Origin of the sequence: Streptomyces sp. NPDC046887, assembly GCF_040644755.1 — a bacterium.
Classification (GTDB): domain Bacteria; phylum Actinomycetota; class Actinomycetes; order Streptomycetales; family Streptomycetaceae; genus Streptomyces; species Streptomyces lichenis.
Genome location: NZ_JBEYXH010000008.1, coordinates 113,998 through 171,011, shown reverse-complemented (window position 1 = coordinate 171,011; position 57,014 = coordinate 113,998). Strand labels below are relative to the sequence as shown.

Genomic DNA, 57,014 nt, shown 5'->3' with positions numbered 1-57,014 from the left:
CGTGTAGAAGGGGTGGCTCGCGGAGGAGATCTCGACGTCCACGACGGGATAGGTGTTCCCGTCCTCCCAGTCGACCGTGCGGTCACTGGTCATGGTCGAGCGGGTCAGAAAGGCGAAGCCGCCGGCCCGGTCGCGGAAGACGACGGGCCGGTACGGGGGGTGGATGCCCTGGCGCACGGGTCAGCGCTCCTCTCGGAAGTCGACGTGCCGGCCGGCCACCGGGTCGTACTTGCGCAGGGTGAGCCGGTCGGGGTCGTTACGGCGGTTCTTGCGGGTGACGTAGGTGTAGCCGGTGCCGGCGGTGGACCGGAGCTTCACCACCGGTCGGAGTTCGTTGCGAGCCATGCCGTGTAGAGTAAATGAAAACGATTCCCATAACCAAGTGACCGAAGGAGAGGTAGCTCACCTTGTCCGCCCACTGCCAGCTGACCGGCTCCAAGCCCGGGTTCGGCAACCGGATCTCGCACTCGCACCGGCGCACTGCCCGCCGCTTCGACCCCAACATCCAGCGCAAGCGCTACTGGCTGCCGAGCGAGGGCCGGTACATCCGGCTCACCCTCAGCGCCCGGGGCGTGAAGACCGTGGACACCATCGGCGTCGAGGCCGCGGTGCGGCGCATCCGTGCCCGGGGAGGGAAGGTCTGATGGCGAAGAAGAGCAAGATCGCGAAGAACGAGCGGCGCCGGGAGGTGGTGGCCCGTTACGCGGCCCGCCGCGCCGAGCTGAAGGAGACCATCCGCCGCCCGGACACCCCCGAGGCCGACCGCGCCGCCGCCCTGGCCGAGCTGCGCCGCCAGCCGAGGGACGCCAGCGCCACCCGGCTCCGCAACCGGGACAGCGTGGACGGCCGCCCCCGCGGCCATCTGCGGAAGTTCGGCCTCTCCCGGGTCAACCTCCGCAGGCAGGCCCACGCCGGCTATCTGCCCGGGGTGGTCAAGTCCTCCTGGTGAGGCGGGTGCTGACCGGACATCCGGTACGGGGGGCAGCCTCCTCACGAGAGGGGGTGCCCCCTCCCCGTACCCGCTGGTAGCTTGACGCGGAACCGAGGAGGCGCAGGTGCCAGGGCTCACAGGACTCGTCCGCCGTACACCGCTGCTGACGGCCGCCGCCGTCGCCGCACTCGCACTGGCGGGCTGCGGAGGCGGGGGCGACGACAACGCCGGCGCCCGCCCGAGCCTCGGCAAGGGCGCCCCCTCCCCGGTCGCCACCGCCGCCCCCGGGAGCCCGACCCCTTCCGCCGACGCCTCCGGCACCCCGGAGCCCGGCGGCACCCCGGAGCCCGGCGGCACCGAGAGCGCCGACCCGAGCGAGCGGCCCGACGGAGGCGGCCCCACCGCCTCCCCCACCAGCGGATCCGGCCCCTCCGCGTCCCCCTCCGACCACGCCACCGCCTCCGCGCCCGCCCGGACCCCGCAGCCGTCCCGGAAGCCGGGAGAAGGCGGTGGCCGGGCGGTCGAGGGCTCCTGGGTCGGCACCACCCAGGGTCGGCCCGTCAGCCTCACCGTCAAGGAGGGCCGCGCCGTGGTGCTCGCGGAGGCACATGTCTGCCAGGGCACCGCCGACGGCCCGGCGACCTCCCTCACCCTCCGGCTGACCTGCGACAGCGACTACACGGCCCGCGCCGAGGGCACCGCCCGGGCGAAGGGCAAGAAGATCACCGTCGAGTGGCAGGGCGGCGTGAAGGACAAGCTCACCGAGGCCCCGGTGCCCAAGGACTGAGCCGAGTCCGGGACGGGCCGAGCAGCGGTATCAAGCCGCCCCTCCGCCAGCCCCTCCGCCCGGGCCCGAACCCGGCCCCGGGCCCGAAGCCGGCCCCGCACCCTTCCGCCCCGCACCCTTCCGCCCCGCACCCTTCCTCTCCTCATCCTTCCGCCCCGCGTCCTTCCTCGTCCCCTCCCCGTCCGACAGCGCCTCGGCCAGCTCGTCCAGGGCCTCCAGCAGCAGCCGGGCGCCGTTGCGGAGGACCGGGTCCGGGACGGACTCGCGGTCCCAGCGGGTGACGGCGGCGCGGAGCTCGCCCCACTCCGGGGCGCGGCGTTCGCGGACGGCCCTGGCACCGCGCTCGGTGGCCTGACGCAGCGACTCGGCCAGGCTTTCGGCCACCGGCAGCGCGGTGGTGTGCCGGTCCGGAAGGTGGGCCTCCATCAGCATGGCGACCCGGCCGAACTGGCCCAGGGCGTGCTCCGCGTCGGCCGCCGCGGTACGGGACAGCCCCCGGTGCCGTACCGGCTCATGGGCGGCCCGCTCCAGTGCGTCCTGCCAGGCCACCCGCGCCTCCCGGGTGCCGAGCAAGGCCTCCCGTACCGCGTCCGGGGCGCGACTGGCGGGGCGGGCGTAGTGCGCGGCCACACAGGCCGCGTACCGGCCGTCGGCCGCCAGCCAGTCGGCCAGCCGGGTCCGCAACCGGGGCGTCTCCCAGGCCGGGTACACCGCGTACGACACCATCGCCAGCACCCCGCCCAACAGGGTGAGCACCACCCGCTCGGGCACCGTCTGGGTCCACTCCTGGCCGCCGGTGCCGAGCAGGAAGACCACATAGGCGCCCACGCAGGCCTGCGCGGCGACATAGCCGGTGCGCATCAGCAGATACATCCCGAAGGCGCAGACCACCGCCAGCGCCGCCGACCCCCACGGCCCCGGATGGGCGCCTTGGACCACCCCGGTGGCGACCGCGACGCCCACCAGGGTGCCGCAGAACCGCGCCACGCTACGGGAGTAGGTCTGGCTGAAGTCCGGCCGCATCGCCATCACCGCGGTCATCGGCGCCCAGTAGCCGTGCCCCAGCGGCAGCACCGCACCGATCACATAGCCGAGGTCCGCCACCGCGGCGACCCGGACCGCGTGCCGGAACACCGGGGAGGCGGGCCGGAGTTCGCCGCGCGCCCGGCGGAGCGCGCCCGGTGCCAGCTGGAGCAGGGTGGGCCGTTCCCGTACCTCGCCCACCTCGGCCCGGTCGTCCGGGGTGACCGCCTCCACCACGTCGTCCAGCAGCGCGGCCAGCCGCACCGCCGCCCGGCGGGCCGGTCCGCTGAGGACCGCACCGGTGTCCGGGGTGCGCAGTGCGGCCAGCGCCTCGGCCGGTACGGCGGCGGGGCGGCCCTGCCGTACGGCGCGGGCGGCCGCGTCCAGCACACTCCCGGCGGCGGCCAGCAGTTCCCGTACCCGGTCCCGTTGCGGCCCCTCGGCCGGGACCCCGACGGCGGGGTCGGCGAGCGAGGCGAGCACCGGGCGGATGCGTTCGGCCAGCCCGCGCGCCCCGTGCAGTTCGGCGGGGCGGCGGCGGGCCTGGCGACGGCTGACCGCGGCGGCGCTGCGGGCCGTCATCAGCGGGGCCGGGTCGAACAGGGCCAGCGGGTCCTGGCGCAGCCGCCGGGAGTAGTCGGCCACCGCCGCCAGCGCGTCGGCGAGCGCGTCCCGTTGGGCGCCCCAGCGGCGGATCGGCACCAGCACCACCAGGGCGGCCTGGACCACGCCCCCGGCCAGGATCACCGCCGCGTGCCCGGCGGCCTGGGCGACGGAGGTCGGCAGGGTGACGGTGACCAGCATGATCGCCACATTGGAGGAGGCGATGACTCCGGCGGTCGGCGCGGCGGACCAGGCCATTCCGGCGAGGAAGGTCCACACCGTCAGCAGCAGCAGGAAGAGCAGGACATGGGCGCCGGTGAGGTAGCCGAGGAAGGTGGAGACGGCGAGGGTGGCCCCGGAGACCAGGGCCAGTGTGGGCCGGGAGCGCCAGCTGCGCTGGAAGGTGGCGATCGCCGCCTGGAACGCCCCGAACGCCGAGCTCACCGCGACCGCCGGACCGAAGAGCGCCAGGCTCACCCCGACCACCAGCGCCAGCCCGGCCGCGCCGCGCAGGGCGACGAACGGCTCCAGCCGCGGCCGTTCGACGGTCAGCCCCGCACGTGCGGTCGCCTTCAGCGCGCGGAGCCAGCTCATGCGTCCGAGGGTAACGGCCGCAACCGGACCTTCCCGGACATCTCCCCTGCACCCCCTCCCCGTCAGCTGCCCGGCAGCCGCCTTCTCGCCTCCGTACGGGCCTGGTCGGCGGCGTCCCGGCCGTGGAGCCAGCCCGCCTCGTCGGTGGCGCCGCGCACCCGGGTGGCGGTCGTCTCGGGGAACATCGCGTCGGCGCGGGCGCTCACCGCGGCCTCCCGAGAGGCGAGCACCGGCAGCAGCCCGGCCCCCTCCGCCCCGGCCGCGGCATCCGCGGTGACCCGCTCGGCGGCCGTCTCCAGCCGGTCGCCGAGCCGGTGCGCGTACGCCAGCAGGAACGACTGCCGGAACGTCTTCGTCCGCTTCCGTCCGCCCGCGCGCTGTTCCCGCTCCGCCCGGCTCATCGCGGCCATGCCCTGCACCAGCAGCGAGGTGTACAGCAGCTCCACCACCTCCAGGTCCGCCCCGAAGCCGACCACCGTGGAGAACCCGAACGCCTCGCTCCACACCGCCCGGCAGCGGTTCGCCCGGGCGACCGCGTCCAGCAGGATCGCCTTGCTGGTCTCGTACGGCGGCTCCACGCCGATCCGCACCGCCTCCGGCCCCTCCGCCCGATGGGTACGGGCCGCGAGCGCCGCCTCGTCCAGGCTGTGGCGGGCCATCAGCTCCTGCGCCTTGGCGGTCAGCGCCTCCGCCTCCTCCGGATAGCCGGTCGCCTCGGCCTTGGCGAGCAGCGCCCGGATCCGGCCGAGCATCCGCGGCTCCCCGGGCGCGGCCGGTGCGGTCAGCGGCGCCCCCGGAACCGGGCCGGCCGGTTCGATCGCGGGCAGCCGGGCCAGCAACCGGTACAGCTCCAACACAGCGGTGGCGTACGAGAACCGGTCCGCCCGCCACTCCGCCCCGGGCAACTCCGCCAACTGCCCGGCCCACCGCACCGGTAGCGCCGGATACCCCCGCACCTCGGCGACGATCAGCCCCGCGGCCAGCCGCAGATGGCGGTCCTCCAGATCCCGGCGCACCAGCCGCAGCACATCCGCCGGCTGCCAGCCGCGCTGCCACGCCCGGCGTACGAGCTCCTCACCCCGGCGCGCGAGTTCGGCGTCCGCGCCGGGGTCCCCGGCGAGCAGTGAGGCGGCCGTGTCGAGCGCGGCGTCCCGCTCCCGCTCCGTACCGCCCCCGGCGTACAACGAGGCGGCCAACGCCCGCTCGACGGTCCTGGTCTCACTCATCCCCGGCCACCCCGCACTCCTCGGCGCGGCTCACCACGGGGGTGGTGGCGGCCGGGGTGGTCGCCCCGGTGTGCCCCACTGACATCGATCTGCCTCCCTACCGACCGGCCGCCCCTTCCCCCACCATGATCCCAGCCGGCCGGCACCTCCGACGAAGGCCACCCGGTCCAGCCCCTGGCCGCCGCCCGGGCCGGCCTCATCGCCTCGGGGACGGCCGGCGCGACGGATTGACGGTCAACGCCCTGGTCAGGGGCTTGTCACCTACACGGAGGTAGGGACGGCCCTACCCGAAGACACCGGCCAGCGGGCGTGTGCCGGAGCCTCCGAAACGGTTCGATCGAACCATGACGACGACCGCTCCCACCCCCGCCCGCCCCGGGCCCGCGACCGCCCCCGCCACCACCGTCGTACGGCTCCGCGGGCTGCGGCGCGCCTACCGGGGCGTCACCGCGCTGGACGGTGTCGACCTCGACTTCCGGGCCGGCTCCTTCACGGCGGTGATGGGCCCCTCCGGCTCCGGCAAGTCCACCCTGCTGCACTGCGCCGCCGGGCTGGACCGGCCGACCGGGGGCAGCGTGGAGGTGGACGGCATACGGCTGGACCGGCTGAGCGAGCGCCGGCTGACCCTGCTGCGACGGGACCGCGTCGGCTTCGTCTTCCAGGCGTTCAATCTGCTGCCCTCGCTCACCGCCGCGCAGAACGTCGCCCTGCCGCTCCGGCTGGCCGGGCGGCGCCCCCGGCGCGCCGAGGTGCGGGACGCGCTGGCCCGGGTGGGGCTGGCGGACCGGGCCGGGCACCGGCCGGGCGAGCTGTCCGGGGGCCAGCAGCTGGGGGCACCTCCCGGCCGAAGGCTGGGGGAGGGTGGCGCTGGCCCGGGCGCTGGTCACCCGGCCCGCGGTGCTCTTTGGCGACGAGCCGACCGGGGCGCTGGACACCACCACCGGTGGCGAGGTGCTGCGGCTGCTGCGCGGGCTGGTGGACGGGGCGGGCCAGACGGTGGTCATGGTGACCCATGACCCGCCGGCCGCCTCCTCCTCGGACCGGGTGGTCTTCCTGGTGGACGGCCGGGTGAGCGGCGAGCTCACCGCCCCCACCCCGGAGCAGATCACGACCCGGATGGCGGGCCTGGACCGAGCCGTCCGCCACCGGCAGCCGCACGACGGCCCCAAGACACCGGCCGCAGCGGGACCCATGGGGGCGGGCCCATGCTGACCCTGGTCATCAGCGACCTACGGGCGCGCTGGGCGTCCTTCCTGGGCGGCTTCACCGCGCTCGCCCTGGGTGTGGGGCTGGTGGCGGCCATTGGCCTGGGGCTGGCGGCCTCACTCGATCCGCCGCCCCGTCCGCCCCAGCGGTTCGGCACCGCGCCGGTGGTGGTGTCCGGCCACGACACCCTCACCGTCCATGGCCGACGGCTGGCGCTCTTCCATCCACAGCCTGTGGACACCGCGCTGATACGCGAACTGCGCGCCCTCGGCCCAGTCAGCACCGACCCCACCGATCCCGCTGTCCCCACCGAGCTCACCGATCTCACCGACCCCGCCAAGGAGCACCACGGGGCTCCGACCGTGGTGGATGCCGTCGGCGTCCACGCGGACCCGGCGGCGGTCCGCCGGGTGGTCGGCGCTCGGGCCCGGGTGCTCACCGGGGACGAGCGGCGCCAGGCCGACCCGCGCACCGCCCGGGACGCGGAGGCCCTGGTCACGGTGAACGCCCTGCTGGGCACCGCCGGCGGGGTCACCGCGTTCGTCTCGGTCTTCGTCACCGCCGCCACCTTCGCCTTCGCCGTGGCGCTGCGCCGACGGGAGTTCGGCCTGCTGCGCACCGTGGGGGCGACCCCCGGCCAGGTGCGGCGGGCACTGCTCGCGGAGGCCTCGGTGGTCGGAGCCATCGCCTCGGCGGCCGGCTGCGCGCTCGGCGCCTGGGGCGCCCCGTATCTGGTGCGGGAGCTGGTGGCGGCCGGGCTGGCACCGGGCTGGTTCCGGCTCGGGGAGGCGACCTGGCCCCTCCACCTCTCCTTCTGGACCGGGCTGCTGATGGCCCTGGCGGGGGCCTGGGCGGCGGCCCGGCGGGCCGGGCGGACCGCTCCGGTCGAGGCGCTGCGGGAAGCCGATGTGGACGAGCGGGTGCTGCCGCCGGGCCGGCTGCTGCTCGGGGCGGCGCTGCTGCTCACCGGTCTGGGGCTGCTCGGCTGGACCCTGCTGACCGACCCCGCGGACCTGCTGAAGCGCAAGACGTACACCACCCAGCCGATGCTGCTGATCGGCGGCGCCGCGCTGCTCTCCCCGCTGCTGGTACGGCCGCTGCTGCGGCGACTGCCCCTGCCCGGCACCCTCGGGGAGCTGACCGCGGCGAACGCGGCGGCCGGACTGCGCCGCACCACCGCGGTGGCGGCCCCGGTGCTGGCGACGGTGGCCCTGGCCGGCTCACTGCTCGGCTCGGCCGCCTCGGTGCCCGCCGCGAAGACCGCCGAGGCCCGGCAGCAGACCCGTGCCTCCCACATCATCACCCCGGCCGCTGACGGAAACACGCGCCCAGCCGCCCCCGGACCCGGCGCACTCCCGAACACCCCCCTACCCGGCGCGCTTTCGAACGTCTCCCTACCCGGCGCGGTGCTCTCCCCCACCGCCTCCACCGGACTGTTCATCCCGGACGGGCCGAACGCCCTGGTGCGCCACGAGGCCCGTGCGGTCGCCGACCCCGCGGCCTTCGCGCGGCTGAGCCGGTTGCCGGTGGTGGCCGGAAACATCCGGGACCTGGACGACGGCTCGGTGATCGTCAGCGAGGAGATCGCCGACGGCGAGGCCCGCGCCGGTCCGTCGGGGACCGCCTCGACCTACGGCTGGGCAACGGCTCCCCGGCCTCGCTGCGGATCGCGGCGGTGCTGGCGACCGGCACCGGAAGCAACGGCCCCTATGTCACCACCGCCAACGCCCCGGCGGCGGCCGTGGACCGGATCGACGCACTGCTGGAGCCGGGCACCCGGCCAGAGGCGCTGCGGCCGCTCGGCGGCACCGTGCGGACCCCGGAGGAGTACCCGGACGCCGCCCCGGCCACCGGCCGACCGGGCCGGCGCCACCCGGGGCCAGGTACTGCGCACCCTGGCCGCCGAGGCGCTGCTCGCCACCGCGTTGGGCACGGTGCTCGGCGCGGCGGTCACCGCGGTCCAACTCGGCGGCCTCGCGGCGGCCCTGGCCGCACTCTCCGCCCCGGTGGCGATCGCGGTGCCCTGGGCGGCGCTCGGGGCGGCGGTCATCGGCTGTGCCCTGGTGGCGGCGATGACAGCCGTACTGTCAGCCCCGGCTGCAACCCCAGCCCAGGCCCAGGCCTCAGCCCTCTCCCCCTCCATCATCTCCCCATCCCCATCCAGCGTGTCAGCCCGGACATCCGCCGCGATCCCGGGGTCCTCCCGGCCCCGCGTCGACCGGCCGGATTGTCAGTGCCGGGTGCCAGACTCGGACGGGTGAGCGAGCGGGTGTCAGAGCAGGTCGGCGAGGGCCGGGGCGGTGAGCCGCGGGGTGCTGAGCGCTGGCTGGTGGCGGGCGCCGAGGGGGGTGGGGCCCGGCTGGTGCCCCTGGGCGAGGACGGGCTGCCCGCCGGCCCGGTCCGCACCGAGCCGGACCTGGTGGCGGCGGTGCGCTCCCGGCCGGACGCGGCCCGCTGGGTGTGGCGGTCCACCGCCGAGGTGTATCCGCGGCTGCTGGCAGCGGGGGTGCCGGTGGAGCGGTGCTACGACATCGAGGTCGCCGAGCAGCTGCTCCTGGGCCACCGGGGACGCTGGGGCGATCCGCGGTCGGCGGCGGCCGCCTGGGCCCGGTTGCACCGCCTCCCGGTACCGCCGGACCTACCGCAGCGCGCCGCCGCCCCGGTCTCCCAGTCCTCCCTGTTCGAACCGGGCCCGGCGCCCCTGCCGTTCGACGCCCTGCTGGAGGTCTACGCGGACCAGCAGCGAAGACATGACGCCGCCGAACACCCGGGCCGGATGCGACTGCTGACCGCGGCCGAGTCGGCCGGGATGCTGGTGGCCGCCGAGATGACCAGGGCCGGGCTGCCCTGGCGGGCCGATGTGCACCGGGAGGTGCTGCACGAGCTGCTGGGCGAGCGGTACGGAGGCGTGGGCGAGCCGCGCAGACTGGCGGAGCTGGCGGACGAGGTGTCGGCGGCCTTCGGGCGGCGGGTGCGGCCGGATCTGCCGGCGGACGTGGTCCGGGCGTTCGCCCAGGCCGGTATCGCGGTGAAGTCCACCCGCCGCTGGGAGCTGGAGCGGGTCGGGCATCCGGCGGTCGCGCCCCTGCTCGCCTACAAGAAGCTGTACCGGGTCTGGACGGCGCACGGCTGGGGCTGGCTCCAGGACTGGGTGCGCGAGGGGCGGTTCCGTCCCGAGTACCTGCCGGGCGGCACAGTCTCCGGGCGCTGGACCACCAACGGCGGCGGGGCGCTCCAGATCCCCCGGGTGATCCGCCGTGCCGTGGTCGCCGACCAGGGGTGGCGGCTGGTGGTCGCCGACGCCGACCAGTTGGAGCCCCGCGTGCTGGCGGCGATCTCCCGTGACCCGGGACTGATGGAGGTGGCGGGTGACCCCGGCGATCTCTACACCCGGCTGTCCGACCGGGCGTTCGCCGGGGACCGGGAGCACGCCAAGCTCGCCCTGCTGGGCGCGGTCTACGGGCAGACCAGTGGCGACGGGCTGAAGAACCTCGCCGCGCTGCGCCGCCGCTTCCCCCGGGCGGTCGCCTATGTGGACGAGGCGGCACGGGCGGGCGAGGAGGGGCGGCTGGTGCGCACCTGGCTGGGCCGGACCAGCCCCCGCGCGGCGGACGCGGGCGAGGCGGAGGAGGCGGGCCTGCCCCAGGAGGGCGGACCGGTGGACGGCGGTACGGAGCCGGCGGGCGCCGCGGACGGCGGGTTCACGCCCGGCTACGCCTCCTCGGACGCCCGGGCCCGGGGCCGCTTCACCCGGAACTTCGTGGTCCAGGGCAGCGCCGCCGACTGGGCGCTGCTGATGCTGGCGGCGCTGCGCCGTTCGCTGACGGGCCTCCGGGCGGAGCTGGTGTTCTTCCAGCACGACGAGGTGATCGTGCACTGCCCCGCCGAGGAGGCGCCGCAGGTCGCCGAGGCGATCCGCGCGGCCGGTGACACGGCGGGACGGATCGCCTTCGGCGACACTCCGGTGCGGTTCCCGTTCACCACCGCCACGGTGGAGTGCTACGCGGACGCCAAGTAGCCCGGGCGGCGGGGGCAGGGAGCCCGAGAGGCTCAGTCCTGGACCGCGACGGCCCCGTTCTCGGAGATGAGGTTCTCGACCAGGTGCGACAGGGCACTGTCGCCCTTGACCGCGGTGGAGCCCTCCGCGCACTGCTGGTCCTGCTGGTCGTTGACCAGGTCCTGGATGCCGATGTTGATCAGCAGGATGTTCTGGATGTCGCCGTTGACGGGCACCCCGACGCAGGGCTTGTTCAGCGAGCCCTGGACCAGTCCGGTCTGCGGGCTGAGCGCACCGCCGGTGACCGTGTTGCCGTAGGACTGGGTGGCGAAGTTGTTGTTCTGCGTGTCGATGTTGTCGTCGCCCACGGCGGAGGCCATCGGGGCGGCGGCGCCCAGCACGGCGGCGGCGATACCCGCGGTGGCCAGAACCTTCTTGATCATGATCGCCCAATCGTCGGAATGCCCGGAGCCATGGGCGGCGCCGGGCGTGCGAGGGAGGAGAGGGGTGGAGCGGAAGAAGAAGAACGGCCGCGGACCGAGAGGTCGCGGCCGAACTGCCGGTGCCCGTACCGGGCCGGTGCCGGTGAAGGGCGCCAGGGCGCCACGGTCACCGTACGGGCCGGCCCGTACGACCGCGCGGGTCGTACGGGCCGGACGGCCGGCGTCAGTCCTCGACGGCGGCGGAGACGTTCTCGGAGAGGACGTTCTCCAGGATGTGCGACAGCGCGCTGTCGCCCTTGACCGCGGTGGAGTTCTCGGCGCACTGCTGGTTCTGCGTGTCGTTGAGGATGTCCTGAACGCCCACGTTGACCAGGGCGACGATGTTCTGGACATCGGCCTGGACGGGGAGTCCGACACAGGGCTTGTTCAGGGAGCCCTGGACGAGCCCGATCTGCGGGCTCATGTAACCGCCGGTGACGGTGTTGCCGTAGGACTGGGTGGCGAAGTTGCCGTTCTGCGTGTCGATTCCGTCGTTGCCCACGGCGGAGGCCATCGGAGCGGCAGCGCCCAGCACGGCCGCAGCGACGCCGGCGGTGGCCAGAACCTTCTTGATCATGGTTCATCCTTCTCGTCGAGAGACCCGGTGCTCGGGTCGCCCTGCCCAACAGCCCGGCTCCGTTTAGGTTCCGCGAGGTCACTCGAAGAGATCAATCACGTACGAGAGGACGATCAGTTTGTCGTACCCGTAGGGGCGTGAGTGTCTGATTCCGCTTCCACCGGGTACACGCCTGATATGGACTCTCTCACCGTGTTCGCTGCGGAGTATGCACTTAGGGACCATCTCGTAGGCATTGGTCCTCTTGTCGCGGGCATCCTGCTCGTCGGCTTCCTTGTCGGTGGATTCCTGGTGGGGCGGCGCATCCGCCAGAAGGAGTCGCCCGCTCCGCGGCCGGAGGAGCAGCCGCACCGCCCGGACGACGCGGGCATCCCGGGTGAGACCGAGGGCCACCGGCGCCCGGCCGAGCTCGAAGAGCGTGAGGACCGCCTGATGCCGTACGAGGTGAAGACCCAGAGCACCGAGGCGGACTCCTCGCCGGTCTCCGAGCACGACGCCAAGTGGCGCGGCTCGCACAGCGGCAGCTGGGGAGCCGGCGGCCCCGGCGCCGGCTGACCCCGCGCGCGCCGCGCCCCCGTTCTCGGGCGCCCGGCGCCACCCCACCGCGCCTCCCCCTTCCCGCAGCGCGCAGGTGAGACACGCCCCCGGCGGCCCCCGGCACACGCCGGGGGCCGCCGCGCGCATACCCACCCGTAGTCACTCGGCACACACCCCCACCCGGAGGGTGAGGCACCGCCCGGCCCAGGCCGCCGGGACCCCCGAAGCCGTTCGGCCCGCATCCCCCACCGGGGCCGTTCGGCCCGCGCCCTGAGGCATCGCCCGGCCAGGGTACGGAGCCGCCCGGGCCGCCGTCAGGCGCACGCCGAGGCCGTGGGCCGTGGGTTGCCGTCGGGCATACGCCGGGTGTGTCGGCGCACGCCACCGGCCTCCCCCGGCACCCCCGCTCGCCCCCATGGCGCATGCCGACATGCTCGTCTGCGCAGCCCGCTCAACCGCTCGGCTCCCGGCCCCGCCCCTGCCCGCGCCGTGGGTATCGCCGGGCCCGCCTCGGCCACCCGGCCGGTATCGACGGGCCCGCCTCGGCCACCCGGCCGGTATCGACGGGGCCCGCCCAGGCCGCGCCCCGTCGGCGACGGCCGATCGAGCCCCGCGGCCGACCCGCCACCACCCCGCCGCCGCCCCGCGCGGGCCGTTTCGCCGTTCGGGGGTCGGGAACCCGGCGGCCATGACCAGCGGCGACGATGTCTTCACCACGCGTACCGAGTCGGCCTCCCCCGCCGCATCCCTCGACTCCCCGCATACCCCGGCCAGGGCCTCGGGCCGGGAGACCGCCCGGCTGGCCGCGCGGATCGTCGCCCCCACCCTCGCCGGCGGGGTGATCATCCGGCGCAGGACCGGTATGGCGCTCGCCGAGCGGTACCAGGTGGACCGGCGGGCCATCGCCCTGCTCGGCGAACTCCGCGAGGAGCACGGCCCCGGTCCGCTCCGCCTCGATGTCGCCGGACGCCGGTTCGCCGTGCTGCTGCACCCGGAGGACGCCGGGCGGGTGCTGGTCGGCACCCCCGACCCGTACTCCCCCGCGACCCGGGAGAAGCGGGCCGCGCTGGAGCAGTTCCAGCCGCACGGGGTACTCATCTCCGAAGGCGGCGAGGGCGGGGAACGCGAAGAACGGCGGGCCTTCAACGAGGCCGTGCTGGAGTACGGCAAGCAGACCCACAGCCTCGCCCCCGCCCTGGTCCGCACCGTGCGCGAGGAGGCCGGCAAGCTGCTCGGCGCGGCCACCGCCGGGGACGGCGAGATCGACTGGCGCCGCTTCCACACCGCCTGGAACCGCACCGTCCGGCGGATCGTGCTCGGCCCCGCCGCCCGGGACGACACCGCGCTGACCGCGATGCTCGACCGGCTGCGCTCGGCCGGCAACCGATCGTTCGCCGCCCCGCGCCGCACCGCACTGCGGGCCCGCTTCGAGCGCCGGCTGCGCGCCCACCTCGACCGCGCCGAACCGGGCTCGCTGGCCGCCGCCCTCTCCCGTACCCCCGCCGCCCCCGGCACCGACCCGGCCGGCCAGGTGCCGCACTGGCTGTTCGCGTTCGACGCGGCCGGCATCGCCGCGTTCCGCACCCTCGCCCTGCTCTCCACACACGGCAGGCAGCTGGACCAGGTCCGGGGCGAACTGGCGGTCACCGACCTCTCCGAACCGCACCTCCTCCCGTACACCCGGGCCTGTGTACTGGACACCGTGCGGCTCTGGCCGACCACCCCGTTCCTGCTGCGCGAGTCGGTGCGGGACACCCGCTGGGGCGCGGACACCCTGCCGGCCGGCACCGGCTTCCTCATCTACGCGGCGCTGTTCCACCGCGACGAGGCGCTGCCCTACTCGGACCGGTTCACGCCGGAGATCTGGCTCGACGGCACCGCCCGGCACACCGAGGCGCTGCTGCCGTTCAGCGCCGGACCGGCCGGCTGCCCGGGTGAGGACCTGGTGCTGCTGGCCACCTCCACCGCGCTGGCCGCGCTGCTGGAACGCCATGACTACCTGCCGGAGCGCCCCGCCCGGCTGCGCCCCGACCGCCCACTGCCGCACACCCTGGACCACTTCTCGCTGCGCCTCGCCGCCCTCCCCCGCTGAGCCCCCGAACGCCCGGGCGACGCGCTCCGGAGGCGGGCGGGAACGCTGTGTCATGATGCGAGGGCCCTGCCAAGGCTGATGCTGCGCGAACGGAAGGGTTCGGCATGGCTCCTCACGCCGGGAGATGGCAGCGTGTCCCGCTGATCCCGCAGAGCAGGCACGCGACGGCGAGCGAGATGGACGCGGTGGCCGTGGCGCCGCCGCCTCAGGGCCCTGTGCCGCCGCCGGTCTACTCCTCCCTGATAGACGAGTGGCAGGCCCTCGGGCGCACCCTCCCCGGTGTCCCGGACCAGGAGTGGGACGCCCTGGTCTCCCGTCCGGTCTGGCCAGGACACTGACCATGGTGCCCCCGGAGGTGGCCGTCCCCCGTTCGGCGGCGGCATTGCGCCGATCGACCCCGCCATCCCCCTGACATCCGGGTGAATCGTTTCCTCGAAACGGCCGCAATGATGCCTTTCCGGCGCCGCATTAGGTCTGATTTTCACAGTGGAAGGCGGACCCACCGGTCCGTATGTCGTGAAATCCGCGACAGGACTTCCCCTGCCGAAAGGAAGCCGAAGATGAAGTGCAAGAAGGCCGCGGTAGCCGTCGCCGGAATCATCATGGCGCTGGGTGCGGCCACGCCCGCCTTCGCCGACGCGGACGCCGAGGGCGCCGCGGTCGGTTCGCCGGGCATCCTGTCCGGCAATGTGGTCCAGGCTCCGATCCACATCCCGCTGAACATCTGCGGCAACAGCGTCAACGTGCTGGGCGCCCTGAACCCGGCCGGCGGCAACGTCTGCGTGAACGCGGAGGACTGACCCCGGCGGGGTCACGGCCTGACGGCCATGACGGCCAGAACGGCCACGGAGAAGCCGGTCCCGGGACATCCCGGGGCCGGCTTCTCCGCTGTGGGCGCGCAACCGCACAGACACCGCACGACCGAGCCGATCGGCGCCCGAACGGGGGAGTCCGTCCACCGATGGTCCACTCCAGGCCCCCTCCGGATTACCCGACGGCCCGTCAGTCGTATTTTCTGCTTCACGGGGACGGCCGATCGGGCGCCACCTGGCGGAGGAGCGGACATGGGTCACCGGAAGAGCCACGACGGGCGGAACGGCGCGCTACGGGGGCGGGGCACCCGGCTGGCGCTCGCCACGGTCGCGCTGCTGATGACGGGTACGGCCCTGGCGGCGCCCGGCGGCGCGGTCACTCCCCCACCGCCACCCGACCCCGGCACCACCCCCGTACCCCCCACTCCCCCATCCGCGGAGCCCTCCCCTTCGGCCCCGTCTCCGGACGCGTCCCCCAGCCCCTCCGTGTCCCCATCGCCCTCGTCTCCGTCCCCGTCCCCGGCCGGGGGCGCGTTCGGGGCGTATCTGGGCTTCGGGCCGGAGGGGATCAGCCGGATGGCCGGGCTGCGCGACTGGCTGGGCGGGGCGGAGCCGACCGTCGGCCACACCTACCTCCCGGGCGACGTCTGGAGCAATATCGAGGGCCACCCGGGCTTCCTGGAGGACTGGGCGCGCTGGCGGCAGGAACGGGACGAGCGGATGTTCGTCCTCAATGTGCCGATGATGGAGCAGAACGAGAGCCGGCTGCCCGACCCGGTGGTGCGGCAGCTGCTGCGGCTCGGCGCCGACGGCCGGTTCGACCGCCACTACCGGGCGCTCGCCGAGCGGCTGGTGGGCCTCGGGGTCCCGGACACCGTGGTCGTGCTCGGCTGGGAGATGAACGGCACCACCTACTCGCACCGCTGCGGCCCCGACCCGGAGGCGTGGAAGGCGTACTGGCGGCGGATCGTCACCGCGATGCGCGAGGTCCCGGGCCAGCGCTTCCGCTTCGACTTCGCACCCAACCGGGGGCGGGACGCCGTCCCGTGGACCGACTGCTACCCGGGCGACGACGTGGTGGACATCATCGGGATGGACTCCTACGACCAGCCGCCCGGCGAGACCTTCCAGGAACAGGTGGAGCAGGAGTACGGGCTCCGCGCCCAGGTGGAGTTCGCCGCCGCGCGCGGCAAGCCCGTCTCGTACCCCGAGTGGGGGCTGTTCCGGGGCGGTGACAACCCCGACTACATGCGGGGGATGCTGGACTGGTTCGCCGAGCACAAGCCGCTCTACCAGACGGTCACCGACTACTGCCCGCACGGCGTCTGGCAGTGCGAGGAGAACCCGCGCGCCTCGGAGGTGTTCCGCAAGCTGATGACGGAGCGGTACGCCCCGGGGTCTGGTACGCCGCAGGAGCCCGGGACGCCGCAGCCGACGCCTTCCGGGACGCCGACGCCCACGGAGCCGCCGCAGCCCTCCCAGCCCTCCGAGCCGTCCCGGCCGGCGGAGTGTGTGCCGCTGGATCTGGGGCCGTGGGTGCGGAAGTGGCTCGGCCGGCCGCTCTGCCTCCGGCTCGGCTGAGCCACCGCCGGTACGGGGGCGGGACGGCCGTCCGCCGAGCCGCCCCCGCGTCCGTTCAGCCGCCGAGCCGCCGCAGCCGCCGTACCCAGTCCCGATCGCGGAGCGCGTCCGCCGCCCGGTGCCGGGCCTCCGCGTAGCCCGCCCGCAGCAGCAGGCCCGGGGCGGTGCGCCGGGTGGCCAGCAGCAGCCGGGCGCTGACGGCCGGTTCGGGGCGCCAGTGGCTCTTGTACGGCTCCCGCCCGCGCAGCAGGCTGAGCGTCCCCCGCCCGGAGGCGCTGCTCTCCCGGGCCCCGTTGCGCAGCAGCAGCGTCGCCACATCCGCCTTGCTGGAACGCAAGCGCGGGTCGGCCCCGTAGAGATAGCCGCCGGAGAGCAGCGGTGACAGCAGGGTGAGGTCGGCGGCGACCAGCTCCCCGTCCAGCCGGAACTCGGTCACCATCGCGTCGCCGGAGGCCACCATCGCCCCCACCGCCCGCTGGAGGTGCTCCTGGAAACGGGGCGTCAGATGCTCCGGGTTGACGCCCCGGTCGGCCCATTGGCGCTGGTGCAGCCGCAGCAGCCCGCGCAGCGCCTCGGGCACCTCCGCGGCGGGTACGGCACGCTCCTCGATGCCCAGCCGGTCCAGTCGGCGCAGCTTGGAGCGGGCCCGCTGGGCGCGGGCGGAGGGCAGCCGGGCGACCAGTCCGTCGATCGGCAGGGCGGGCAGCTCCATGCAGACCGAGTCGTCCATCCGGTGGCGCGGGCCCGGCCAGTCGGCGTACACCCGCTGGGCGGCGGCCCCGTCCCGTACCTCGCGCAGATCGATCACGGCGGTACGGGCCAGCCGGTGCAGTGCGGCGGTCAGCGCGCCCATCGCCTCCGCGGCCGGGCCGGAGGCGGCCTGCGGATCCCCGTCGACCAGGACGTCGGAGAAGTCGGTGATCTCGCCGCCGAGGTGGGTGAGCAGCGGCACGGGGCCGGGCACCAGCCGCAGCGGGGCGGCGGCCACCAGCCGGCCGGCCCGGCGGACCAGGACCACCCGCAGCCGGCCCGGGCTGCCGTACGAGGTCCACCAGGAGTGCAGCCAGGAGTGCGACTGGAACGGGGTGGCCGTGGGGCAGCGCCGGTGCAGCTCGGTCCACTCCCCCGCCAGCCGCCCGAAGTCGTCACCGTCACGGCAGACACTGATCTCCCATGCGTTCCCGGTCATACGGCCGCTCCCTCGGTGCGCGGCGCGGCGGCCCGGGGCAGCGGACCGCGCGCCGGGGCGGTGCCGTACCACTCGATGGGCGCCCGCCGGCGCGGGCGGACCAGGAGGGCGAGGCCGCCGAGCAGCCCGCCCGCGCAGCCGCCGACGAGCGCGGAGAGTACGGGTGAGGGGGTCACCGGGGCGGTCGGGGCGGCGGCCCGGGTGAACTCCAGGACCTTCACCCCGGTGCCGGTCTGGGTGTCGGCGCCCTTGCGGACCAGGGCCTTGGCCACGGCGTCCGCGATCCCGGCGGCCTGGCGGGGGCGGCCGGCCCGGGCGGTGACCGAGATCATCGGGGCGTCCGGCGAGGTCGCGGTCTGCACGGCCGCCCGCAGGGCCGCGGCGGTGACCCCGGCCTCCACCTGGGCGTCCCCGACGACGGCGACATCGGTGGCGACCCGCCCGTACGCCTGGGCCAGGCCCATCGCGGCGGCGGGGTCGGACCCTGCGGCGGGCACCACGATCACATAGCTGGTCGCCGCGTACTCGGGGGGCGTCAGCAGCCCGTACCCGGTGCCGCCGAGCACCCCCAGTAGTACGGCGACCGGGACCAGCCAGCGGCGGCGGGTGCGGCGCAGCCGGGTGAGTCGGCCGATGGCCCCCCGTACCGCGAGCGAGGGCAGCGACCGGAGGGAGGACAGGGACGGCAGGGAGGGCAGCTGGGCGGTCATCCGGGGCATCCATGACTCGCTTCGTCGAGGAGGGTGTCGTACAGGGCTTTCACCTGGTGGGCGGTGTGCGCGATGTCGTAGCGCCGTACGGCCGGAGGCACCGGCCACCGCCCGGCGGCAGGAACGGATGACGGCAGGGCGGAGGACGGCGGGGCGGAGGACGGCGGGGCGGGGGCCATGGCACCCGGGACGGAGCCGGAGACGGCCAGGACCGGGACGGGTGGGGGCACCTTCGCCCCCGCCACCGCCGCGATCTCGGTCGCGATCTCCGCCACGAGGGAGGCCCCCGTCCCGCCGAGGCGCCGGGCTCCGGGGGCCTCGTCCGGTGGCAGGTCGTCCACGGCCGGGCAGGTCACCTGGCGGACCGGCAGCCCGGCGGCCAGCGCCTCCACCACCGCCAGCCCGAAGGCCTCGTCCTCGGAGGGCGAGACGAACAGGTCCATCGCGGCCAGCAGCCCGGGCAGCCGGTCCGCGCCGGCCGCGCCCGCCCACACCGTCCGGTCGGCCACCCCGCAGTCCTCGGCCAGCAGCCGCAGCCGCTCCCGCTCGGGTCCGTCGCCGACCAGCAGCAACCGGGCGGCGGGCAGCTCCCCGGCCACCTCGGCGAAGCCCCGTACCAGCGCGTCGAACCGCTTGCCCGGCACCAGCCGCCCCACCCCGCCGACCACATACGCGTCCGGGGCGAGACCCAGCCGCCCCCGTTCCACTGCCCGCGCCGCCGGGTCGAAGGCGAACCGCCCGGCGTCGATGCCGTTCGCCACCACCCGGATCCGGGACGGGCGGACGCCCCAGTCGGCCAGCCGGCGGGCCACCGAGTCGGAGACCGCGATCGTCGCCCCGCCGAGCCGCTCCGAGGCCAGGTAGAGGGCGCGCGCCCCGGCGGTCAGCGGGCGCCCCTCGATCTGGCCCTCGCCCAGCGAGTGCTCGGTGGCGACCACCGCGCGCACCCCGGCGAGCCGGGCGGCGAGCCGTCCGTAGACGCAGGCCCGGTACAAGTGGGTGTGGACCAGGTCGTACCGTCCGCGCCGGATCAGCCGGACCAGCCGGGGCAGCGCGGTGAGATCCCGGTTGCCGCGCATCCCGAGGCAGCTGACCGGGACGCCGTCGGCCCGCAGGGCGTCCGCGACCGGGCCGGGGTTGGTGAGGGTGACCACCTCGCTCACCACGGGCGCGGGCATGTGCTGGAGCAGCAGCCGGAGTTGGTGTTCGGCGCCGCCGGTGCCCAGCCCGGTGATGAGGTGCAGCACCCGGGGCGCGGTCATGACGTCCCCGCCCGTCCGGACTCCCGTACCGGCTCCGGGGCGAGGTCCACCGCCGGGCGGCGCCAGCGGTGCAGACGGAGTTTCAGCTCCAGCCGGACCGCGTGGTCCCGCTCCCCGAGGTGGACGCGCGGCAGGGCGTGCGTCCCGGCGAGCCCGGGCGGCGGATCGATGGCGACCCCGTAGCCGTATCCGGCCTCCCGGGCGGCCCGGACGGTGCGGCGGTCCAGCCGGCCGTAGGGGTGGCAGAAGCCCCTGGGCGCCCGGCCGGTGGCGGCGCGCAGCAGCTCACGGCTGAGCCGGGTCTCCTCGGCCAGTTCGCGGTCACCGGCCTTGGTGAGGTCGATGTGCAGCAGCCCATGGGAGCCGATCTCCATCCCGGCGGCGGCGCACCGGCGTACGCCCTCCTCGGTGAGCAGCGGCTTGCGCGGGCCGTCCTGGTCCCAGTCGTTGGAGCCGCCGAGCCGGCCGGCCAGGACGTAGACGGTGGCGGTGCAGTCATGGCGGCGCAGCAGCGGCACGGCCTCGTCCAGGAAGTCGGCGTACCCGTCGTCGAAGGTGAGCCCGACCAGTCCGCGGGCGACGCCCCGCCGTGCGGCGTCCAGCAGTTGGCGTACCGACACCCCGCGCAGCCCCTTGTCGCGCAGTCGGCGCAGCTGCCGGTCGAGCCGGGCCGGGGAGACGGTGACCTGGTAGGGGTCGTCGTCCGTGGTGTCGGCGACCGAGTGGTACATGGCCACCCACAGCGGGACCGGGGCGGAGGCGGGCAGGGCGGGGGGCTCGGGCGCTGGCACAGTCATACGGGCGCTTTCGTGCGGGGGCGGTCGGGCGGGGTGGCGGGGCGCGTTCGGCGGGCCCGCGCCAGCAGTTCGGGGACGACGGGCGCGCGCAGGACGAGCGCGGCGGGGGGCAGCACCACCAGGACGGCGGCGGCCGCCAGGGTGACCGCGAGCAGCGGCGGCCCGACCGCGCACAGCCTGCCCGCGGCGGCCGCGGCCAGTGCGGCGGCGGTCAGCCGGGCCAGCCCGGAGAGCAGCGCCCCGGCCCCCAGCGGGACACCGCCCCGCCGGGAACCGGCCAGCAGCAGGGCGGCGGTGAGGGTGATGCCCAGCGCGTTGGCGGCGGCGATCCCGGGCGCGCCCCACATCGCGGCCAGCGGGTGTCCGGCGGCAGCGGTCGCGGCGATCCCGGCGAGCATCGCGGCGGCCGGGTGCCAGAGCGGCCGGGCCGACGAGAAGGAGCAGCGCACCAGCGCCCCGACCAGGGTCTGGCCGAGCAGCCCGAGCGCGTACACCCGCATCACGGTGGCGGTGACGGCGGTGTCGCTACGGTCGAAGGCGCCGCGCTCGAAGAGGAGGTGCACCAGTTGCGGGGCGGCCGCCAGCACCGTCGCGGCGCCGGTCAGCACGATCAGCCCGGCCAGCAGCAGATCCCGCTCGGCCCGTCGCCGGGCGGCCCCGATGTCACCGGCGGCGAGCGCGCGGGCCACCACCGGGAAGCTGACCGTGCACACCATCAGCGACAGCGTCATCGGCAACTGGGCGACTTTCTGGGCGTAGTTGAGGTGGGAGATGGCCCCGGCCGGCAGCGGGGCGGCGAGGAACCGCTCCACCAGCACCTGGCTCTGGCGGCTGACCGCGAAGACCACCACGGGGGCGATCACCGCCAGCGCCACCGCTCCCGAGTCCGCTTTGGTGTCCGGCCCTGGGCGCACCTTCAGGCGCAGCCGGCGCCATACGCCGGGGGCCTGGAGCAGCACCATCAGCACCCCGCCCGCGGCCACCCCGGCCGCCGCCGCCCGCACCCCCCACTCGGGGCCCAGCAGCAGGATGGCGGCGACGATCCCGGCGTTGTAGGCGACATAGATGGCGGCGGGCGCGGCGTAGCTGCCGTGCGCCCGCAGGGCGGCGCTGCACCAGCCGGCGAGCGCGAAGGAGAGCAGGCAGGAGGCGGTCAGCCGTACGCAGTCCACGGCCAGCGCGGGCCGTGCGAGCCCTGGGGCGAGCAGTGGGACCAGCCAGGGCGCGGCCAGCGCCAGCACCCCGGCGGCGGCGCCCAGCACCAGGACGAGCCGCGGCAGGGTGGCCCGTACCAGCGCGCGTACCGGGTCCGCACCGGATCCGGTGGCCGCCCGGCGGGCCAGCGCGGCGGCGAAGGCGGGGACGAGGACCAGCGCCATCCCGTCCTCGATGAGCAGGGTGGCCGCGAACTCGGGCACCGTCCAGGCCACCAGGAAGGCGTCGGTCTCCGGACCGGCCCCGAAGACCGAGGCCAGCAACTGGTCCCGGACCAGACCGAGCAGCGCGCCCGCGGCGGTGAACGCGGCCGTGAGCACCGCGGCCCGCGCCAGCCACCGCCCGGACCCGGCGGGCCTCGGCGCAGTGGCCGGCGCCTCGGGGGCCGGTGCGGCCACCGGGCGGATGTCGTCGGGCAGTACGCCCGTCGACGCGGCCTCAGCCATGGACGGCACCCCCTTCCGCCCCGGCGGGCGCCGGGCACACCCCGCCCCGCTCGGCCGACCGGGGCCGCCCCACGCCTCGCACCCCGTCCCCGGCCCGGACCCGGGCCCCCGCCCCCGCCCCCGGCTCCAGCGCCCACCAGCCGGCCAGGCCCAGCACCAGGGAGGTCAGCACGGTCGCCGGGCCGCCGATGTCCGCGTACGCGAAGTCCACCAGCTGCCAGCCGAGCAGCCCGACGGCGACCAGCCCGCAGTCCGCCGGCGCCCCCCAGCGCCCCGCCGAACCGGGACCGGGCCGGGCCCCGTCCGGGGCGGCCCGCAGCCGGCGCAGCCCGCACACCAGCAGCGCCAGCCAGCCACCCGCCAGGGCCAGCAGCCCCAGCAGCCCCTGCTCGCCCAGGACCAGCAGGTACATGTTGTGCGGGGAGAGCAGCGGCTGCTTGGCGAAGTCCCGGCCGGCGCCCGCGGTGTCGCTGCCCGAGGAGAGCGCCAGCGAGGCGTGCGCGTCCCGGTACGCGGGGAAGCCCTTCAGCCCGACGCCGGTCACCGGCTCGGAGCGCCACATCCCCACGGCCGCCGCCCACATGGTGTACCGGTCGGTGACCGAGCGGTCCGGGGTGTCGGTCACCTGGGAGATGCTGGCCACCCGTTCGGTCACCAGCTGGGAGCCCACGCCCAGCCCGGCGACCAGCACCACGCCCGCGGCGCCCGCCACCAGCGCCACCCGCACCGCCCGCAGCGGTCCGGAGAGCACCAGCAGCAGCGCGCAGGCGGCCGCCGTGGCGATCCAGGCGCCCCGGCTGAACGACACCACCAGCGGGAACAGCAGCAGGGCCGCGCAGCCCAGCGCCACGGCCCGGCTCCGCCGCCCGGGCGAGCCCAGCGCCAGCGCCACCGCCGCCACCAGCCCGTACGCCACCGCGGTGGCCATGCCCATCACATCGGTGGCGCCGAAGGTGCCGACCGCCCGGACGTCCTCGCCCATATAGGAGGCGCCGGTGCCGGTGAGGTTCTGCACGGTGCCGACCGCGCCCTGGGCCAGGGCGAGTCCGACCAGCGCCCAGGCGGTCAGCCGGAAGTCCCGCCGGTCGCGCAGCAGCAGCACCACGGCCGCCGGGACCAGCACGAACACCTGGAGGTAGCGGACCACCCCGGGCAGGCTGGCCGCCGGGTCGCAGGAGGCGACCGCGGCCGCGCACACCCCGAGCACCGGCAGCCCCAGCACCACCGCGGCGGTCCGGGACAGCGGCCGGGCCCGGTCCCGTAGCAGCCGCGCCGCCGTGTACACCACCAGCAGCCCGGAGGCGGCGTCGGCCACCGTGCCGCCGGTGCCGCCCGGGCCGCCCTCCGGCGGCGGTACGGCGAGCAGGACGACCACCGCGAGCAGCGGCAGCACCGGCCCCACCCGCCGCACCGCCCCGCCGGTGCCGGTGCCGGTGCCGGTGCCGGGCATCAACTGCCCGCCGGGCGGAGCAGGGAGACGGCGGTGCGCACCAGGATGCAGACGTCCTGCCAGAGCGACCAGTGGTCGATGTAGTGGTTGTCGAAGCGGCAGCGGTCCTCGATGGAGGTGTCCCCGCGCAGCCCGTGCACCTGGGCCAGCCCGGTCAGCCCCACCGGCATCCGGTGCCGGGCCGCGTAGCCGGGGTGCAGTCGGCTGAACTCGGCGACGAAGTAGGGGCGTTCGGGGCGCGGGCCGACCAGGCTCATATCGCCGCGCAGGACGTTCCACAGCTGCGGCAGCTCGTCCAGCGAGGTCCGGCGGAGGAAGGAGCCGACCGGGCCGAGCCGGGTGTCCCGGGCCACGCTCCAGCGGGTGGCGGCCTCCTCCTCGTCGGCCGGGCGCAGCGTACGGAACTTCAGCAGGGTGAACAGCCGCCCGTGCTGCCCGACCCGCTCCTGCCGGAACAGCACCCCGGGCCCGTCCGCCAGCCGTACGGCGGCGGCGCAGCCCAGCAGCACCGGGGCCAGCAGCAGCAGCGCGGGTGCCGCGAGCGCCACGTCCAGCAGCCGCTTGCCCGGGCCGCCGGGGCGCTCCGGCGGGGCGTCGATCCGCCGCCAGGCGTGCCCCCACAGATGCCGGTCCATCGGCGCCGCCCCGGCGGCCGACCCGACCAGCACCCCGGCGCAGCCGTGGTCGGCCAGCAGCGCCGCCAGCTCCTCGTCCCGCTCAAGCCCGCTGCCCGACCCGGTGAACAGCGCCACCGACACCCCGCCGCGCACCACCGCCCGCTGTACCTCCCCGGCCGCCCCCAGCACCGGCAGCGCCGCCCCGCCGGCCGTGTCGGCGGAACGGGGCTCAGGGGTACGGGGCTCCCCGGCGCCGCCGCCCCGGTCGGGGTCGAACACGGCGACCGGGCGCAGCCCGTACTCGGGGTGCTCGGCCAGTACGGCGGCCAACCGCAGCGCCTCGGCCGCGCGGCCCACCACCAGCGCGGCCCGCGGCCGGGCCCGCACCGCCCGCCGGTGCCGGCCGTGCAGCACGGCCCGGCCGGCGCAGACGGCGAGCAGATGGACGGCGTACGCGACGACCGGCGCCACCCACCCGGCGGCGCCCGGGTGCCCGTTGGCGAGCAGCGCGGCGGCCGCGCACCACACCACGGCCGCCCGCCCGGCGAGCGCGGGCAGCTCGGGCGCCAGCGACGGCAGCGGCGAGGCGGTCCGGTAGAGCCCGGCGTAGGCGTCGAGCGCCACCAGCAGCGCGGTGAGCTGGAGCAGCAGCCCGGCCGACGGCAGCCCGCGCCCCGGCAGCCCGGCGGCCAGCACCAGCCCGCCGAGCAGCACCGCCGCGCAGTCCACCGCGACCAGGGCGGCGGTGAACGGCGGCACCGGCACCGGCCGCGGTGGTGCCACCCGGTCCGCACCCGACGGCGCCGGGACGAAAGCGGGACCGGGGACGGGGACGGTCGCGGCGGCGGCCGGGGCGGCGGGCCCCGGCTCCGGGTGCGGGCCCGGGTACGGGACGGGCTCCCGGGCCGGTGACGAGTCGGTGGTCACTGGGCGATCGGCTCCCTCGGTGCGCGGCCCGGTACGGCGGCCACCTCGCGGTACACATCCGTGATCGCCGCCCCGGCCCGCCGTACGTCGAACCGTTCGCGGACATGGCGCTGGGCCCGGCGGCCGAGGTCGGCGCGGAGCACCGGCCGCTGGAGCAGCGCCGCGAGGGCGCCGGCCAGCGCGTCCGGGTCGCCGGGCCGGACCAGGCAGTGCGGCTCCTGACCCGGCGGCAGGCTCTCCCGGGCGCCGTCCACATCGGTGAGCACCACCGGGCGCCCGGCGGCCATCGCCTCCAGGGGCGCCAGCGCCAGGCCCTCCCAGCGGGACGGCAGGACGGCGAGGTCGGCCGCCCGGTACCAGGGCGCCGGGTCGGCGACCGCGCCCGCGAAGAGGACCGAACCGGGTGCGGCGGCGCGCAGGGCGGCGGCCGCCGGGCCGTCCCCGACCAGCACCAGCCGGGCGGCCGGCACCCGTTCCCGTACGGCGGTCCAGGCGCGCAGCAGCTCGTCCTGGCCCTTCTGGCGGCAGAGCCGGCCCACGCACACCACCAGCGGTGCGGTGGCCGGCAGCCCCAGCGCGGCCCGGGCGGCGGCCCGTCCGGCGGCGCCCCCCTCCGCGGTGCCACCGGCGAAGCGCTCGATGTCCACACCGTTGTGGACGACCGACCAGGCCGCCCGCACCCCGGCGCCCTCGCCGCGGCGGCGCTCGGCCTCGCTGACGCAGATCACCCGGTCGGTCCAGCGGGCCGCCCACCGCTCCCAGCGCCGGGCCAGCGCCGCTGCGGTGCCGCCCACCGCCTCGAACGACCAGGCGTGCGGCTGGTAGACGGTCGGCACCCGGCCGCGTACCGCCAGCCGGGCGGCCAGTCCGGCCTTGGCGCTGTGCGCGTGGACCAGGTCGGGGCGCACCTCGTCCACCAGCCGGGCGACGCCGCGGCTCTCGGCGACCAGCGCCCTGCCCGGTTCGCGGCCGGCCCGCCAGGGGCGCACCTCGGCGCCCCGCGCCCGTGCCGCGGCGGCCAGTTCCGTACCGGGCGGGCAGGCGACGACCGCCCGCATACCGGAGGCCACCTGCGCGGCCGCCACATCGGCGACCACCCGGGCCACCCCGCCGTCGCCCGGCTGGACGACGTGCAGTGCGGTGAAGGGGGGAGGGGAAGGCACGCGTGACCCTTTCTACGAGGCCTTCGCCGCGGCGGGACGGGCAGCGGACCCAGGGACCCGGGCCTCGGAACCGGGCCGCGGGCCCGTGACCGGAAGCGGCACCGGTGTCGGGGGTGAGCGGCGGCGAGGGCCGGCACGGCGGCACCGGAAGGATCCGAACATCCGAACTGCTCGTCCGCGTGGCGAACGACGACCGGCAGAGACGACCGGGCAAAAGAGCTTGCGGGGCTTGCAGGACTTACTGGGCTTGCGGGGCTGGTGAAGGGGGCGGGCGGGACGGGCGGAAACAGCGAGTGCACGGTATCCCCCACCCGCCGCGCACTCGGGCATTTGACACAACAGCGGAGCAACTACCCTTTTCGATCTGCCTGCTTCAGCCGCGGCCGTGTCGTGTCGCGTCGCGTTAACCCGCCGCCGTCTGGTTCACCCGTTCGGTGGCGCAACCGCCCAGGGCCCAGGGCGTTGTTGGTGTAGCCGACCACGTCGGCCGCTGTGCATCGACAATCTAGGAGCTCGTCACCATGTCCCGTATCGCCAAGGTCGCCGTCCTGACCTCCGCCGTAGCCGCCACCCTCGCCGGTGCCGCCGGTGCCGCCGTCGCCGACTCCGGCGCCGAGGCCGCGGCCGTGGGCTCCCCGGGTGTCCTGTCGGGCAACGCGGTGCAGGTCCCGGTCCACATCCCGGTCAACCTGTGCGGGAACACCATCGACATCATCGGCATCCTGAACCCGGCCTTCGGCAACGTCTGCGTCAACGACTGACGTCGTCTGCCCCTCGTCCGCGCACAGCCGGCGCGGACGGCACCGAGCGCCACCCCTGCCTCCCAGGGGTGGCGCTCTCGCGTGCGCGCCCCCGCTCTCGTAGGTGCGCCCCTCGTCCGGGGCAGCGGAGGGCCACCGGTTTCCCGGCCCGCCACGACCCGGCCGACCCCCCTCCGCCGCAGGTCGCAGCCGTGTGTACCGCCATCCGGGCGCCTCACTCTGCGTGAGGGAAGCGTTTGCGGGGAGCGCGGTGCCGACTCACCGTGAGGTACACGTTCCGACGCACCACGGAAGGACACGGCATGCGCCTCCTGACCCCCCGCCGGATGGCGGTCACCGCGATCTGCGCCGCGCTCACCCTCGGAGGGGCGGCGCCCGCCCTGGCCGCCGCCCAGGCCCCCGCCGTCCCCGCGGCCGCCCCCGGGGACGTCGACGAGATCCTGGACTCGGTCGGCAGCCTGGTGGAGAGCATCCTCGACGGCGCCCTGGAACTGGACGAGGAGGACGCCGCCACCCAGAGCCCCGCCACCCCCCAGACCCCGGGGAGCCCCCAGACCCCGGGGACCTCGCAGACCCCGCAGACAGAGGAGCTGGCGGACGCCATCGGCCGGCTCCAGCAGGCCGCCGCGAACGCCGGCACCGGCTCCCGGGACGGCGCGGACACCGGCGTCGCCCTCCCGGAGGACTTCTTCAACGACCAGGAGGCGGCCGGCAGCGAGTTGGACGCCATGGACGCCGACCTGGAGAAGGCGCTGGAGGGCGTACGGGAGGCCGTGGACGCCGTGGTCGCCTCGGCCACCGAGGGCGAGACCACCACCTCCGCCCAGGACATCCAGGAGGCGGTGCGGGAACTGGTCGACAGCGTCCGCCAGGACGCCGCCCCGGAGACCGGGATGAGCACCCTCCCGGCCACCGACACGACCCCGGCGGACATCTTCGGATAGGCGCCCCGCCGACCCCCGCGGGGCACGCGGTCGGATAACAGGACCGGTCCACATCATTCGGGTGCAGTCGCCGGAATTCCGCTCCCGCGGAGTTTCCCCCGCGCGCAGCTCTCGTTACAGAAGACGGAAGCACAGCACAGGGAGCACCAACTCCCCTCCGCACAGCGCTCGTTGTGCCGAGCAATCCGTCCAGGAAGGACCCCCTCCCCCATGAAGCCCACGAAGGTCGCAGCGGTCGTCGCCGGTTCCCTGATGGCCCTGGGCGCGGCCACCCCCGCGTTCGCCGCCGAGAGCCTCACCCCCTCCAGCCTCAACGGAGCCGTCGACACCCTCGGCAAGCGCGGTCTGACCGAGGCGGTCCCCGCCGACGGGGTGACCAAGGTCGCCACCGACCACAAGCTCGTCGGCAAGGTGCAGGACACCGCGGGCAAGCTCCCCGCGAAGGACGCCGCGCCGCTGCTGGGCGGACTGCCGCTGGGCAAGTAGCCCCGGCGCGTACGGCGGCGGAAGGGCCGGCCGGAGACGACACCACGTCCCCGGCCGGCCCTTCCGTGCGTCCCGGACCGCACCGGGGCAGACCCGGCAGCTACCGGTGGCGACACGGCCGCGCGTTGCTGCATCCGGGCGAATTGCGAAGCGCTCCCCGACGCGGGCTCGTTCTCCGGGACAGCACCGAACTCACCCGAGGTCGGCCGACACTCACCCGAGCCGGACCCTCACTCACTCCGGCACTCACCTCACCGGGAAGGCGTACGCAGCAATGAACCCGAAGACTCAGGCCGGCATGGGGATCCTCGTCACCTGCCTGGCGTCCGCGGCGATGGCCTCGCCCGCCCTGGCCGCCTCCGCCCCGGTGGCACCGGTGGACATCCCGCTGCACGGACTCTCCACCGTGCTGCCCGAGACGCCGGTGCTCCGCACCGGGGTGCCGATCCCGGTGCCGGGGGCGCCCTCGGGCTTCACCCAGCGCGCGGAGGGCGGGCTCCAGCCGCTGCTGGTGCCGCAGCTGCCGCTCTCCACCGGGACGCCGGAGACGCTGATCGCCGCGCCGCTGCCGGACGTCGAGGGCGACCGGCCCACCGGGCGGGCGGTGCTCGCCGCCCCGGCCTCCGAGGTCCAGGCCGTCACCCCCGGTGCCGTCGCGGGGCTGCCGCTCACCCTGCCGCGCGCCGAGACCCTCGGGCTGCCGGGCCTGGCACTGCCGCCGGCCGGGCTGCTGGCGCCCTCGCTGACCGGCGCGGTCGAGTCCACGATGGGGCTGGACGCCGAGGAAGCCGGCCGCTGAACCTCCCGGCCGCACCCCGCCTCCCGCTCTCCGTATCCCTCCGCACCGCCCTCACCATGCCGCCGAACGGGCGAACCGACCGCGATCTATGCGGTGACCCGGCGTGGCGGCCGTGACCCGGCATGAGCAACGGCGTTGAAAGGGCGGTGACGACCGCGGCTCACGCGGTCTCCCTTCCCTGCATGACCCCCACCCACGTACCACCACGCACGTAACAAGGAGTTCCCATGCTTCGCATCGCGAAGGCCGCCGTCGTCCTCGCCGGCACCGGCGCCGTTGCCCTCGGCGGGGCCGGCCTGGCGGCCGCCGACGCCGGCGCCGAGGCCGCCGCCGTCGGCTCCCCCGGCGTTCTGAGCGGCAACATCCTGCAGATCCCGGTCCACGTGCCGATCAACCTCTGCGGCAACACCATCGACGTCGTCGGCATCCTGAACCCGGCCTTCGGCAACCAGTGCGCCAACGTCGACGGCAAGAAGAAGGACCACGACAAGAAGGACGACTCGAAGAACCACGGGCACAAGAACGACGGCGGCTACGGCGGCTGAGCCTCCGCCACCGTCCGCGTACCGCGGCACGAAGCCCCCGTCCGGTCCCCGTACCGGCCGGGGGCTTCGGCGTACCGGCCGCCGTGGCAGCGGCAGCTCTCAGCCGTCGTAGCGGTACACCTGCCCCAGGTCGGCGACCTCGGCCGGAGTGACGTCGAACGGCGGCATCCGCTCGTGCCGGGCCACCACCCGCCGGTACTGCGCCGAGCCGCGCGGCGGCGGGGTGGCGGGCAGATAGCCGGCCCTGGGGTGCCGGGCCTGCCAGCGGGTCCACAGCAGGTCCACGAAGGCATGGTGCAGCCAGAACACCGGGTCGTTGACCGAGGCCCCGCCGACCATCAGCCCGCCGACCCAGCGGTGCACCCGGTTGTGGCACGCCCAGCGGGCCGTCCCCCTGGCCCCCGGCCGCCAGCCCTCCAGACGGTTGCGGAAGCCGGTGCGGCTGGTGGAGTCCCAGGGCTCCACGTCATACCCGCCCTCGGCGAGCGCCCCGTCCACATCGGCGCGGGTGGGCAGCGCGATCGGGTCGGCCGGGTGGCCGAGCGCCCGGGTGAGGAAGGGCTCGTCGGTGACGCCGACGGTGATGGGCCAGTTCCCCGAGGCGTACGCGAAGGGGCCGGTGGTCACCCGGCGGTCCCCCGGTCGGCCGTCGCCGCCCAGGAAGTCCTCGCCCCAGAGGGCGGAGGCGGGGCTGCGGTCCCGGGTCCAGTCCCAGTAGGGCACGGTCACCGCCGGGTCGACGGCGCGCAGTTCCCGTTCGAACTCCAGCAGGTACTGCCGGTGCCAGGGCAGGAAGGACGGCCCCATGTGCGCGACCCGCAGCCCCTGCTCGCCGTCGGTCGTGTAGTGGTCCACATGGGTGCGGACGAAGTCGTCGTAGCGGCCGCTGCGCTTGACCGCCAGCACCGCGGCGACGAACCCGCGCCGCTGGGCGGTCGTCAGATCCCGCTGGTTCCTACGCGTGTACGGTGCCGCCACGCGCACCACCTCCCGGTGTATGGCCGTGCCCGGCCGCCGCGCCGGACAGCCCGGCGCCGCCCAGCTCGTCCACCGCGGCCCGGGTGGCCGCCAGCGGCGTCGGGTACGAGGCGCAGTGGTCCACCGGGGTGAGCCAGCCGCCGTCCGCGCACCGCATCAACGGGAGCGGCCGCCCGTCCACGGACACCGTGAGCGGCCCGCCGGCCGGGCCCGCGCCCTGGATGCGGCGGCCCCGGTACATCTCGTCGAAGCCGGGTGGCGCCGCCTCGACGCCCTCCCTCGGCCCCGTGCGGACCAGCGGGGCGAGCGCGCCGCCGGTGAAGGCGGCCACCGCCAGGGTGAACAGCGCCCGCAGGACCGTACGCCGCACCGGACGCCTCCCCGGGCCGGGGCCGTCGGGAGCCGCGCGGGCTGGAAGTGCTGCTGCCCGGTCCATCGGACGCCTCCCGGTGGCTGGTGGGTCGTCAACTTCGCCGGGGTCAACGACCCGGACGGGGAAGCGTTGCGCCGGAGCGCGCGTACGGGCGCTACCCGGTCAGGTGAACCGGGGCACCGCACTCTGGGCCGAACGGGTGGATTCCGGGGCAGACGCCCGCGCGTCCGGGGCTACGATCCGGCGCCATGACCTCTTCCCCCGCCGTATCCCCCGGGCGCCAGGCGTCCCCGCTGGGCACCCTCGCCGTCATCGCCTGGGCCGGTGACCCGGACGCCGACCCCGGGCAGCCCCCGCAGGTGCCGTTTCTGATGGTCTACTCGCTCGGTGACGGACGGGACGGCCCGGAGGCCGGGTCCGAGGCGCTGCGGGCCGAGGTGGAGAAGGCCGGGCTGTCGATCGGCGACAAGGTCTCCGACCTGGCACGGGAGACCCGGGTGCCGATCAGCCTGCTGGTGGAGGCCGAGCAGGCAGCGCTGAGCATGCCGTTCCTGCGGGTGCAGTGCGCCGTCCCGCCGGAGTGGGAGCGGGCCGCGCACCAGAGCGGCAAGGTCTATCTGATCGTCTCGCTGCGCCCCTGGCCGGAGGCGGTGCACGGCCGCCCGGTCGACGAGGAGGCGCTGCGGGCCTTCGCCGGTGACGAGACGCTGATGGACGTCAGCGCGCACTGCCTGGTCCCGGTACGGCGAGTCCGCACCTGAGGATTCCGGGGTGCTGGCGGGTGGCCCCCGCCCTCCGCCGGCGCCCTGCCCAACTCCCCCGTTCTACTGAACATTTGCCCCCAAACCCCCACGAATGACTTCCGCGTGTAACGTCGCCGGCATGACGATGACGCGGGTGCAGAACGAGGCGGCCCCAAGCCCGGCGACCGGCACCGACCCCGTTCCGGCGACCGTCGGTGCCGGGCGGGCGTTCGCCTGGATGCTGGTGGTGACCGGGGCGGCCGGGCTGCTGGCGGCGTGGGTGATCACCCTCGACAAGTTCAAGCTGCTGGAGGACCCGGGGTTCACGCCGGGCTGCAGCCTCAATCCGGTGGTCTCCTGCGGCAGTGTGATGCAGAGCGACCAGGCCACGGTGTTCGGCTTCCCCAACCCGATGCTGGGGCTTGCGACCTACGCGGTGGTGATGGGCATCGGCTTCGCCCTGCTGGCCGGGGCGGGCTTCCGCCGCTGGTTCTGGCTCGGCTTCAACGCCGGGACCCTGTTCGGCGTGGGCTTCTGCGCCTGGCTGACCTACCAGTCGCTGTACGAGATCAACGCGCTGTGCCTCTGGTGCTCGCTGGCCTGGGTCGCCACCATCGTGATGTTCTGGTACGTCACCTCGCACAACATCCGGCACGGGCTGCTGCCGGCCCCGGCCGGGGTGCGGTCGTTCGTCGGCGAGTTCACCTGGGTGCTGCCGGTGCTGCACATCGGGGTGATCGGGATGCTGATCCTGACCCGCTGGTGGGACTTCTGGACCGGCTGATCCCGGGCTGATCCACGGGCGGTACACGAGGGGCCCGGGCGCGGGTAGCGCCCGGGCCCCTCGTCGCGCGGGCCACCACGGAGCCGCCGGCCACCGGAAAGAGCCGCACGCGATTCTTCGATCCGAATAACCGCCTGAATGCCCGTCAGAACACCCACTCAACGGGACCGGTAATCATCGAATAATTCCAGGCGCCCATTCCCTCTGCCCCCCGGAGACCGCGGGGAATTCCGGGTGTCGGAGTGCGCAAGCCCTGAAGGGCGGGCTACAGTGCCGCTTCTGCGTGGAGAATGCCCAGGCTCGTCCGGTTCGCACGGACGCCTTGGATGAAAATCCGACAGGACGGCGACCCCGGTGAGGATCCAATCAAGATGAATGATTTTCGTCTCGCCAGAACCCAGATCGCCATCATCGGAATCGCCGGCATGTTTCCCCAGGCGCACGATGCCAGGGAATTCTGGCGGAATATCATTCTCGGACGGGACTGCATCACCGACGTCCCGGAGAAGGCGTGGCGGATCGCGGACCACTACGACCCGGACCCGTTCGCGGAGGACAAGACCTACGCGCGTCGCGGTGGCTTTCTGCCGCCCGTGGTCTTCGACCCCGCCGAGTTCGCGATGCCCCCGGCCTCCCTGGACGCCATCGGCCTCGTACAGCTGCTCAGCCTGCGGGTCGCGCGCGATGTGCTGGCGGACGCCCGGTGCGACCGGTCCGCCTGGTACGACCCGGCGCGCACCGGGGTGATCCTCGGGGTGTGTGGGCAGAACACGACCATGTTGCCCCTGGGCGCACGGCTCTTCGCGCCTGTGGTGCGCGAGTCCGCGCTCAGCTGCGGGCTGTCCGAGCGGGACGCCGACGAGTTGGTGCGGAGAGTGAAGGCGGCCTGGCCGTCCTGGACCGAGGACAGCTTCCCCGGGGTGCTCGCCAACGTGGTCTCCGGGCGCATCGCCAACCGCCTCGGACTGGGCGCCGCCAACTGCACGGTCGACGCGGCGTGTGCGAGCTCGCTGGCTGCGTTGCGCATGGCCGCCAGCGAACTGGTCGAGCATCGCGCCGACCTGATGATCACGGGCGGTTGCGACGCGGACAACTCGGTGTCGACCTTCATGTGCTTCAGCAAGACGCCCGCGCTGTCACCGAGCGGCCGGGTCCGGCCCTTTGACGCCTCCGCCGACGGGACCCTGCTCGGTGAGGGCATCGGCATGCTGGCGCTCAAGCGGCTCGCCGACGCCGAACGCGACGGAGACCGGATCTACGCCGTACTGCGCGGGCTGGGGAACTCCAGCGACGGCCGGACGTCGAGCATCTACGCCCCCAGCGGCGAAGGGCAGATCGAGGCGCTGCGCCGCGCCTATGAGGACGCCGAGGTGCCGCCGGGTTCCGTGGGGCTTGTCGAGGCGCATGGGACGGGCACCGCGGTGGGTGACGCGGTGGAGCTGGGCACGCTGCGCACCTTCCTGGGCTCCTCGCCGGCACCGGTCGCCATCGGCAGTGTGAAGTCCCAGATCGGCCACACCAAGGCGGCCGCCGGAGCGGCCGGCCTCATCAAGACCGCGCTGGCCCTGCACCACAAGGTGCTGCCGCCGACCATCAACGTCGACACGGTCAACGAGGCGGCCGGTGAGGGCGGGCTGTATGTGAACACCCGCACCCGGCCGTGGGTGCTCGATCCCCGCCACCCGGTGCGGCGCGGGGCGGTCTCCGCGTTCGGGTTCGGCGGGGTCAACTTCCACGCGGTCCTGGAGGAGCACCGTCCCTCCGAGGACGGGGTGCGGGTCTGGCACGGCACACCCAGGGTGTTCCTCTGGCACGCCCCGGATGTCCCGGCCCTCCTGGACCGGTTGCGCGAGGACACCGAGCCGGACACCACCGCGGAGATTCCGCCCGGGCACGCCCGGCTGGGAGTCCTCGCCTCGGACGACGCCGAGCGTGCCTCGGCGGTGGCACGGGCCGTCGCGCACCTGGAGAGCGAGCCCGCGTCGGACAGCTGGGAGCTGCCCAGCCGGGCCCACTACCGGCGTTCCGCACTGCCGGCCGGCACCAAGGTCGCCGCCCTCTTCGCCGGACAGGGCAGCCAGTACCCGGACATGGGGCTCACGGCTCTCACCTCCGTGCCGTCCGTCCGGGCCGCGTTCGACCAGGCGAACGCCCTGTGGACCGAGCCGACACCACCCGGCGGCACCCTCGCCCAGGTGGTCTTCCCCGCCCCCGGACGTACCACCGCTCGGGACACCACCGCGGCGCTGCGGCGGCCCTCCTACGCCCAGGCGGCCATCGGCGCGCTGGCCATGGGCCAGTACCGGTACCTGGCGGAGTCGGGTTTCGCCCCCGACGGGGTGCTCGGGCACAGCTGCGGCGAGCTGTTCGCGCTCTGGGCGGCCGGCAGTCTGGACGACGCCCAGTGCCTGGCCCTCACCCGCGAGCGCGGCCGGGCGATGGAACCGGCGGAGGAGGAGGACGCCGACCTCGGGGCGATGGTCGCGGCGCGGCTGTCCACCGGTTCCTGGGAGCGGCTGTCGGCGGACCACCCGCTGCTGGCCCTGTGCAACACCAACGCCCCCGACGAGCTGGTCATCGGCGGCCCGACGGCGGCTGTCGAAGCGTTCGAGGAGCAGTGCCGCGACCGCGGGGTGGCCGTGCACCGGCTTCCGGTCGCGGGCGCGTTCCACACCCCTCTGATGCGGAGCTCCGCCCGCGCGTTCGCCGAGGCCGTCGCCCGTGTGCGGGTCCTGCCGCCGCGCGTCCCGGTCTTCGCAGGCGCGCCGGACGCCCGGTACGGACCGGACCCGGACGCCAACCGGCGGACCCTGGGCGAGCAGATGCTGCGCCCGGTCGACTTCGCCGGGCGCGTACGGCAGCTGTACGCCGACGGGTACCGGGTGTTCGTCGAGTTCGGCCCCAAGCAGGTGCTGACCCGCCTGGTCCACCGCACGCTCGGGGACGGCGCCGTCGAGGCCTTCGCCACCGACACCGGCCCCGGCACGGACAGCGCGGCGGCCCTGAAACTCGCCGCGCTCCGGCTGGCGGTACTCGGCCGGCCGATGAGCGGCATCGACCGCCACGAGGCGCCGCCCGCTCCGCCGCGACCCGCGCCGTCCCCGGTCGCCCGGCTGCTGGAGGGGGCGTCGTTCGCGGTCGAGGCCTGCCGGCCCGCGTACGAGGAGGCGCTGGCCGAAGGGCACCGCCGCCGTACGCCCGAGCCCGAGCCCGAGCGGACCGCGGAGCCCGTCGCCGCCGTCGCCCTGCCGGAAGGGGCCGGGTCGGCGGCGGAGGAGCTGGCACGCGCCGCCGCCGACCAGCTCGACCTGCACACGGAGTTCCTGCGGGGCCAGCTGCGGACCGCCGGCCGGCTGACCGACCTGGTGACCGGCACCGCCGGGACCGCACCGGACCGGGCGCTGCTGAGCAGGGTGGAGGCCGTCAAGGAGCACGGCCTGGCGCTGAGCAGGGCCCATATCCGGGCGCAGGAGGTGATGCTCGCCTTCGCCCGGCTGGGGCTGGGGGACCGGGCCGCCGCCGACACGGCGGAAGCGGGCGTGACGGACCTTCCGGTGGTGGAGGTCCCCGAGGGCACGCTGCCGCCTCCGCGGGCCGGCGACGCCACGGCCCCGCCCACCGCGACTGCGGCCCCTGCCCCTGCCCCTGCCACGGCCACTGCCCCTGCCCCTGCCCCTGCCGTACCGGAGCACTCCGCCGACAGCACGGACCCCGCCGGGGACGGCGCCTCGTTCCAGGCGATGGGTGTGGAGGAGGTGGAGCGGTGCCTGCGGGAACTGGTCGCGGAGAAGACCGGATACACCTTCGACATGGTCGCCCCCGACCTGGACATCCAGACCGAACTGGGCATCGACTCCCTGAAGCAGGTGGAGATCGCCTCGGAGGCATGGCGCCGCTACCCCTTCCTGCCCCGCGAGGAGATCTACCGCTTCGCCCAGGCGCGGACCGTCGGTGAACTCGCCTCCCTGCTGATGGAGGTGGCCTCGGGGCCGGCCGCGCCGGGCGAGGCGCCCACCGAACCGGTCCCCGTGGGCCGGGGCTTCCTCGTGCCGCGCCCGCTGCCCGAGGCGGACGTCCTGCCGGACCCCTACGGCCCCGACCCCTCCGCCCTGGTGGTCGACGACGGCGGTGCGCTGGCCGGCGCGGTGGCCGCGGCCCTGCGCGACGCGGGCTGGAGCGTACGCCGCCTGGCCCTGCCCGGGGCGGACGGCGGCGAGGCGGGCGGAGACGACCAGGACCGGTGGCAGCTCGCCGACTGGCGGGAGGAGACCCTGCGCGGCCGGGTCGCCGACGCCCTGGCCGGCCGGGAGCGCCTGGACCTGTGTGTCGTGCCGGTAAGCCGCGAGGCGGGGCAGGCGGACGTCGCCGAGGCGGTCACCCGCCTGGGCCACACGGTCCTGCTGGCCAAGCAGGTGGTGCCCGCGCTCCGGAAGACCACCGCGGCGGGCCACCGGGCGGGGTTCCTCACCGTCACCCGACTCGATGGCACCCTCGGCCTGGCCGGGTCCCTCGGGGAGCCGGTGGCGGCCCTGTACGGCGGCCTGGGCGGTCTGGTCAAGGCACTCGGCGTCGAGGAACCGGCCCTGTTCTGCCGTGCGCTGGACCTCGCTCCCCGACTGGCGGCACCGCAGGCGGCCGAGCGCCTGCTGCACGAGATGGTGGACGCCGCGCCGGTGCCCGAGGTCGCCTGGGACGGCGCGCGGCGCCAGACCCTCACCGTATCCACCGCGCCGTCCGCCGCCCTGCCCTCCGCTCCCCCGCCGTCCGCGGCGCTCGCGGCGCCCGGGCCCGACGATTTGCTGGTGGTCACCGGCGGGGCGCGCGGCATCACCGCCTGGTGCGCCTCCGCGCTGGCGGCCGAGCGGTCCTGCGGCTTCGTCCTGCTGGGCCGCACGGCTCTGCGGGAGGAACCCGAGTGGGCCGGGCACCACGACGACCCGGCGGCCCTCACCGAGGCGCGCCTGGCGCGGACGGTGTCCGAGGGCCTGACCGCCGACGCCGCCGATGCCCGTGAGGAGGCCGAGGCCTGGGCGCACCGGATCGTCCAGCAGCGGGAGATCCGGGCCACGCTGGCCGAACTGCGCGCCCACGGGGTCGAGGCGTCGTATGTGGCCGCCGATGTCGCCGACGCGCCGGCGGTCAGGGCGGCCCTCGCCCCGTACGCGGACCGGGTGACCGGGGTGATCCATGGCGCGGGGGTGCTCGCCGACGCGCCCCTGGCGGCGAAGACCGCCCAGGGCATCGCCCGGGTGGTCGACACCAAACTCACCGGGCTGGTGAACGTCCTGGCCGCGCTGCCGGCGGACGAGCTGCGCCACCTCGTCCTGTTCACCTCGGTGTCCGGCATCTATGGAAACGGCCGGCAGACCGACTACGCGATGGCCAACGAAGCCCTCAACCGCTTCGCCTGCGCCTGGCGGGCGGAACACCCCCGGTGCAGGGTCGCCGCCCTGGCCTGGGGCCCCTGGCGCGGCGGCATGGCGTCGCCGGAGGCCCAGGCCCTGTTCACCCGGCTCGGGGTCCCGCTGCTCAGCCCGGAGGAGGGTGTCGCCCACTTCCTCGGGCAGCTGACCGCCGAGAGCGCCGAGGGCGAAGGCGACCCGATCGTCGTCCTCGGCCCCCTGCGGTCGGTCTTCACCCCGTCCGCACTGCCCCCGGGCGGTGTCCAGTTGCTGCGCGGTCTCGACCGCCTGGGCGAGGAACCGGTCCTGCGGGACCACAGCATCGACGACCGCCCGGTGCTGCCCATGACCGCCGCCATCGGCTGGGGCGTCAACGCCGTGGAGCGGCTGCGCCCCGGCCGGATGGTGACGGAGGTCCGCGACTTCCGCGTACGCAAGGGCCTCGTCCTCGACGGCTCGCAACCGTCCCGCGCCCGCGTCGCCCTGGTTCCGCGGGACGGAGCCGACCCGGCCGTCCACTTCACCGTGCACGACGAGGGACGGAGCGCCCCGGCACCGCGCTACGAGGGTGTCTTCGGCTCACCGGTGCTCACCCCCGTACCGGCGGACCCCCCGCGGCTGCCGCACCCGCCCTCGTACGCGGACGCCAACCCGGCCTACCAGGACGGCTTCCTCTTCCACGGCCCCCTGCTGCGCGGCCTGGGCCCGGTGCTGAGCGAGGACGACACCCGGCTGACCACGGCGGCCCGCCTCTCCGATCCGCCGCTGGCCGCCGGAGCGTACGGCAGCGCTCTCTACAGCCCCGCGCTCGCCGACCTCCTGCTCCAGACGGCGGCCCTGCTCGGACGGCGGCTCTGCGGCCACCGGTGCCTGCCGGTGGCGGTGGACCGGGTGCGGCTCTACGCGCCCCTTCCGGACGGCGAACCGTTCACCATCACGGCCGAACTGCTGGAGCGCGGCCCGCTCCAACTCACCTGCGACGTCACGGCCCACGACGAGCAGGGCCGGGTGCTCCAGCACTGGCACGCCGTCAAGGGCATCGTGGCCGCCCCCGAACTCGGCAGCCGTGCGGCATGGCCCGCGCCGCGTCCGGACGCCCCGTAGCGCCGCGGCGCCCACTCCCCCGTCCGCCGTCCGACCCTGCGAGAGAGCATGGAAGACCTCACGTTCGACGGCCCCGTGCCCGTCATCCCGTGGTGGACCGGCGCCGAGGAGGCGCCGCGCCCCGCCATCTCGGCCCCGCGTCCCCCCGAGTCTCCGGCGCTTCCGGCGCTTCCGGCGCTTCCGGCGCTTCCGGCGCTTCCGGCGCTTCCGGCGCTTCCGGCGCTTCCGGCGCTTCCGAGGGATGTGACCGCGGCCGGGATCACCGGCGAACTGGCGCGGTCACTCCGGGCCGCGCACCAGGCCGCCCTGCGTACGCACGAGTCCTTGCAGCAGTGGCTGCTGGCAGCCGAGGACCGGCCCTCCGCCGGGCCGGAACCGTCCGCCGGCGGCACCGCGCTGCGGGCCACCGTGGACTGGAACCGCCAAGCCGGGCCTTCCGGCATCACGGGCCTGCGGGTCGTACCCGCCCGCTCCGGGCAGCACCGCTGGGAGCTCCGGCAGGACGGAAGCCCGGTGGCCGAGGTGAGCGGCCGCACCGGCGCGGCGGCGCTGCGGCAGCCCTGGCCCGACCGGACCGTGCCGTGCCCGGAGGACCGGTTCCACCCCCTGGTCCGGACCGGGCCGCGCGACCTCGGCCGGGGCGACCTCGCTCTGCTGGCCGAGGGTGCCTGGGGCTCCGTGTTCGGCCCCGCCTTCCAGCCGGCCGACTCCCCCGAGGGTGGCACCGGTTGGACCGGGCCGGTGGATTTCTCGCTGCTCGACGACGTCACCCTGCACGGACCGGGAGCGGGCCGCTACCGGCAGGGCCGGGTCAGGGCGACCGTCGCGTTCGGAGTCCAGGCGCCCGAGACCGCCGTGGCCTGCCTGCTGAGCGCCACCTGGCAGGCGCTGGCTGTCCACGCCCTCCACCTCGGCCTGCAGCTGTGCCTGCCCCGGCCCTCGCTGATCCCCTGGACCGGGGAGCCCACCCATGTCGAGATGGTGCGTCCCGGCAGTCGTTCCGGGCCGCTGACCCTGACCGCCGATATCGCGCGGGCCGGTCTGGTGCCCCGTCCGCATGTCGTCGCGGACGTGTGCGTCACCGACGCCGAGGGGCACCGGGTGGCCCGGCTCCATGCCGCGGGCTGCGAACTGCGAGAGCCCGCGGGGACGGTCCTGGCCCCGGCACCCCGCGGCCGATCCCCACGCCGCGACTCGACGGGGGAAGGGGTCTACGCCCATGAGCTCCATATGGCCCATGCCGCGGCGGGCGATCTCGGCGTCACCTACGGCGCCTCCGCGCACCGCTCGGCGGGCCTGGTCAGGCCGCGGCTGCCGAGCGGCGGCATGCGGATGCTCCACCGCATGGCCGACCCACCCGGCGAACGCGGAACGTACCCGGTCGGATCGGCGTACACCACCGAGTACGACGTCCCGGAGCAGCCCTGGTACCTCCGGGACAACGCGGGGACCGTCCCCCACCTGGCGTACCTGGAGGTCTCCCTGCAGGCCGCCGCGTTCGTCGGAGCCGCGCTCGGCGCCAGCACCGAGTACCCGGACGAGGCATGGACCGTCCGCAACCTGGAGGGCCGCGCCCGGCTGCTGCGCCACGCGGACCTGCGCGGGCGCACGGTGCGCCAGCGGACCACCCTGCTGGCGCACACACCGCTGCCGGGAGCGGTCCTCCAGCGCTACGGCTACCGGCTCGCCGTCTCGGACGAGGCCTGCTACGAGGGGGAGGCCGTCCACGGGTTCTTCACCCTGCCCGTCCTGGCCGAGCAGCAGGGGATGGACGCGGGGCGCCGGATCCCTCCCTGGCTGCGGCGGCAGGACCCGTCCACCACCCGCGTACGGTCCTTCGACGCGGAGTGCGGCGACCACCCGGCCCGCGGCCGGCTCGCCTTCCTGGCCGGTGCCGAGGCCGAGTTCGTCCCGGGCGGCGGGCTCCACGGGCTGGGCTATCTGCTCTGCTCCAAGCCGGTCGACCCTGATGACTGGTACTTCGGCCGGCACTTCCTGGGCGATCCGGTGATGCCGGGCTCCTGCGGGATCGAGATGCTCGTCCAGATGACGGGGGCCTGTCTGAGCGGCACCGGAGCGATCTCCGGCGACCGGCTCGCCGAGCTGCGCCCGCTCCCCGGGGCCGAGCTGCGCTGGACCTACCGGGGGCAGATCCAGCCCCACCACCGCGAGGTGCAGGCCGAGGTGCACCTCCGCGAGGTGGTACGGGACCAGGACGGCCTCACCGTGCGCGCCGAGGGAAGCGTGTGGCGCGACGGGCTCCGGGTGTACGCGGTGGACGGCATCGCGCTGCGCGCGCCGGCGCGGCCCGAGGAGGAGGCGGTATGACCGTGTACGTGGAAGCTGCGGGCGTCCGTTCCGTACTGGCCGCGCTGGACCGGCCCTGCTACGTGGTGGAGGCGGGCGGGCGCGTCGGGGTCAGCGCCGACCGCCCCGGTCAGGGCTCCGGCGCGCGGATCCTGGCGGTGGCGCCGCCGGTGGACGTGCGCAACCTCGGGGCGTCGGCCTTCCTCGACCGCCACCGGCTGCGGCACCCCTATATGGCCGGATCGATGGCGGCGGGCATCTCGTCGGTGGAGCTGGTCACCGCGCTCGCCCACGCCGGCCACCTCGCCTCGTTCGGGGCGGCCGGGCTCGCCGCCGACCGGGTCGAGACGGCCGTACGGCGGCTGCGCCGCGAGCTGCCGGACCTGCCCTGGGCGAGCAACCTCATCCACAGCCCGGCCGCCCCGCGAGCCGAACGGGACACCGTCGAGGTGTATCTGCGCAACGGTGTGACCTGTGTCGAGGCCTCCGCGTTCATCGCGCCGACCCGCGAGCTCGTCCGATACCGCGCCACCGGACTGCGCAGCGCCCCCGACGGCGGGGTACTCGCCGGCAACCGGGTCATCGCCAAGGTCTCCCGGGCGGCGACGGCCGAATCCTTCCTGCGCCCCGCGCCCGCCGAGCTGGTGGCGGACCTGGTCGCGGACGGCCGGCTCACACCCGAGCAGGCGGCCCTCGCGGCGCGGGTGCCGCTGGCCGACGACATCACCGTGGAGGCCGACTCCGCCGGCCACACCGACCGGCGCCCCCTGGTGACCCAATTGCCCCTGATCATCGCCTTGCGGGACCGGGAGGCGAGGTCCGGCAACCCCGGTGGCACCGTGGCGATCGGAGCGGCGGGCGGCATCGGGACCCCGCAGGCGGCGTTCGCGGCGTTCGCCATGGGAGCGGCCTACATCGTCACCGGCTCGATCAACCAGGGCTGTCTGGAGTCGGGGACGTCGCCGCAGGTCAAGGCCCTGCTCGCGACGGCGGACATCGCGGACTGCACTATGGCCCCGGCCGCCGACATGTTCGAGATCGGAGCCGAGGTGCAGGTGCTCAAACGCGGCACCCTCTTCCCCGGCAGGGCCGCCTGGCTCCACCGGCTGTACCGCGCCCACTCCGGACTCGACGACCTCCCCGTGGCCGACCGCCGGCGCCTGGAGGAGCAGATCCTGCGCCGCCCGGTCGAGGAGGCCTGGCTCGACGTGGCCGGCTATCTGCGCCGGCACCGGCCCGGCGAGGCGGACCGGGCGGACCGCGACCCGAAGGCCCGGATGGCCCTGCTGTTCCGCTGGTACCTGGGCCTCTCCTCCCGCTGGGCGACCAGTGGCGACCCGGGGCGTACCGGGGACTACCAGATCTGGTGCGGCCCCTCGATGGGCGCCTTCAACGACTGGACGCGCGGGAGCAGTTGGGAGGACCCCCGCAACCGCCGGGCCGCCGATGTCGCGGACGCCCTGCTGCACGGGGCCGCCTACCACAGCCGGCTGGCCCACCTGCGCCTCGCCGGAGTGCGGCTGCCCGCCTGGTGCACCGCCTACGCGCCCACCGACGGGGTCGGCCCCGGCCACGCCCCGGCCCACACCACTCCGTCCGCCGCCCCGGCCCCCCGTACCCCCCGCCCCGTACCCGCCTGACCCCGGCACCACCAGCGCTCATCAGCCCCGCCAGCCCCATCAACCCCATCAACCCCGTCAACCCGGGAAGGGAGGTCGCACCCATGGTGCAGGTGGACGCCTTCTGGTCGTACGCCATCGGGGCGGGCTGCGCACTCGCCACGGCCGAGCAGCTTCACGGGGCCCGCGACGACGCCGCGCGCCTGGCGCGTGTACGTGACCGGCACCTGCTCGCGACCGTGCTGTTCATGGGCGTGCTCTTCACCCCCATGGGCATGTGGCTGGCCACCCGGTTTCCCGCCTGGGAGACCATGTACGCCGTCCGGGAGCTGCCGCCCTGGGGCATGGCCCTCTTCAGCGCGGGCACCACCCTCTTCAGCGCGCTGGGGTACTGCGGTACGCATGCGCTGCTGGTACGCGGCAGGGTGTGGCCGGCCTTTCTCCAACTGCTCGGCGCCTACACCGCCGTGTTCTTCGTCCTCATCCACGGCTGGGACGGCACGGGCGCGCACCGCTTCCTGGCCCCGGCAGCGGCGGACTTCCCCCACGGCCCGCCCACCGCGTCGGAGTTCACCCACTGGCTCGGATCGCCCGTCGCCGCCACCCTGCTCGGCATGGGACTGGTGCTGATCCCCGCGCTGCTCTGGTCGAACGCCCGCGCCCACACCGCCGGGGCGCGCGGCTGCGGATCCCCCGCCGTACGCGTCCGCCGGCTGCCCGGACTGCGTGCCGTCTGCCAGGTCCTGGCCCTCATCCTCGGGCCCTGCCTCCTCGCCGCCGTCGCCGCCTCCGCCGCGGTGACGGCGGCCGGCGTCCTCCTGGGAGGAACGGCCTGGGGCGCCGCCGCCTGCGTCCTCCTCCGCCCGGCGGGAACCCTGGCCCGCACCTGCCGTCGTATCGCCCTCCCCAGCGTCCACGCCCCTTCGCCAACCGGGCCGGCCCCCACCGCGCCCCGCCCCGCGAGCACCTAGCGCGCACCGCGACCTCCCACCGAAAGCCCCACCATGCGACCACCCATCCCCACCTACCGGCAGCTGCTGGGCCCCAGGATGCGCGCGGCCATCGAGGCCGGCACCACCGCCGGCGCCTCCCGCGAGGGGATCACCGTGAGCGGCCCGGTGACCGGGCACCCCCTGCCGGCGGTCCCCCTCTGCTCACCGGCCGACGCGCGTCACGCCGTCACCCGGGCACGCCAGGCCCATACCGCCTCCGGCCCGGCCGACCCGGCCGAGCGGCGGGACTGGGCCCGACGACTGCGCACTCAACTCACGTCGTGTCGAGCCGCGTTGCGTGATGTCCTCACCCAGGGCAGCGGCCTCGCACCCGCCGACGCCGACGCCGAGTGCCGGGAGGCCGACCGGGTACTGCGGGCCGGGACGGCCCCCCACGGCCTCTTCCGCACCCGGCAACCACGCCGCACACCCCGTACCGAGGCACCACCGCCGGCCGTGGTCCTCTCCCAGGTGGACGGCGCGCGACCGCTGGCCTCGCTGCTCGAAGGCGCGCTGCCGGCCCTGCTCCGGGGCAGTACGGTGATCACCGAGCTCGACGCCATGAGCGCGCCCGCCGCCCTGATCGCCACCACGCTGGCGCACCAAGCCGGACTGCCGCCGCCCGCCTGGCAGTTGGCCGTGCACGGTCCCGCCGGCAGCCCCCAGGCGCAAGCCCTGCACGCCGTCCTGGCCGAGCACACCGACGACTCCGCGCCCCAGTGCTGCCCCCGCCCGCTGGACGAGTCGGGCCGGCCCCGCCCACCGGGCCTCCTGGTGCTGCGTCACGACGGCCATCCGGTGACGGCCGCCCGATGCGCCGCCCGTGCGTGCTTCGGACGCACCTGCCTCAGTTGCGCCGCGACCCCGCTGATCGCCGTGCACCGGGATCAAGCCGGTCCCTTCCTCCGCGCGTTCACCGCCGAGGCCGCCGCTCACCCCGTAACACCCTCTCAACTGGCCCTCACCCGCCAGGCACAGCTCAGGGACTGGTCCGACTCCGCCATCACCGCCGGCGCCCGGCTCCACCCCCTGCCTCCGCCCACCGACTCCTCCTCCCGATCGCCGAAGCCGATCATCCTCCTCAACCCCTCGTCACTGCGCGCCCTGCCCCACGAGGTCCCGCGTGGTCCGATCGCCCTGGTCACCGTGTTCACCCACTGGTCCGAAGTCCTCGACGCGGCCCGCCGCACCGGCAACCACCTCAGCGTCTTCACCCGGACCAGGACCGCGCAGCTGGCCCCTCAGTTCGCCTGCCTGCCGGCCACCCGTATCCGCATCAACCAGGCCCCCCGCCCAGGCCTGCTCCCCTGAATCCCCCCGAATCCCCCCCGAATCCCCCCTGAATTCATCCGAATTCCCCCGAATTCCCCCTGAGGACAATATGCGGCTTTTCACCCCCCACCCACCAACCGAAGAGCGTTCCCACCCACCCCGACCGGAACGATCGCGAACCGACTGGCGACGCTTCGCGATCGTGGTGACGGTGGCGGTCGGGCTGGGCGCCGGCATGGTCGGCACCACCATGGCGAGCGCCCTCCCCGTCTCCTTCGCCGTGGCCGGCCGGTCGTTCCAGGTGTCGGCGGACAGCCTGCACGGGGAAGGCGCGGTGCAGTACGCCGCGTTCACCCGGGACTCGTCCGGCTCCTCGCGTCCCGTGGCCGTCGCCGGCATCGACTCCGCACGCATCACAGGGCTCTGCCAGTCCTCGGTGACCCGCACCCCCTTCGGCGCGGTCACCCTCCTCATCAGGTCGCGGCCCGACACCCCCGTGGACGCCCGCGGACTGGTCATCGACCTGGACAACCTTGAGGGGAATCTCCGGTTCGGCGATGTCCAACTGGGGCGCGACGCCGCCACCCTGGACGCCGTCGCGGGCGTACGCGGAGCAGAGGGCGCCTACGGCCAGCAGGCCAGGACCATGGACATCACCGGAATGCGGCTCACCTCATGGTCCGTGACCGCGGGGTCGTTCACCCTGCGTGGATCCCGTATGTTCGTCCGCCTGGGAGAGCACCCATGCTTCTGACCTCTCGGACCCGTCCGACCCCTCCAATCCCTCCGCCCCGGAGCCTGGCCGACCGCCCCCGCGGGGCCACCCTGCTCGTGCTCGCGGCCGCCGCGGAGATCGCGTACTTCCCCCTCGGCGAACCCTCGTATCTCTCCCTCCAGGGCCAGGGCGGCGCGCTGGCCCTCGCCGTCGCCGCCTGCCTGGCGGGGTGCGGGGTGCATATGTGGTGCACTCCGGCCCGCGCCGCGCGCAGCGGCTGGGCGGCCATCGTGATCGGTCTCATGTCCTACCCGTTCGCCAACATGGGCGGCTTCCTCGTCGGCATGGTCCTCGCCCTGGTGGGCGGCTCCCTGGCCGTCGCCCGACGCCCCACCCCCGCTCCGTCCCCCGCCCCGGCCGCCGGCCCATGACCGGCCCCGCACCCAGGCCGCCCCATGGCGGACCCTCATTCCCCTCCCTGCTCACCCTGATCACCCTGCTCCTCCTCACCACCGCCCCACCGCCCGCGGGTGCCGCCGGAAGACCACCCGGCCACAGCGAACGCACCGCCCCTCCCCCCGCCATCACCCTGCGCGCGGACACCCTGACCGTGCACGGCCTGCTCTGCCCTCCGCTCCCGGCGCGACCAGCCCACCGGCGCATCTGCCAGGCCCGATCGATCGTGGCGGTCCGCCCCCGGCTGCGCCTGAGCGACCTCGGCACGGCAGTCTGCGTCCAGGCCGCCCGCGCCGTGCTCACGGGCGCGATCCGCTTCCGGGCGGAGCTGTTCCACGGCAGGCTCCTGGGCGCCCTGCCCCTCACCTCGTCCACCGACGCCATCCCACCCCTCCCCCTCACCACACTCACCGACGCCCACGCCCAAGGCCTCTCCCTCACCGCCGCGCACTGCTCCCTGGAGCACGCGGCCGTGCGGGCACAGGCCACCTGCGACTGACCTCGGGAGCGGTCACCGCACACCGCCACGCGCGTGCAGGGCGCCATTCTCGACGTCGTCGACATGGAGGACGGCATCGGAAATTTCCTTGAAGTGCATCAGAGCCTTGACGGAGGCCTTGTAGCTCCGCCCCGCCCGCGCCACCGGAAACGGGAACTGCCCGGCCCTGATGAGGCGGTGTGCGGCAGATTCGGGAACATCCGTCACATAGGCCGCTTCCCGAAGTCCGACGAATGAAGGCAGGAGATCCGAGAAATAGTAGTAGTGATTCGGGTCCGCGACCCAGGACCTCGCCATCCCGACCTTCACCGTCTGACTGACCGTCCCCGAGCGGCGCCCGGCACGAATATCGCCATGATATTGGTTCACGATATCGAAGCAGCCCATCCTCTGAAACATCGCTCCGGCTCGCTCCCCTCTGAGCTGCTCGGCAGCGATGGGATCGCGAATGCAGTTGACATCGATGATCGAAGACGCCTTTAGGCCGGAGACATCGTCAGGAAATTCTGGATGGGCGGGCTGACATCTATGCTCCGCGTGAACGGCAGTGGGCTCGGCTCGCAGATCCTCTGGGCGCCGGCGATCCTCAGGGTATCGGCAAGCTTCCCGATATCGCCGACCTCGTCGACGTATCGCCTAAGGCGATCGCCTACTTGGCGTGTGAGCTCACCAGGGAGTCGCGGTGGGAGTGCCACGACCCGTGGAGTCCGTTGGACGCTCCTCCGTTCCGCGCTGCTCCTGATGGCGTGCGCCCCCCTGACCTGTTGGAAGAACTGCTGCCACCGACTCATTTCGCGGTCGAGCAGACCGCCCCGCAGGAACTTTCTCCAGACCTCCTCGTACGTCGGGTAGAGAGCCAGCTCCGGGCATTCGGCCCTCACTGACGTCGAATGGGGCGATTCCAGTTCTCCGCTTGCCTCACATTCGCGCTACATCGCCTGACACAACTCCGCCCGAAGTATGTCCACTTCGGACGTGCAAAGGCTGAACGGCGTCGCCGCGGCAGAGGAGAAGCAGCTCCTCGTCCTCAGTCGCAGTGGACTGACGCGGCCAGCAGGCCAGTTCGCGGACAAGGCCAGGGCGCTCACGTTCCAATGGGATGCGAAGACCGGCTTGTTGTTCAACGGCAACGCCCGTGGCACTGACCTACTCTTCCCGTGCCTGGAGGACTTCGAGATGTCGATCGGTCAGCAAACGCGGGACAAGGCCCTCGACTGATCGCGATCCGTGCCAGCCGCTCGGCGTCCCTCACACGAGCGGAAGCCGGGACCAGGGGCCGGACCCGCCTCGGGCGGCGTAGACCGTACGCTTCAGCCCGTGGTTGCGCGTGCCATCCCAGTCTCCGCCGTCCGCGAGATCGAGACGACTTCGAGGCGAGCTCCCATCCCCTCAAGCGCCGTCGCCGTATGCAGGAGGGAGATCTTGGCAAAGGCGAAAAGCGAGTCCGGAGTCAGTTCTGCCCCATTCTTAAGCAGGATCCCGAAGACGAGCGTCGGTGAACTGAACGACCTGTCCAGCGCGTGCCTGGGCGAGAGCCTGTCCACCTTGGAGAGGAAGTCCTTCCGGGCCTGAAGGTCGAAACGCACCGTCTCGATCCCGGTGCGCCCCTGCGCGAAGAGGTGGTTCAACGGGGCGGTACTGGATGCTGCCTTCTTGACGCAGATGAACTGACCCTGCGGCCCGAGAGCATCAGCGATCTCCAGGCCGCCTCCCCGCAGGCGCTCTGTGTGTACGTTGTTCTTGTCGAGCAGTACATACCGATCCTGCGCGGCAACCTCCTTGTTGTACCAGTCCTCGTCATGCACGTTGTGCCTCTTGTGTCCCTGGGGAACCCCACACCTTTCGCCCGTCTCACACATCTCGACGGTCCAGGGCGGCATGGTGACGCTGGCAGGCTGGGCAAGGAGGTCAGCGACCCGCTTCTCGACAACGGTGAGGTACTCGGCTCCGATCTCGTACCACTTCCCCTGCCAGTAGAAGTAGTGCGCAACCCCGTCGGGGACTTCTGCAGTGAACCAGTGGTCGACAGGGACCTTGCCGCTGTTCGCTTCGGAGTCGTCGGTGCTGGAGAACATCTGGATACGGCCCTCGCGCAGCGCACGCAGGCGACCTCCCTCCGGGCGACGCTGGACAGCGGCAACGAGCTGGTCGACGTCAAGCTCGGCGTGCTGCCCGGCATGACCGGCGAGCGTCACCTTGAAGGACTCGGCGAACTCGAAGTGTTCCCTGCACACGCTGGGCACAGCAAGCGCCATGCGGCTCGTCTGCCCCTCGCCAAGCATGGCGTCGAGGCGCACGTCGAGCTTTTGCGCCTGCTCGCTCTTCGGGCTGAGCGGTCGGACCTGGGCGATGAACTCGAACTCGGGCAGCGGGTTGGGCCTCGCGCACACCTCTTCGATCTTCTGGAGGTCATGGAGGAGGGCGGCGGGCGAGTTGCCAAGATGTATCTTGATCGACCTGTCGTTGCCAGTGACGTGGGCCGGCCGCTTGCTCCCCGTGGTGAAGGTGAGGGGGACGTTCTCGATCTGTCCGGAGATCTGGCTGACGATCTCACCGAACTGTTCGATGCCGAAGCCTCGGATGTGCTCACCACTGGTGGCGGAGTTCTCGTCGGTGCGACCACGGGCGTCCATGACCTGTCGGCGGACCTTGGTGATGCGGTCCTCCTTCAGGCAGCGGACGGCGAACTCGATGCCGAACCCGGGGTCGATCCGGACCGGGTCAATCATCAGGTGCCCCATGCCGTAGGTGATGCCGTACACCGAGTTCTCGGTCCGGACCAGGAAGAGGGCGAGCGAGGTCCGGTTCTCCTCAGCGACGGGGTGCCCCGTCAGGATGCTGAGCGGGTCGCACCAGTCGGCCCGGCCCGGGGCGATCGTGCCGGTGACGAGCAGGCCGACGAGGCCGTCCTTGTTGACCGGACGGCTCGTGAAGCCTTCGCGATCCAGGTAGCGGGGAAGCACGAAGGCACTGAGGTCCTCAACTCGATCGGGCCCCTTGGCGCGCAGCCGGTGCAGAGAGCTCTTCCGGGTGGTCGGCGCCTTCTTCGCCCCAGGAGGGCGGGTCACGGTGCGGGAGACTTCAAGGGTCACGGGGGTCCTCGTCTTCGATGGTTGTGGCAGGGAGACGTTCTGGTGCACATACAGCTCGCTTGGCCGGCGGGGCGGCCTGACCGCGTGCGGCAGGTGCCGACGGTTCGGTTGTGCCCTTCGAACCGTCGGCACCTGGTTCCGGCCGGTCAGTGACGGCGGGTCGGCATCTGGGGCCCGCCGTGTACACGGCGGGCCGGGCCCGAGGTCAGGTGCCAGCCGTGGCACCTCGGGCAGAGGTACGAGCGGATGGGGTCCTTCCCCCTGGCGCGGCCGCGGGCGCGGATCCCGGCGAGTGTGAGGTCGGCCGCAATGCGGTCGACAAACCTGGTCTTGCCGCAGGAGGTCTGCCGCGTGGGGCGGCAGGGCCAGAGTTCCCGCCTGCTCGTGCGGACCTTGCGCTGATGGTGCACCGGGACTCCTCCGTGTTCGGGGCGGGGGATCTGCTCGATCTGTGGAACGTCGGTTCCGTTAGCGGTCGTGCCGCGTCCGGCTCCAGGAGGCCAAGGGACGACTGGGGCGTGCGGGGCTGTGATGGCGTGCAAGGTGCAGGCGGCGAACCAAGAGCTCTCGCCGGAAGGAACCGTAGCCACACCGGACGACAGAAGGCAAGAGCGTTGACGAAGGGCATCGATGTTCACAGAAGGGTGTTGACTCAAAGGCGAGATGTACACAAGGGCTTGCCGAGGGTGAGATCTGCCCGATATGGTCGCTGTCATGACCCCAGCCGAGTCCGAGGAGATGACCGCCGCCGCGATCGCCAGGCTGGCGGGTGTCGGCCGTGCCGCCGTGTCTAACTGGCGCCGTCGCTACCCCGCGTTCCCGCAGCCTGTGGGCGGTGACGGGCGCAGGCCGACGTTCTCCCGGACCGAGGTCGAGGCGTGGCTGGAAGCCACCGGTAAGGGCGATCAGCTATCGACGGCCGGCCGCACTGAAACCGGCACCCACCGCGTGGACCAGGAAGCGCCGTACCCTGTTCCGCACGGCGACCAGCTGCCGGCGGCAGAGGCGGGGCTGGGAATCGCGAACCTGGACTCCGGGCATTTGCTGGCCAGGGTGATGGCAGCGCTGCTGCCACGCACGACCGCAACGCCACGACCGATCGAAGCCGGTTTCACGGACGAATCTGCGGTACTCGACCCAGCCTGTTCCGACGCCACTCTGCTGCTGGCCGTCGCGGACTGCTTCGGGGATGCCGTCAAGCTTGTCGGCCAGGAAATCGAGGAGTCAGCCGCCTCCGCCGCCGCCCGCAATCTGCGCAACAACGCACACGGGGCACCGTACGAGATCCGCACCGGCGACTCCTTCCTGGACAATCAGCTCGACGCCTACCTGGGGAAGGCGGCTGCAGTGGTCTGCGAGCCTCCCTTCGAAATCCCCCGGTGGCCGGCCGACGAACTAGCTGATGATCCGCGCTGGGAATTCGGTGTCCCCGCTCCTCGTGACGGCGAACTGGCCTGGGTCCAGCATTGCTACGCCCATCTACGGCCTCGCGGCCTGGCCGTGGTCGCCGTAACGCCCCGTACTAGCCTTCAGCCTTCCGGGGAACACATCCGTGCTGAGCTGACGCGTTCCGGCGCCCTGCGCGATGTGATCGCGCTGCCGAAGGGAATGGGATCGACATCCGACACCGAGCTCTGCCTCTGGGTGCTGCAACGCCCTTACGACGCTGTCGCCACGGAGACGGTGCGCATGGTCGATCTCTCGGGACTGGGCGACGCGGCCGATGTGCCCCAGGAGTTCGCCGCCTGGCAACGTCTCTTCTCTGATGCCCACCCGACGATGTTCCGTGCCGTTCCACGCAGAGAGATCCTCCACGGCGACGCTGGCCTTCTGCCTTCCCGGTACATCAGCTCTCCTACCGAGGCGAGCCCCGAGGACTTCCGCCGAGTCACCGACCGGCTACGGATGGCGTACACGAGTCTCGGCCAAGGTCTTCCGCGCTTCGCCGCGCCGCCGAAGCCGACGCACCACGTGTACGTGACCTTTGGCGAGCTGGAACGTGCAGGCGCCCTGAGAATCCGTTCCCGCGAGACCACCCCGCACGCGGGCGATCTGCTTCTTCGGATGCACGGCCGCCCGCCGGTTGTCGCTACCGGCAGCGCCGAGGACGAAATCGGCATCGCTCAGGTCGTCGAGATCGACGACACCCGGCTGGACGCGCACTTCCTCGCCACGTTCCTGCGCATCGACGCCAACGCACTGCCGGTGTCCAACACCCTCGGCGTACTCAGCCGTGAGGACCTGCGCCGCTGCCGCGTTCCTCGTATGCCCCTCTTCGACCAACGCCGTTACGGAGACGCATTCCGCCACCTCCAGCAGCTCGAAGACGTACTCACCACGCTCGCGAAAACGAGCACGCACGTCATCGAGCAGACCATTCACGGACTGACTACCGGTGTTCTGGCACCGGAGTTCACCACCTCGCAGCACATTGATGAAGCCGAGCCGGCTGACGACGAGAAGAGAGCGCTGTGACCTCAGCACCCACGCACACCAAGATGGCGAACGACATCTGGTCGGTCGCCGACTTGCTGCGCGGCGACTACAAGCGCCATGAGTACGGGCAGGTGATCCTGCCGTTCACGTTGCTGCGTCGCCTCGACGCGGTGATGGCGCCAACCCGCGACACGGTGCGAGCCCGCAACGCGTCGCTAGAGGTCCAGAACAAGGACCGGCTACTTGAGCTCGCGGCCAAGCTGCCCTTCTACAACACCTCCGATCAGGACTTCGCCTCGATCGCCTCGGACGCCCCGAACGTCGCGAAGAACCTCCGTGACTACATCAACGGCTTCTCCCCGAACGTTCGGAAGATCCTGTCCCGCTTTGACCTGGACAACGAAATCACCAGGCTCGCGGGCGCAAAGATCCTGTACAAGGTCGTCGGCAAGTTCAACACGATGCGCGACCTCGACAAGCTCTCTAACCACGACATGGGCTACGTCTTCGAGCACTTGATCCGCAAGTTCGCCGAAGACTCCAACGAGACCGCTGGTGAGCATTTCACTCCGCGCGAAGTCATCAAGCTGATGGTCAACCTACTCATCGCCCCGGACGCCGAGACCATCGCCGGCGAGGGTCAGGTCATCAACATCCTCGACCCGGCCTGCGGCACCGGCGGCATGCTCACTGCGGCCGAAGACCACATCAAGTCGATCAACCCGAAGACCAAGGTCTACCTCTTCGGGCAGGAACTCAACGCGGAATCCTGGGCCATCTGCCAGGCAGACATGCTCATGCGCAACCAGCCCGGCCGCATCTACTTCGGGAACTCCTTCAGCGACGACGGCTACCCGGACCAGAAGTTCGACTACATGCTGGCCAACCCGCCGTTCGGCGTCGAGTGGAAGAAGGTCAAGGACGAGGTCGAGGCCGAGACCGAGATCGGCCACGCGGGCCGCTTCGGTGCAGGTACACCGCGCATCAACGACGGATCATTCCTCTTCCTCCAACACTTGCTCTCGAAGATGGAACCCGTCGAGGGCAAGGGGACCCGCCTGGGCATCGTCTTCAACGGCTCGCCGCTCTTCACGGGAGCGGCCGAGTCCGGCGAATCTAAGATCCGGCAGTGGATTCTGGAGAACGACTGGCTTGAGGGCATCGTGGCCCTCCCGGACCAGCTTTTCTACAACACCGGTATCTCCACCTACTTCTGGATCCTCTCCAACCGTAAGGCGGAGAAGCTGCGCGGCAGGGTGGCGCTGCTCGACGCCCGTGATCAGTGGGAGAAGATGCCCAAGTCCTTCGGCGACAAGCGCAAACGGATTAACGACGAGCAGATCAAGCACATCACCGAGCTGTATGTCGACGCCCTTAACGGCGGGGTGGACGAGAACCACCCGGACCAGGCCAAGATCAAGGTCTTCAGGACTCGTGACTTCGGCTACCACCGCATCTCCGTCGAGCGCCCCCTGAAGCTGCGCTTCGAGATCACGGATGACACCCTCTCCGTACTGGAGAACGTGAAGGCCCTGGCCAAGTGGGAGGGCCGCGAAGCGATGGTCGAGGCGCTGCGTGGGCTGACCGGCTCAGTGTGGTGGACCAAGCAGGAGGCGCGAGATGCCATGCACTCGGCTATCGCGGCCGATGGCGCACAGTGGCCAGCCACGGCGGCGCTCCTCAAGGGCGTCTGGAGTGCGGTCTCCGTCTCCGATCCCGAAGGTGAGGTCCAGAAGACCAAGAAGGCCGGCATCGAAACGACCCTCCCGGACCCGGACCTGCGCGATTACGAGAACATTCCCCTCGACGAGGACATCGAGGAGTACTTCGCCCGTGAAGTCACCCCGCATGCCCCTGACGCCTGGATCGATCAAGAGAAGACGAAGGTCGGCTACGAGATCCCCTTCACACGACACTTCTACGTATACACACCGCCGAGGCCACTTGTGGAGATCGATGCAGAACTGCGCGAGCTTGAGGCACAGATCCAGAAGCTCTTGGGCGAGGTGACGGGATGAATAACGCCTGGAAGAAGCGTCCACTTTGGTCTCTGGCTACAGTCCGACGCGAGGTGATCGATCCGTCCATCCTTGGCGACCACGTCGTGCACTACAGCATCCCTGCAATCGATCAGCACGGAGCTGGCCAGATCGAGGAAACAGCGTCCATTCAGTCTGCAAAGTTTCAACTTCGCGGCGGCGAGGTGCTAATCAGTAAGCTGAATCCACGCAAGAGCAGGGTTGTCCACGTAGCGAGACATGACTTTCCAGTGGTTTCCTCTACTGAATTCGTTGCCCTGCAAGCAAATTCAGGCATCGACTCTAAATTTCTCGCGTACATGCTCCAAGCGGAGTCCACTCGCCAAGCCCTTAACGCCCAGGTCCAATCGGTGACGCGTAGCCACCAGCGAGTAGCGCCAGAAGATGTTACTCATCTCAAAATCGACCTCCCCCCGCTGGACGAGCAGTTCCGTATCACTGACTTCCTCGACGTCGAGACGGCCCGGATCGACCATTTGATTGAGCTTAAAACTTCCCAACTGGAGTCAATCGGGGACCGAATGTTGAACGCTCTCTCTCGGACTGCCAGCGAACTGGAGGATAAGCATGGAACGGTAAAAGTTCGCCACGTTCTACAGAAGATCGAGCAAGGATGGTCACCTCAGTGTGAGGATCGCCTCACAGAAGAAGGCGAGTGGGGGGTTGTTAAGGCAGGATGCGTTAACGGTGGAACATTTGACGAGAAGCAACACAAAACGTTGCCGGCATCGATTTCCCCCGATTTTCGATATCGACTTCGAGTTGGGGACCTCCTAATGTCTCGGGCTAGCGGGTCGGTCGAATTGATCGGCAGCATCGGAGTCCTCCCCGAAGGATCGCCTCCTAATTTGCTACTGTGCGACAAAATCTATCGACTGCGCATGGATCGCACGCGGATGAACTCCAACTTCGTTGCACTAATGCTCAGAACATATCGTGTTCGCGAGGAAATCAAACTCGGCATCTCAGGTGCCGACGGCATGGCAAACAATCTACCCACCGCGACAGTCACCAACTTGCCTCTGCCAGACGTACCGCTGGCAAAGCAAGGTCACATCGTGGATGAACTCCAATCACAGCAACGTGCCACGCAAGCAGCACAGCAATTGCTGGAGAGTCAACTCTCCGTACTCGCCGAGCGTCGTCAGGCCCTCGTCACCGCCGCTGTCGCCGGCGAGTTCGACGTCAGCGCTGTCCGCCACTCGGCCACCTTCGGAGGCGTCGCATGAGTAGCCGTGGAGCCAACTCCGAAGACGCCTTCGAGGCCAACGTCGAAGCCGAGCTCCTCGCGCGCGGCTGGTGCCGGGCTCAAGGCACATTCAACGTCGAGCTCGGTATCGACACCGGCGAAATGTATCGCTTCATCGGTGCCACGCAGGGGAATACCTGGGAGCGGCTCGTCGGCTTTTACGGCGATAGGGACGCCGCCCAGCGCCAGTTCGCGGAGCGCGTCGCCGCCGAAATCGACGCACGCGGCGTCTTGGATGTCCTGCGTCAGGGCGTACGCGACCGGGGCGTGCAGATCGACCTGGTGTACTTCCGTCCCGGCCACACCCTGGCCGTGGACGCACTCGCCGAGTACAACGCGAACGTTCTGACAGTCGCGCGGCAACTGCACTACAGCAGCCGCCACCCCCGCCGAACCCTCGACATGGCGCTCTTCGTCAACGGACTGCCGGTCGCCACCGTCGAGTTGAAGAACCCGAACACCCACCAGAACGCCGACCACGCCGTCGCGCAGTACCGCCGTGACCGCGACCCGAACGACCTGTTCTTCGCCAAGCGGGCCCTGGTTCACTTTGCGGTCGACCCCGACCGCGCCTTCATCACCACGCGGCTGCGCGGTGCCGATACGCAGTTCCTGCCGTTCAACCTAGGCTCCAACGGCCCCGGCGTGTCCGGCGGAGCCGGAAACCCGGCCGCCGCCCCCGGCTCGTACAGCGTCGCCTACCTGTGGGAACAGATCTGGCAGCGCGACACCTGGCTGGAGATCCTGCACCGCTTCATTCATGTCAAAGCCCCGGACAAGAAGGGCGCGAAGGAAAACCCGCATACCTCGCCCCGCATCTTCCCGCGCTACCACCAGTGGGACGCCGTCCAGAAGATGGTCACCCACGCACGGGAGTACGGGGCCGGGCACAACTACCTGATCCAACACTCGGCCGGCTCCGGCAAGTCGAACACGATCGCGTGGCTGGCGCACCGCCTTTCCACCCTCTTCGACGCCGCCAATCAACCGGTCTTCGACAAGATCATCGTGATCACCGACCGGGTGGTCCTCGACCGGCAACTCCAGAAGACCATCTTCCAGTTCGACCACACCCCCGGTGTGGTCAAGAAGATCGACGAGGACTCGACTCAACTCGCCAGCTCCCTGGACGACTCCACGTCGAAGATCGTCATCAGTACTCTGCAGATGTATCCGTTCGTGCTGAAGAAGATCG

The 57,014-nt window shown here is 73.3% G+C and carries 48 protein-coding genes and 1 pseudogene (2 of these 49 only partly in view); 31 read left to right on the top strand and 18 right to left on the bottom strand.

Translation table 11 applies throughout. The annotated features are described in order from the left end of the window. Positions 1 to 177: the 5' portion of a type B 50S ribosomal protein L31 gene (locus ABZ945_RS11280; RefSeq protein ID WP_361267021.1), read on the bottom strand. The gene continues 78 nt to the left of window position 1, outside the view; the window shows 177 of its 255 coding nt (coding positions 1–177); its start codon is at positions 175 to 177; its stop codon lies beyond the left edge, outside the window. Positions 178 to 180: 3 nt separating this feature from the next. Further along, the gene (rpmG, locus tag ABZ945_RS11275) at positions 181 to 345 is read right to left on the bottom strand and encodes a 50S ribosomal protein L33 (protein ID WP_100568502.1); all 165 of its coding nucleotides are present in this window, start codon (positions 343 to 345) and stop codon (positions 181 to 183) included. 62 nt (positions 346 to 407) lie between these two features. Between rpmG and rpmB the strand changes: the two genes are divergently transcribed. From rpmB to ABZ945_RS11260, 3 genes are all read left to right on the top strand, one after another. Further along, a complete protein-coding gene (gene rpmB / locus ABZ945_RS11270; protein ID WP_361267018.1) occupies positions 408 to 644 on the top strand; it encodes a 50S ribosomal protein L28 in 237 nt (78 codons plus the stop codon). Beyond that, a complete protein-coding gene (gene rpsN / locus ABZ945_RS11265; RefSeq protein ID WP_361267016.1) occupies positions 644 to 949 on the top strand; it encodes a 30S ribosomal protein S14 in 306 nt (101 codons plus the stop codon). Before rpmB ends, rpsN begins: the two co-directional genes overlap by 1 nt. Before the next feature lie 106 nt (positions 950 to 1,055). Continuing rightward, positions 1,056 to 1,718 (top strand): hypothetical protein, encoded by a 663-nt coding sequence (locus ABZ945_RS11260; RefSeq protein ID WP_361267014.1) that lies wholly within the window; start codon positions 1,056 to 1,058, stop codon positions 1,716 to 1,718. Positions 1,719 to 1,748: 30 nt separating this feature from the next. Here the strand turns inward: ABZ945_RS11260 and ABZ945_RS11255 are convergent, their stop codons facing one another. Together ABZ945_RS11255 and ABZ945_RS11250 are read right to left on the bottom strand one after the other, a co-directional pair. Continuing rightward, on the bottom strand, positions 1,749 to 3,938 hold the full coding sequence (locus ABZ945_RS11255; protein ID WP_361267012.1) for an FUSC family protein: 2,190 nt from the start codon (positions 3,936 to 3,938) through the stop codon (positions 1,749 to 1,751). Positions 3,939 to 4,000: 62 nt separating this feature from the next. Further along, the gene (locus tag ABZ945_RS11250) at positions 4,001 to 5,164 is read right to left on the bottom strand and encodes a DUF2786 domain-containing protein (protein ID WP_361267010.1); all 1,164 of its coding nucleotides are present in this window, start codon (positions 5,162 to 5,164) and stop codon (positions 4,001 to 4,003) included. Positions 5,165 to 5,508: 344 nt separating this feature from the next. Here ABZ945_RS11250 and ABZ945_RS11245 point away from each other — a divergent pair. From ABZ945_RS11245 to ABZ945_RS11235, 3 genes and pseudogenes are all read left to right on the top strand, one after another. Next, positions 5,509 to 6,376: pseudogene (locus ABZ945_RS11245) on the top strand (ABC transporter ATP-binding protein). After that, on the top strand, positions 6,370 to 8,631 hold the full coding sequence (locus ABZ945_RS11240) for an ABC transporter permease (RefSeq protein WP_361267008.1): 2,262 nt from the start codon (positions 6,370 to 6,372) through the stop codon (positions 8,629 to 8,631). Before ABZ945_RS11245 ends, ABZ945_RS11240 begins: the two are co-directional and overlap by 7 nt. 8 nt (positions 8,632 to 8,639) lie before the next feature. Beyond that, positions 8,640 to 10,388: a bifunctional 3'-5' exonuclease/DNA polymerase gene (locus ABZ945_RS11235; RefSeq protein ID WP_361267138.1), complete on the top strand. Its 1,749-nt coding sequence runs from the start codon at positions 8,640 to 8,642 to the stop codon at positions 10,386 to 10,388. A gap of 32 nt (positions 10,389 to 10,420) precedes the next feature. On the opposite strand, the gene ABZ945_RS11230 is transcribed toward ABZ945_RS11235, so the two are convergent. Further along, complete coding sequence (locus ABZ945_RS11230; RefSeq protein WP_361267006.1) at positions 10,421 to 10,810, bottom strand: rodlin; 390 nt, start codon at positions 10,808 to 10,810, stop codon at positions 10,421 to 10,423. A gap of 223 nt (positions 10,811 to 11,033) precedes the next feature. Then, on the bottom strand, positions 11,034 to 11,426 hold the full coding sequence (locus ABZ945_RS11225) for a rodlin (protein WP_248633320.1): 393 nt from the start codon (positions 11,424 to 11,426) through the stop codon (positions 11,034 to 11,036). Positions 11,427 to 11,603: 177 nt separating this feature from the next. Between ABZ945_RS11225 and ABZ945_RS11220 the strand changes: the two genes are divergently transcribed. The 5 genes from ABZ945_RS11220 to ABZ945_RS11200 all read left to right on the top strand — a co-directional run bounded on the left by ABZ945_RS11220 (position 11,604) and on the right by ABZ945_RS11200 (position 16,448). Beyond that, positions 11,604 to 11,981, top strand: coding sequence for a DUF6479 family protein (locus ABZ945_RS11220; RefSeq protein ID WP_361267003.1), 378 nt, complete (start codon positions 11,604 to 11,606; stop codon positions 11,979 to 11,981). A 670-nt stretch (positions 11,982 to 12,651) separates the two neighbouring features. Then, entirely contained in the window at positions 12,652 to 14,055 is a 1,404-nt protein-coding gene (locus ABZ945_RS11215) for a cytochrome P450 (RefSeq protein WP_361267001.1), read from the top strand. A gap of 104 nt (positions 14,056 to 14,159) precedes the next feature. Next, positions 14,160 to 14,393: a hypothetical protein gene (locus tag ABZ945_RS11210; protein WP_361266999.1), complete on the top strand. Its 234-nt coding sequence runs from the start codon at positions 14,160 to 14,162 to the stop codon at positions 14,391 to 14,393. Positions 14,394 to 14,615: 222 nt separating this feature from the next. Next, positions 14,616 to 14,855: a chaplin gene (locus ABZ945_RS11205; RefSeq protein WP_361266997.1), complete on the top strand. Its 240-nt coding sequence runs from the start codon at positions 14,616 to 14,618 to the stop codon at positions 14,853 to 14,855. 264 nt (positions 14,856 to 15,119) lie between these two features. Next, a complete protein-coding gene (locus tag ABZ945_RS11200) occupies positions 15,120 to 16,448 on the top strand; it encodes a glycosyl hydrolase (protein ID WP_361266995.1) in 1,329 nt (442 codons plus the stop codon). Between the two features lie 55 nt (positions 16,449 to 16,503). Here ABZ945_RS11200 and ABZ945_RS11195 read toward each other — a convergent pair whose 3' ends face one another. The 8 genes from ABZ945_RS11195 to ABZ945_RS11160 are packed head-to-tail and all read right to left on the bottom strand — an operon-like array spanning position 16,504 to position 26,224. Next, complete coding sequence (locus ABZ945_RS11195) at positions 16,504 to 17,637, bottom strand: GNAT family N-acetyltransferase (RefSeq protein WP_361266993.1); 1,134 nt, start codon at positions 17,635 to 17,637, stop codon at positions 16,504 to 16,506. Beyond that, positions 17,634 to 18,347: a lipopolysaccharide biosynthesis protein gene (locus tag ABZ945_RS11190; protein ID WP_361266991.1), complete on the bottom strand. Its 714-nt coding sequence runs from the start codon at positions 18,345 to 18,347 to the stop codon at positions 17,634 to 17,636. The genes ABZ945_RS11195 and ABZ945_RS11190 overlap by 4 nt, the downstream gene beginning before the upstream one ends. Beyond that, positions 18,344 to 19,609, bottom strand: coding sequence for a glycosyltransferase (locus tag ABZ945_RS11185; protein ID WP_361266989.1), 1,266 nt, complete (start codon positions 19,607 to 19,609; stop codon positions 18,344 to 18,346). Before ABZ945_RS11185 ends, ABZ945_RS11190 begins: the two co-directional genes overlap by 4 nt. Next, entirely contained in the window at positions 19,606 to 20,406 is an 801-nt protein-coding gene (locus tag ABZ945_RS11180) for a polysaccharide deacetylase family protein (protein ID WP_361266987.1), read from the bottom strand. Before ABZ945_RS11180 ends, ABZ945_RS11185 begins: the two co-directional genes overlap by 4 nt. Next, positions 20,403 to 22,067, bottom strand: coding sequence for a lipid II flippase MurJ (locus ABZ945_RS11175; RefSeq protein WP_361266985.1), 1,665 nt, complete (start codon positions 22,065 to 22,067; stop codon positions 20,403 to 20,405). The genes ABZ945_RS11180 and ABZ945_RS11175 overlap by 4 nt, the downstream gene beginning before the upstream one ends. After that, entirely contained in the window at positions 22,060 to 23,517 is a 1,458-nt protein-coding gene (locus tag ABZ945_RS11170; RefSeq protein ID WP_361266983.1) for an O-antigen ligase family protein, read from the bottom strand. Before ABZ945_RS11170 ends, ABZ945_RS11175 begins: the two co-directional genes overlap by 8 nt. Continuing rightward, positions 23,517 to 25,061, bottom strand: coding sequence for an exopolysaccharide biosynthesis polyprenyl glycosylphosphotransferase (locus ABZ945_RS11165; RefSeq protein WP_361266981.1), 1,545 nt, complete (start codon positions 25,059 to 25,061; stop codon positions 23,517 to 23,519). The genes ABZ945_RS11170 and ABZ945_RS11165 overlap by 1 nt, the downstream gene beginning before the upstream one ends. Continuing rightward, positions 25,058 to 26,224 carry a glycosyltransferase gene (locus ABZ945_RS11160; RefSeq protein WP_361266979.1) on the bottom strand — a complete coding sequence of 389 codons (1,167 nt, stop codon included), beginning with the start codon at positions 26,222 to 26,224 and terminating at the stop codon, positions 25,058 to 25,060. Before ABZ945_RS11160 ends, ABZ945_RS11165 begins: the two co-directional genes overlap by 4 nt. 521 nt (positions 26,225 to 26,745) lie before the next feature. Between ABZ945_RS11160 and ABZ945_RS11155 the strand changes: the two genes are divergently transcribed. From ABZ945_RS11155 to ABZ945_RS11135, 5 genes are all read left to right on the top strand, one after another. Further along, entirely contained in the window at positions 26,746 to 26,985 is a 240-nt protein-coding gene (locus ABZ945_RS11155; RefSeq protein WP_248633353.1) for a chaplin, read from the top strand. Positions 26,986 to 27,287: 302 nt separating this feature from the next. Next, complete coding sequence (locus tag ABZ945_RS11150; RefSeq protein ID WP_361266976.1) at positions 27,288 to 27,929, top strand: hypothetical protein; 642 nt, start codon at positions 27,288 to 27,290, stop codon at positions 27,927 to 27,929. A 210-nt stretch (positions 27,930 to 28,139) separates the two neighbouring features. Then, positions 28,140 to 28,415: a hypothetical protein gene (locus ABZ945_RS11145; RefSeq protein WP_361266974.1), complete on the top strand. Its 276-nt coding sequence runs from the start codon at positions 28,140 to 28,142 to the stop codon at positions 28,413 to 28,415. A gap of 274 nt (positions 28,416 to 28,689) precedes the next feature. Next, positions 28,690 to 29,214, top strand: a complete 525-nt coding sequence (locus ABZ945_RS11140) for a hypothetical protein (RefSeq protein ID WP_361266972.1) — start codon at positions 28,690 to 28,692, stop codon at positions 29,212 to 29,214. Between the two features lie 227 nt (positions 29,215 to 29,441). Beyond that, positions 29,442 to 29,759: a chaplin gene (locus tag ABZ945_RS11135; protein WP_361266970.1), complete on the top strand. Its 318-nt coding sequence runs from the start codon at positions 29,442 to 29,444 to the stop codon at positions 29,757 to 29,759. Positions 29,760 to 29,858: 99 nt separating this feature from the next. On the opposite strand, the gene ABZ945_RS11130 is transcribed toward ABZ945_RS11135, so the two are convergent. Together ABZ945_RS11130 and ABZ945_RS11125 are read right to left on the bottom strand one after the other, a co-directional pair. Next, positions 29,859 to 30,737, bottom strand: a complete 879-nt coding sequence (locus ABZ945_RS11130) for a tyrosinase family protein (RefSeq protein ID WP_361266968.1) — start codon at positions 30,735 to 30,737, stop codon at positions 29,859 to 29,861. After that, a complete protein-coding gene (locus ABZ945_RS11125) occupies positions 30,715 to 31,107 on the bottom strand; it encodes a tyrosinase family oxidase copper chaperone (protein ID WP_361266966.1) in 393 nt (130 codons plus the stop codon). The genes ABZ945_RS11130 and ABZ945_RS11125 overlap by 23 nt, the downstream gene beginning before the upstream one ends. Positions 31,108 to 31,358: 251 nt before the next feature. On the opposite strand from ABZ945_RS11125, the gene ABZ945_RS11120 reads away from it, so the two are divergent. The 10 genes from ABZ945_RS11120 to ABZ945_RS11075 all read left to right on the top strand — a co-directional run bounded on the left by ABZ945_RS11120 (position 31,359) and on the right by ABZ945_RS11075 (position 47,003). After that, positions 31,359 to 31,871 (top strand): DUF5949 family protein, encoded by a 513-nt coding sequence (locus ABZ945_RS11120; RefSeq protein WP_361266964.1) that lies wholly within the window; start codon positions 31,359 to 31,361, stop codon positions 31,869 to 31,871. 127 nt (positions 31,872 to 31,998) lie between these two features. Next, the gene (locus ABZ945_RS11115; protein WP_361267137.1) at positions 31,999 to 32,637 is read left to right on the top strand and encodes a vitamin K epoxide reductase family protein; all 639 of its coding nucleotides are present in this window, start codon (positions 31,999 to 32,001) and stop codon (positions 32,635 to 32,637) included. Positions 32,638 to 33,008: 371 nt separating this feature from the next. Beyond that, positions 33,009 to 39,143, top strand: coding sequence for an SDR family NAD(P)-dependent oxidoreductase (locus ABZ945_RS11110; RefSeq protein WP_361266962.1), 6,135 nt, complete (start codon positions 33,009 to 33,011; stop codon positions 39,141 to 39,143). A gap of 243 nt (positions 39,144 to 39,386) precedes the next feature. Next, positions 39,387 to 41,471 carry a 3-hydroxyacyl-ACP dehydratase gene (locus ABZ945_RS11105; RefSeq protein WP_361266960.1) on the top strand — a complete coding sequence of 695 codons (2,085 nt, stop codon included), beginning with the start codon at positions 39,387 to 39,389 and terminating at the stop codon, positions 41,469 to 41,471. Beyond that, the gene (locus ABZ945_RS11100) at positions 41,468 to 43,090 is read left to right on the top strand and encodes a PfaD family polyunsaturated fatty acid/polyketide biosynthesis protein (RefSeq protein ID WP_361266958.1); all 1,623 of its coding nucleotides are present in this window, start codon (positions 41,468 to 41,470) and stop codon (positions 43,088 to 43,090) included. The genes ABZ945_RS11105 and ABZ945_RS11100 overlap by 4 nt, the downstream gene beginning before the upstream one ends. A gap of 83 nt (positions 43,091 to 43,173) precedes the next feature. Next, on the top strand, positions 43,174 to 44,040 hold the full coding sequence (locus tag ABZ945_RS11095) for a hypothetical protein (protein ID WP_361266956.1): 867 nt from the start codon (positions 43,174 to 43,176) through the stop codon (positions 44,038 to 44,040). Positions 44,041 to 44,073: 33 nt separating this feature from the next. Beyond that, positions 44,074 to 45,372 (top strand): aldehyde dehydrogenase family protein, encoded by a 1,299-nt coding sequence (locus ABZ945_RS11090; RefSeq protein WP_361266954.1) that lies wholly within the window; start codon positions 44,074 to 44,076, stop codon positions 45,370 to 45,372. 163 nt (positions 45,373 to 45,535) lie between these two features. Then, positions 45,536 to 46,087: a DUF6230 family protein gene (locus tag ABZ945_RS11085; RefSeq protein ID WP_361266952.1), complete on the top strand. Its 552-nt coding sequence runs from the start codon at positions 45,536 to 45,538 to the stop codon at positions 46,085 to 46,087. Then, positions 46,078 to 46,479: a DUF6114 domain-containing protein gene (locus ABZ945_RS11080; protein ID WP_361266950.1), complete on the top strand. Its 402-nt coding sequence runs from the start codon at positions 46,078 to 46,080 to the stop codon at positions 46,477 to 46,479. Before ABZ945_RS11085 ends, ABZ945_RS11080 begins: the two co-directional genes overlap by 10 nt. After that, positions 46,476 to 47,003, top strand: coding sequence for a hypothetical protein (locus ABZ945_RS11075; protein WP_361266948.1), 528 nt, complete (start codon positions 46,476 to 46,478; stop codon positions 47,001 to 47,003). Before ABZ945_RS11080 ends, ABZ945_RS11075 begins: the two co-directional genes overlap by 4 nt. A 12-nt stretch (positions 47,004 to 47,015) precedes the next feature. On the opposite strand, the gene ABZ945_RS11070 is transcribed toward ABZ945_RS11075, so the two are convergent. Next, a complete protein-coding gene (locus ABZ945_RS11070; RefSeq protein ID WP_361266947.1) occupies positions 47,016 to 47,390 on the bottom strand; it encodes a hypothetical protein in 375 nt (124 codons plus the stop codon). 588 nt (positions 47,391 to 47,978) lie between these two features. Between ABZ945_RS11070 and ABZ945_RS11065 the strand changes: the two genes are divergently transcribed. Beyond that, positions 47,979 to 48,221, top strand: a complete 243-nt coding sequence (locus ABZ945_RS11065; RefSeq protein ID WP_361266945.1) for a hypothetical protein — start codon at positions 47,979 to 47,981, stop codon at positions 48,219 to 48,221. A 92-nt stretch (positions 48,222 to 48,313) separates the two neighbouring features. Here the strand turns inward: ABZ945_RS11065 and ABZ945_RS11060 are convergent, their stop codons facing one another. Continuing rightward, on the bottom strand, positions 48,314 to 50,095 hold the full coding sequence (locus tag ABZ945_RS11060; protein WP_361266943.1) for a DUF6119 family protein: 1,782 nt from the start codon (positions 50,093 to 50,095) through the stop codon (positions 48,314 to 48,316). Between the two features lie 714 nt (positions 50,096 to 50,809). Between ABZ945_RS11060 and ABZ945_RS11055 the strand changes: the two genes are divergently transcribed. The 4 genes in view from ABZ945_RS11055 to ABZ945_RS11040 are tightly spaced (at most 53 nt apart) and all read left to right on the top strand, a layout consistent with a single transcriptional unit that may run on beyond the window. Beyond that, on the top strand, positions 50,810 to 52,570 hold the full coding sequence (locus ABZ945_RS11055; RefSeq protein ID WP_361266941.1) for an N-6 DNA methylase: 1,761 nt from the start codon (positions 50,810 to 50,812) through the stop codon (positions 52,568 to 52,570). Positions 52,571 to 52,593: 23 nt separating this feature from the next. Continuing rightward, the gene (locus ABZ945_RS11050) at positions 52,594 to 54,549 is read left to right on the top strand and encodes a class I SAM-dependent DNA methyltransferase (RefSeq protein WP_361266939.1); all 1,956 of its coding nucleotides are present in this window, start codon (positions 52,594 to 52,596) and stop codon (positions 54,547 to 54,549) included. A 53-nt stretch (positions 54,550 to 54,602) separates the two neighbouring features. Further along, complete coding sequence (locus ABZ945_RS11045) at positions 54,603 to 55,799, top strand: restriction endonuclease subunit S (RefSeq protein WP_361266937.1); 1,197 nt, start codon at positions 54,603 to 54,605, stop codon at positions 55,797 to 55,799. Continuing rightward, on the top strand, positions 55,796 to 57,014 hold the 5' end (the start) of the coding sequence (locus tag ABZ945_RS11040; RefSeq protein WP_361266935.1) for a DEAD/DEAH box helicase family protein. The gene runs 1,925 nt beyond the window's last position; only the first 1,219 of its 3,144 coding nucleotides appear in the window; its start codon is at positions 55,796 to 55,798; its stop codon lies off the right edge, out of view. The genes ABZ945_RS11045 and ABZ945_RS11040 overlap by 4 nt, the downstream gene beginning before the upstream one ends.

What these genes read in the sequence shown, in the direction of transcription:
- ABZ945_RS11200 (WP_361266995.1), top strand. Translation starts at nt 15,120, where the DNA reads ATGGGTCACCGGAAGAGCCACGACGGGCGGAACGGCGCGCTACGGGGG.
- ABZ945_RS11205 (WP_361266997.1), top strand. Translation starts at nt 14,616, where the DNA reads ATGAAGTGCAAGAAGGCCGCGGTAGCCGTCGCCGGAATCATCATGGCG.
- ABZ945_RS11100 (WP_361266958.1), top strand. Translation starts at nt 41,468, where the DNA reads ATGACCGTGTACGTGGAAGCTGCGGGCGTCCGTTCCGTACTGGCCGCG.
- ABZ945_RS11140 (WP_361266972.1), top strand. Translation starts at nt 28,690, where the DNA reads ATGAACCCGAAGACTCAGGCCGGCATGGGGATCCTCGTCACCTGCCTG.
- ABZ945_RS11150 (WP_361266976.1), top strand. Translation starts at nt 27,288, where the DNA reads ATGCGCCTCCTGACCCCCCGCCGGATGGCGGTCACCGCGATCTGCGCC.
- ABZ945_RS11095 (WP_361266956.1), top strand. Translation starts at nt 43,174, where the DNA reads ATGGTGCAGGTGGACGCCTTCTGGTCGTACGCCATCGGGGCGGGCTGC.
- ABZ945_RS11155 (WP_248633353.1), top strand. Translation starts at nt 26,746, where the DNA reads ATGTCCCGTATCGCCAAGGTCGCCGTCCTGACCTCCGCCGTAGCCGCC.
- ABZ945_RS11145 (WP_361266974.1), top strand. Translation starts at nt 28,140, where the DNA reads ATGAAGCCCACGAAGGTCGCAGCGGTCGTCGCCGGTTCCCTGATGGCC.
- ABZ945_RS11070 (WP_361266947.1), bottom strand. Translation starts at nt 47,390, where the DNA reads ATGGGCTGCTTCGATATCGTGAACCAATATCATGGCGATATTCGTGCC.
- ABZ945_RS11180 (WP_361266987.1), bottom strand. Translation starts at nt 20,406, where the DNA reads ATGACTGTGCCAGCGCCCGAGCCCCCCGCCCTGCCCGCCTCCGCCCCG.
- ABZ945_RS11185 (WP_361266989.1), bottom strand. Translation starts at nt 19,609, where the DNA reads ATGACCGCGCCCCGGGTGCTGCACCTCATCACCGGGCTGGGCACCGGC.
- ABZ945_RS11080 (WP_361266950.1), top strand. Translation starts at nt 46,078, where the DNA reads ATGCTTCTGACCTCTCGGACCCGTCCGACCCCTCCAATCCCTCCGCCC.
- ABZ945_RS11240 (WP_361267008.1), top strand. Translation starts at nt 6,370, where the DNA reads ATGCTGACCCTGGTCATCAGCGACCTACGGGCGCGCTGGGCGTCCTTC.
- ABZ945_RS11090 (WP_361266954.1), top strand. Translation starts at nt 44,074, where the DNA reads ATGCGACCACCCATCCCCACCTACCGGCAGCTGCTGGGCCCCAGGATG.
- rpsN (WP_361267016.1), top strand. Translation starts at nt 644, where the DNA reads ATGGCGAAGAAGAGCAAGATCGCGAAGAACGAGCGGCGCCGGGAGGTG.
- ABZ945_RS11115 (WP_361267137.1), top strand. Translation starts at nt 31,999, where the DNA reads ATGACGCGGGTGCAGAACGAGGCGGCCCCAAGCCCGGCGACCGGCACC.
- ABZ945_RS11050 (WP_361266939.1), top strand. Translation starts at nt 52,594, where the DNA reads ATGGCGAACGACATCTGGTCGGTCGCCGACTTGCTGCGCGGCGACTAC.
- ABZ945_RS11135 (WP_361266970.1), top strand. Translation starts at nt 29,442, where the DNA reads ATGCTTCGCATCGCGAAGGCCGCCGTCGTCCTCGCCGGCACCGGCGCC.
- ABZ945_RS11250 (WP_361267010.1), bottom strand. Translation starts at nt 5,164, where the DNA reads ATGAGTGAGACCAGGACCGTCGAGCGGGCGTTGGCCGCCTCGTTGTAC.
- ABZ945_RS11215 (WP_361267001.1), top strand. Translation starts at nt 12,652, where the DNA reads ATGACCAGCGGCGACGATGTCTTCACCACGCGTACCGAGTCGGCCTCC.
- ABZ945_RS11110 (WP_361266962.1), top strand. Translation starts at nt 33,009, where the DNA reads ATGAATGATTTTCGTCTCGCCAGAACCCAGATCGCCATCATCGGAATC.
- ABZ945_RS11055 (WP_361266941.1), top strand. Translation starts at nt 50,810, where the DNA reads ATGACCCCAGCCGAGTCCGAGGAGATGACCGCCGCCGCGATCGCCAGG.
- ABZ945_RS11120 (WP_361266964.1), top strand. Translation starts at nt 31,359, where the DNA reads ATGACCTCTTCCCCCGCCGTATCCCCCGGGCGCCAGGCGTCCCCGCTG.
- ABZ945_RS11210 (WP_361266999.1), top strand. Translation starts at nt 14,160, where the DNA reads ATGGCTCCTCACGCCGGGAGATGGCAGCGTGTCCCGCTGATCCCGCAG.
- rpmG (WP_100568502.1), bottom strand. Translation starts at nt 345, where the DNA reads ATGGCTCGCAACGAACTCCGACCGGTGGTGAAGCTCCGGTCCACCGCC.
- ABZ945_RS11220 (WP_361267003.1), top strand. Translation starts at nt 11,604, where the DNA reads ATGGACTCTCTCACCGTGTTCGCTGCGGAGTATGCACTTAGGGACCAT.
- ABZ945_RS11230 (WP_361267006.1), bottom strand. Translation starts at nt 10,810, where the DNA reads ATGATCAAGAAGGTTCTGGCCACCGCGGGTATCGCCGCCGCCGTGCTG.
- ABZ945_RS11225 (WP_248633320.1), bottom strand. Translation starts at nt 11,426, where the DNA reads ATGATCAAGAAGGTTCTGGCCACCGCCGGCGTCGCTGCGGCCGTGCTG.
- ABZ945_RS11195 (WP_361266993.1), bottom strand. Translation starts at nt 17,637, where the DNA reads ATGACCGGGAACGCATGGGAGATCAGTGTCTGCCGTGACGGTGACGAC.
- ABZ945_RS11255 (WP_361267012.1), bottom strand. Translation starts at nt 3,938, where the DNA reads ATGAGCTGGCTCCGCGCGCTGAAGGCGACCGCACGTGCGGGGCTGACC.
- ABZ945_RS11190 (WP_361266991.1), bottom strand. Translation starts at nt 18,347, where the DNA reads ATGACCGCCCAGCTGCCCTCCCTGCCGTCCCTGTCCTCCCTCCGGTCG.
- ABZ945_RS11175 (WP_361266985.1), bottom strand. Translation starts at nt 22,067, where the DNA reads ATGGCTGAGGCCGCGTCGACGGGCGTACTGCCCGACGACATCCGCCCG.
- ABZ945_RS11075 (WP_361266948.1), top strand. Translation starts at nt 46,476, where the DNA reads ATGACCGGCCCCGCACCCAGGCCGCCCCATGGCGGACCCTCATTCCCC.
- ABZ945_RS11170 (WP_361266983.1), bottom strand. Translation starts at nt 23,517, where the DNA reads ATGCCCGGCACCGGCACCGGCACCGGCACCGGCGGGGCGGTGCGGCGG.